This is a genomic window from Streptococcus sp. HMSC10E12 (assembly GCF_001807855.1).
Taxonomy (GTDB): Bacteria; Bacillota; Bacilli; order Lactobacillales; family Streptococcaceae; genus Streptococcus; species Streptococcus salivarius.
In genome coordinates this window covers 154,714-212,384 of the sequence record NZ_KV791087.1, presented here as the reverse complement: position 1 = coordinate 212,384, position 57,671 = coordinate 154,714, and the positions used below count along the sequence as shown (strand labels likewise).

Sequence of the window (57,671 nt, the reverse complement as noted above, 5' to 3'; positions counted from 1 at the left end):
CACCGTGTACAAGTACGTCAAATCCAACTTCTTCTTGCCATTTAATCCATTCATCAGTGATTTCAGCAAGGAAAGCATCGTATTCTTCTTGTGACAATTCATTCTTACGGAAAGCCAAACGTTTCGCACGAACTTCCTTAGTTTGAGGGAATGAACCGATAGTTGTTGTTGGAAGCAATGGAAGTTTGAAAGCATCTTTTTGAATCGCTTCACGTTCTGCAAATGCTGGCAAACGAGTGTAATCAGCTTCAGTCAAGCCTGCAATACGGGCACGAAGTTCAGCATTTTCACCAACACGCTCAGTCGCAAAGAGTTCTTTGTTGGCAGCAAGGGCTTCTGCACCTTGACCATTGCGGATAGCATCCAAATCACGCAATTCGTCCAATTTTTCAACCGCAAAAGCAAAGTGGTTCAAGATAGCTGGTTCAAATTCTTCGTTAGCAGTTGTAAATGGTACATGAAGAAGTGAACAAGATGTTGTCAAAACAACATTTTCAGCTGGCACTTGTTCAAGAATTGCAAGACTCTTCTCGTAGTTGTTACGCCAGATGTTTTTACCATTGACGATACCGGCATAGAGAGTCTTATCAGCTGGGAAACCACCTTTAACCAATTCAAGTGTTTTCTTACCTTCAACAAAGTCAAGACCAATACCATCAACTGGCAAGTTCACAAGATCGTTGTAGACATCACGAACATCACCAAAGTAAGTTTGAATCAAGACTTCAAGACCTTTTTTATCAGCCAAGAGTTTGTTGTAGAGATTCAAGAAGAGAGCTTTTTCTTCAGCTGTCAAATCTTTAACAAGGGCTGGCTCATCGAGTTGAATACGTGTAGCACCAAGCTCTGCCAATTTTGCAAAGACTTCTTGGTAAGCTGCCACAAAGCTGTCTACAAAGTCTTCTGCTTTCACACCATCTTCAAAGTCAGATAATTGAAGGAAAGTGAATGGTCCAACGACAACTGGACGTGTGTTAAGTCCCAATTCTTTAGCTTCTTGGTACTCATCAAAAATCTTGTGACCAGCAAGTTTAACTTCTGTTGTTTTTTCAAATTTAGGAACGATGTAATGGTAGTTAGTGTTAAACCATTTTTTCATAGGAAGGGCACGTACATCCCCTTTTTCACCTTGGTAACCACGCGCCAAAGCAAAGTAACGTTCAAGATCTGTCAAATCCAAGTTTTGAACAGATTCAGGTACGACGTTGAAAAGGAAAGCTGCATCAAGGAAGTTATCGTAATGTGAGAAATCATTTGAAGGAATTTCACTGATACCCTTCTCTTTAACAATATTCCAGTGTTTTGCACGCAAGTCTTTGGCTGCTGTTAAAAGTTCATCTGCAGTAATTTCATTTCTAAAGTATTTTTCTGTTGTAAATTTTAATTCGCGGAATTCACCCAAACGTGGGAAACCAATGATAGTAGTTGACATCTTGTGTCCTCCTCTTTGTTGTTGAACTTATCTTACCAAAGAAACGGGTGGCTGTATAATTGCTATTAGTTTTCTCTATATATAGTTTTTGACTATAACCTTATAAAATAAAGGGTTTCTAGCTACCGTTATCTCCTTTTGTTTAGATATTGTTATAGCTAATAACTATATATCAACCAGATAAATCCTTTTTTATAACAAAAAAGCCCTAGACTTTTGTCTAGAGACTCTATTATTTACTAGGATTAGGACACTAAGCTCTATAAGTGCTCAGTACTTTCTCTTGAAGCCAAGATGATGTATAAGACATATTCTCACTATTGTAACTATTCCAGATAAAATAACCAAAAACTACCAATACTAATAAGAAACAAATTCCTAATACGGCTAACCAGATGATTTGTTTCTTTAAGCTATCATACTCACTCATATAGCCATTATGGATTTTAATGAGTTCATTTCTTTTTTTGTTACTTGACTCTTTAGCAATGGCAATTTCTAGCTCATACATTTGATGCTTCCATGAATTCTTAGAAGTGCCTTTTTTCATTTTATGGTTTGAAAGACTGCTGTTGCCTTTCTCAAAGTTATTTTTTTCAGTCATATTTCCCTCTAAAATCTTCTTTTAGTCCCTATCATTATAACATATGTAAAACTATCTGAAAAGTTCATTTTTGGTTAGAATTTTGAGAAAGAGAATTAAAACATGAAAAAGAACCAGAGGGAAACTTCTTATGTTATACTCTAAGTATGCATAAGAAAACTGTTATTGATTTTAAAGAACTTGGTGTCAGACAAATTTTTACAGACGCCATTAAAGAACTAAAAACAAAGAACATTAAGGAAGTTAAGCATCTCTTAGCTGAAGTCGAAGCCTATCAAAATAAGGGCTATTATGCAGTAGGTTATGTTTCCTATGAAGCTGCCCCTGCCTTCGAGACAAAATTTCAGGTTATTGATGGTCCATTAATGTCAGAGTATCTCCTCTACTTCACTATTCATGAAACTGTTCAAACAGAGCCTATTCCACTTGCTTATGAGCCAATTACCTTACCAAAATCTTGGCTAGAGCTAACTTCTGCAGAGGAATACAAGGCTGCTATTGAGCAAATACACCACCATATTCGACAAGGTGATACTTATCAGGTCAATTATACTGTTCAACTCCAACAGAAGCTGACAGCTGATCCCTTTGCCATCTATAACCGATTGGTTGTTGAGCAAAATGCACATTACAATGCCTTTATTCAGCACGATGATGTTTCTATCATTTCCATAAGTCCAGAACTCTTCTTTAAAAAAGATGGTGATAGATTGATTACTCGTCCTATGAAAGGTACCACCAATCGTGGTTTGACAACTGAAACTGACCTCGAACGAGCACAATGGCTAGCTCAGGATCAGAAAAATCGCTCTGAAAATATGATGATTGTCGATCTGCTTAGAAATGACATGAATCGTATTTCAAAAATAGGAAGTGAAAATGTCAAGAGCCTTTGCCAAGTTGAACAATACTCTACGGTTTGGCAAATGACTTCGACTATTGAGACGCAACTCCTACCAAATAGTCGTTTAAGCGATGTCTTCCAAGCCCTTTTTCCATGCGGATCGATTACAGGGGCCCCAAAAATAGCAACCATGGAGATTATTAAGAAGGTAGAAAAACAGCCTCGAGGTCTCTATTGTGGAGCAATTGGTATCTTGGTGCCAAAGGGACCTAGTATTTTCAACGTGGCTATTCGGACACTACAAATGGAAGGAACCAAGGCTATCTACGGTGTTGGAGGAGGTATTACATGGGACAGCAACTGGGAAGCTGAATATGAAGAAACCAAGCAAAAAGCTGCCGTTTTATACCGTCAGAACTCAAGATTTGATCTCATTTCAACTGGTCGTGTCCATCAAGGAAAACTGCTATTTCTTGAGGAGCATATGAAACGCTTGCAAGAGAGCAGTCGCTACTTTGACTATCCTTTCAATGCAGAAAAAGCTCACTATCAAGTCGAAGCACTGTGCCAATCACTAGACCTTGACAAAGACTACCGTCTTAAAATGTCACTTGCAAAAGATGGTGAACTGAAGTTTGAACATACCCAATTAACAAACTTATCCAATGACTTCTGCCAAGCAAGGTTAGTTGAGCAAAGGCATCCGTTGGATAGACCCTATACCTTCTTCAAAACAAGTTACCGTCCTCACCTTAGTATCGAACCTCACGAACAAATCTATTATAATCATGAGGGGCAACTCCTAGAAACCTCTATCGGTAACATTGTGCTTAAAATCGAGGACCAACTCTACACACCACCCGTTCACCTCGGTCTCTTAAATGGCATCTACAGACAAAGACTTATTGCTGATAATAAGCTTAAAGAAAAGGTCTTGACCGTAAAAGATATGGAACAGGCTCAGGCCATCTACGGATGCAATGCGGTGAGAGGCTTGTATGAATTGAAGGTGGAAGGATAGAATTATATTTAACGAAAAAATACAAGTTTTTTGTTCTCCCCTACTCTTGCTAAAGACAAAAGAAACTTCAATATTCTATTGGTAAAAAATCAACAATTTAATAGTAAAATAAAGTATAATACTTACTGATAGTTATTCAGTTATCGTGACTGTAATGATAAGCTTTTTGGCTTATAATTTACTAGCCTTAAAATTCGGTAATAATTTAGAAAGGATACAAACCTTAAATGAAAAAATTTAAAGGCTTGACTTCTGCTGAAGTTCAAGCAAGTAAAAACGCCCATGGCGATAATAGGCTTTCTAGTAAAGAGGCTAACTCGCTCCTCTCAATCTTTATCGAAGCCTTCCAAGATCAATGGATTCTTATCCTCTTGGCTGCCTTAGGATTAAAAATCATCTTCAACTTTGTTGGAATGATTTTCCCTTCTATTGGTGAAGCTAATTGGTACGAGGCTATCTCACTAATTTTCGCCATTTTGATGTCTACAGGATTCTCAGCAGTCTCACAATACCGAAATGAGCAAAAATTCAACACTCTTCAAGAAGAGGCTTCGAAAACTAATGCTAAAGTTTATCGTGATGGTAAACTTAAAGAGGTTCTCGTTGATGATATTGTAAAAGGTGATCAGATTCTCCTTCAATCGGGGGACAAGATTCCAGTTGATGGTATCATCTTGGAAGGTGAGTTAAAAGTCAACCAAGCTGTCCTTAATGGTGAAAGTGAAGATGCTAAAAAACTTCCTCTTGGTGATCAAAAAGAGCCAGACTCTTCGGATCTCTTTACAGAGCTCAAAGTCTTCCGTGGTACAGTTGTTACTTCGGGTGAAGCTGTTATGGAAGCTACACAAATTGGTGATAACACCGTTCTTGGAAGCATCAATACTTCTCTTCAAGAAGATAGTAAAGATTCACCATCTAAAGAGAAACTTAACAAGCTTGCTGCTAATATCGGTGTCCTCGGTTATAGTGCAGGTGCTGCATACTCAGTAATCAACCTTGTATTAGGCTTTATTGCCCTTAATAAGGCTAATAACCTCAATGGTGGCTCAATCTTCCTTCTTATCATTGAAACGATTCTCTTTGCAGTTACAATCATCATCATGGCTGTTCCAGAAGGTCTACCAATGATGTTGGCACTCGTTTCTTCAATGAACTCAGGTCGACTTTTAGCACAAAATATCTTGGTTCGCCATCCTGATACCATTGAAACAGCCGGATACATGAATATCCTCTTCAGTGATAAAACTGGTACCATCACAGAAGGTAAACTATCTGTAGTTGACTTTTTCCTTGCTGATGGAACACTTTATGCGGCTACTGGTGAAACTGATGCACCTGATTTTGACACAATGTCAGATAGCCTTAAAGCTGAAATGATTAATGGTATCGGTCTTAACAACGATGCCATGGTAGCTGATGGCAGTGCTGTTGGTAGTAATGCCACTGACCGTGCACTTCTTGATTTCCTTATTGGTCGTTCTCAACTTGATTTCGATACGAATAAAATTACTGAGAAGCAACAATTCAACTCAGCAACAAAATTCGCAAGTGTAACAACTAAGGACGGAAAAACTTACATCAAAGGTGCTCCAGAATTCATCCTAAATGACTGCTACTACTATCTTGATAAAGATGGTAATAAACAAAACTTTACAGATGATATTAAAGCTCGTTTCCAAGAATTGTCATTGGAACAAGCTAACCGTTCAATGCGTTTGCTTGCTATCCTAAATACAGATGGTAATGATAAAGTCTTGATTGGTATCGTATGTATCCGTGATAACGTTCGTTCTTCAATTAAACAAACTGTTGAAACAATGAACCGTGCGGGTGTTCAAGTAGTTATGGTAACTGGTGACCGTAAAGAAACCGCTGTTGCTATCGCTAAAGAAGCCGGTATCGTCACTGGAGAAAATGACCTTGTCCTTACTCACGATGAACTCTCTGCCCTCTCAGATCAAGAACTTAAACAACAATTGCCTCACTTAAAAGTGGTAAGTCGTGCCCTTCCAATGGATAAAAAACGTCTTATTGAGGCAGCTCAAGACCTTGATATGGTCGCTGGTATGACAGGTGATGGGGTCAATGACTCACCTGCCCTTAAATCAGCTGATGTCGGATTCTCAATGGGTGATGGTACTGAAGTCGCACGTGAAGCTTCAGATATCGTTATCTTGAATAACTCATTGACTTCGATTGAAAAAGCCGTCCTCTATGGACGTACTATGAGTAAGTCAGTAAGTAAATTCATTATCTTCCAGTTAACCGTAAACGTGACGACTATTGCCATGTCACTTCTCTCACCACTTTTGGGTCTCAAAGAGCCATTTACAATTATCCAAATTCTCTGGATTAACCTTATCATGGATACACTTGCTGCCCTTGCATTTGGTGAAGAGCCTACGCTAGACCGTTATATGAATGAAAAACCAGTTCCTAAGAAGGCAAACATCCTTACTGGATATATGAAATCTGCTATTGGTGTAGCCAGCGTCTTCATTACTCTTGTATGTTTAGCCATTCTTAAAAATGTTGGTGGTATCCAAGACTTTATCACAAATGGAACTGGCAACTTTGAAATGGTAACAACATTCACATTTACAGTGTTTATCTATGCTGTCATCTTCAACTCACTTAACACACGTAGTAATGGATTCAATATTTTTGAACATATCGGCGAAAACAAGAAATTCTCAATTGTAATGATTTCTATTGCTGTCGTTCAAACCTTGATCATTCAATTCGGTGGTAAAGTATTTAGTACCGTTCCAATGGACGTTCAACACTATATTGTTGCACTTCTTATCGCGGTTTTGATCATCCCTGCAGATTTAATTCGAAAAGCTCTAACTAAAAACAAATAACTATCTGTATAACGTATTATAAAACTTAAAAGGATAAAAAGGATTGGGATAACTCCCAATCCTTTTTAATAATTTCCGAAGGTAATACCGTGGAAAGATCATAACATAAAAAGGCTTTAACAAGCCTTTTTGATTGATTTATTAAGTAATGCTACTTAAACTGACTAGGAGCCCCTGTATAACCTGCCCAATCCTTACTATAAAAGCGGTCGTTCAAGTTATAGTTAGGTGCGGGTGTTGGATTACTTACAAATGGATCAACAGCCTTGTCAAAGGCTACCCAACCTTTCCATCCCATATGAATGGTATCTTGCATGAAGTAAGGTTGATCTCCGTCTTTTGAGAAGTCAGCAATATTAGTGAAGCCTTGACTTTCCAATTGATAACGGATTTTAGAAACCGTAGCATCATACATTTCTTGACTTAGTCCCGTATAAGCCATCCACTTGCTATTAACAGGTGGGATGACAAAGATAACATTAGTATTTGACTTAGCAAATTGATTTAGCACCAACTGCAGGTCACCGTATTCTTGTGAAACTTCATACGAAAGATTCTTTTGGAAACCTTTAAGTTTACCAATCTTTTTAGCCAAACGTTTCTTATAGAAACGGTCATCGATACCAAAGTCGTTTGACTTGGTATGAGCTTCTGCATCTCTTACGGCAACCTGGTCAAGTGCCTCGTAAGAGAGCTTATCTGGCAACTCTTTAAGATAAGGAAGAACCTTCTTGTCGTAATTTGCATTATTTGATGCTGCAAAAGGACTGAACAAGGCATCTTCTCGCTTATTAAGCTCTGCCATAATTTGAATATAAGTCTTATCAAGAGAATTTAAATCTTGCCCATTAGCCACTTTAGAAAGTTGAGATTTCATAGTAATCTCAGGTTTCATCTCTAAGATGCGCTGAGCTGCATACTGAGAATTTGCATCCGTCTGATTTTGACTTAAGAAACTACTAAGTTGGTCGTTATTGTAGAACTGCTGGAAAGCCGCAGAATTGTAACCTTTTTTAGTAAACCACTGTGGTGACAAGACATAGACTGCTGTCCCATTTTTCAATTCGGGAAGCATTTGTTGCATTCCCAAATATTGGTTTAGAGAGGCAGCCCCACGTTGTCCAATAAAATATGGGCGATAGTTACGGTCGTATTTTTCAGCTAAAACAGCTGGATGAAGGGCATCAAAACGCAACCACTCACTAGACCCAAAGAAAGGGACAAATCGATGATTCTTATCAGAAAGAGCTGTCGTCTTATTAATACGGCTCTTAAAGTTCTCAGTTGTCAAGGTTACTGCGTTACGTTTTTCAACCTCATAACTATGTTTTCTGCCTTGAGGGTAGGAAAAAATAACTACTACTACCAAGACTAAGGCACAAATTATAGGGCCAAAAATTTGCCATAAACGCTTAAGCATTGCGAAGCTCCGTTACCCCTTCAACAATCTTATTAGCTGTGTTCCAGTCATCACGACCAAATTCTGAAACTGGCACACGAATATCGAAACGTGATTCCAATTCAACGATAAGCTCAACTGTCCCCATTGAATCGAGAACACCAGCATCGAAAAGGTCTTCGTCCATCATGTCTGAAACATCTTCCATGAAGAGTTCATCAATAATTTCAATAACTTCTGATTTTACATCCATTTTTATAATTCCTTTACTTATTTTTTAGTGAACCAGAGGTCATTCAAGAATCCAGAGAAAATCAAGAATGACAACATAACAGTGTTAAATGTAATAAAGATTCCCAAAGCCTTCGTCCATTTATTTTCAGGAAGTGGCTCAAGACCAGCTTTCTTACGCTCTTTATTAATGGTCTTCTTCTTACGTAACCAGGCATCATTGATTCCTAGACCAATACCATGGAAAATACCATAAGCAATATAGTACCAAGTAACTCCATGCCAGAATCCCATAACCATCATATTAATGACATAGGCCACATTTGATGTCGTGTTACGGTTTTTGAAAACCTTGTTTCGCATCAAAACCATAACCAAACGCATAAAGACAAAGTCACGGAACCAGAAAGACAAGCTCATATGCCAACGATTCCAAAATTCTTTCAAGTCTCGTGAGATGAAAGGTTTGTCAAAGTTGATTGGGCTCTTAATCCCCATAAGGTTTGATGCTGCCAAGGCAAACATCGAGTAACCCGCAAAGTCAAAGAAGAGATCAAAACCGAAAACATACATGACACCAAGTGTTGGTAAATTAAAGATACCACCCTGAGCCAAAGCTTGCGCTTTCAGTGAAGGCAAGAGCATACTTCCGAAAATCTGAGCCAAAACAAACTTATAGAGGAAACCAAGCATGATATATTTTACAGCTTGCTCCAACATATTCATCAGCTCATCTCGCTCAGGAATCGCTTGGTAATCTTCGTTAAAGCGTTTGAAGCGATCAATAGGACCACTCGTAAAGGTTGGCATAAAGAGCATGAATCGGAGAAATTCTCCAAGTGTAAACTCTTTAAGGACACCATCCCGCATCTCGATAATCATACCAACTGATCGGAAGGTCAAGTAAGAAATACCAAGAAAGTTTAAGACTGACTGAGTACCATTTATCGCAGGCTCTACCTTAACAAAAATCAAGGGAAGGACTACAAGAAATGAGTGTAAATAGAAAACCCATTTATTGTCCTTTTTACTGCGGTAATGTTTGTAGGAATAAACCCAGATGATTTGCCAAACGATATAGAAGAGTAAGGCTAGTAATTGGCTAGCATGTGTTCCTGTCAGAGCAAGAACAATAAAGGCTAGACTGACCAAACACTCATAAATTGCAAAACGCTTTTTAAAGAAGAGACCCACAAAGATTGGCAATAGAGCTAATCCAAGATAGATAAAATAGAAGGGATTACCGTAGGCTTCTAAATGGGGGAGCTGTTTCAAGAAGTCAATCATCGGTTGTTAACCTCACTGATAAGACCCTTGATATCGATTTTCCCATTTGGTGTTAAAGGCAAGCTCTCACGATAGAGGAACTTAGTAGGCATCATGTAAGACATCATGATATCTTCTAAGTCTGCCTTAATCGCCTTGGTGATATCAATTTCACGTTCAAACTGCTCACGAACACCATCCTTAAGAATCACATAAGCCAAGAGGTTCTGAACCTTATGGTCTTTATTGTAACGTGGCACAGCTACTGCTGAATCAATATACTTAGACTTATTAAGGTTTTGTGAAACATCCTCTAGCTCAATACGGAAACCATTAAATTTAATCTGGAAGTCCATACGACCACCGTAAAGAAGGAGACCTTCATCAGTCATCGTTCCTACATCACCAGTATGGTAAGCAGGAAGGCCATTAAACTCGAAGAAGGCTTCCGCAGTCTTTTCAGGATTGTTCATATATCCTTTTGAAACTGCTGGTCCTGATACGATGATTTCACCCTGTTGACCATTTGGAAGGATATTGCCATCCTCATCGATAATATAAGTCGGTGAATCTTCCTTGGTATAACCAATCGGCAAACGCTTAAGGTTAGCCAGCATCTCATCAGTTACTGCTACTGCTGATAAGGCGACAGTTGCTTCAGTTGGTCCGTAAGCATTGATAATACGTGCTTCTGGGAAACGTTGGCGAAGCTTTTGAGCAGTCTTGACAGTCAACTCTTCTCCGTCAAAATAGAAATGCGTAATTTCTGGCATCTTCTCTGAATTGAAGTCTTCAGACAACATTGCCATATCTGCAAAAGATGGTGTTGATGTCCAAATGGCAATTGGAAGTGAGAAGATCGTTTCAAAGAGCTTCTTGAAGTCCTGTGTAATAGCTGAAGGAAGAGCATAAAGTGTTCCTCCAAGTGCCAATGTAGGTGCCCAGTACATTACCGATAGGTCAAATGAATAAGGCGGTTGAGCCAGCATTTGTGGACGTTTTGGAGTCGCAAATTCCTTATCCGTAATCATCCAGTTGGTGAAACTAAGGAGATTATTGTGTGAAATTTGGACCCCTTTAGGCTTACCTGTAGTTCCTGATGTGAAGATGATGTAATAAGTATCATCCCCCTTAACAGGATGAGTCACTTCGTAGCTAGTCTTGCTTTCAAAAGCTGTTGTCACTTGATCCAATGTTAGAATTGGAGCTTGGACTTCCTCAAGTGGGAAGTCATTGATAGCAATAATCAGACTAGGCTCTGCTACTTCAACGATAGCCGTCACGCGCTCAAGAGCTGAGTGACTATCAATTGGAATATAAGCGTGACCAGATTTAGTCAAAGCGACAAAAGTTGCCAACATTTCATACTCTTGACCGCCATAAACCACAACAGGTGATTTTTCTGGAATATCAAGACTATCAATCTTGGCAGCTAGGCTATCCGAGTCAGCTTTTAAGTCACCGTAAGTGTGAACTTCCCCTAAAATATTGTAAACAGGAAAGTCAGGTTGTGATTGAGCAAACTGCTCAATCGTTTCGATCATATCTTTAATTTTTGTATTCGTCATTATTCTTCCTAAAATTCGTTATAGATAAAATTACCTTGACCTTGTCCTAGGTAATTGTAGAGATAAATTAGGGCCATAAAAATGGCGAAATAAAGCAAGGTTTGTCCTAAAAACACTAGGACGTTTTTATGTTTTAACATTCTAATTTTCGATACCTTTTTTTATATAATATCCTCTTTAGTTTACCATCTTATCAGTATTTTTTCCAATAAAAAAGAAAAAATAACTAAATTTCATTTCTTTTTCATTAATAAGCTTCCGTGATAAATGATTGGCTAAAATCATAAAAAACAGAGCTTAAAAGCTCTGTCGGATTTAACTATTTTGTGTCTTTTGGGCCGTCTGCATACGATAGTACATTCCCTTAGCTTGCATCAGTTGTTCATGGGTTCCGTGTTCAACGATATCTCCATTATTCATGACCAAAATAAGGTCCGCATTCTCTATGGTAGATAATCGATGGGCAATGATGAAACTTGTTCGACATTTCATTAATTTAGCGAAGGCCTCTTGAATGAGAAGCTCTGTACGAGTATCGATACTAGAAGTGGCTTCATCCAAAATTAAGATTTTAGGCACATTGACAAATATGCGAGCAATGGTCAAAAGCTGACGTTGTCCCTGAGAAAGGGATTGCCCCGCATCATTCAAGTAGGTGTCGTAGCCTTGAGGCAACTGCTGAATAAAGAAATCAGCATTGGCAGCCTTGGCCGCTGCTATGACTTCTTCACGACTGGCTTCTGGATTTCCATAGGCAATATTATCATGAATAGTGCCGACCTCAAGCCAAGTTTCCTGCAAAACCATCCCAATCTGTTTCCGAAGACTCTCACGAGTATAATCTGTAATAGGTCTACCGTCCAGTAGAATGTTCCCCTTATCCAAATCATAGAAACGCATAAGTAGGTTAATCAAGGTAGATTTCCCCGCTCCTGTTGGACCAACAATGGCAACAGTACTTGCGGCAGGGATATCAATGCTCAAATCCTTGATAAGAGGTTTATTAGGCAAATAGCCAAATTGGACATGGTCAAATTGAAAACGTCCCTGCACATCTGCTTCTTCCAAGACCGCCTTACCTGTTTCTGTTATTTCCTCTTCATCCAATATCATATAAAGGCGATCAGCACAGGCCAAAGCACTTTGAAGTTCAGATAGAACAGATGAGATATCATTAAAAGGTTTGGTATACTGGGTGACATAATTTAGGAAGGTAGTCAATTGTCCCACTGTAAATGCGCCACCTGACATGATACGATAGGCTCCAACACCTGCAATGAGAGCATAAATCAGACTATTAACAAAGCGTGTAGCTGGGTTAACCGCTGACGAATAAAAGATGGCTCCCTGTGAATAATCAGCATACTTACCATTGACGTCTTTAAAACTCCTAACCATCTGGTCTTGAGCATTTAAACTCTGTACTAAGGCTTCTTGAGTCAAACTTTCCTCAATCAACTGAGTCTGCATGCCACGCCATTTGGTTTGATTGCGATAGAGTTGATAGCTCTTCTTGGCGATAAAACGTGCCACAAGCATTGACAGGGGTGTCATCACTAGAACTAAGAGCATCATGAACCAGTCCAAACGAGCCATGGTAATTATAATAACAAATATGGTCAAAAGCCCGACGAAAAATTGGTTAAAGACCATGAGAAGTCCGTTATTTAATTGGTCACTATCTGTAGTCACACGGCTAACCATATCTCCAGTTCCTTGACGGTCAAGGTAACTGAGAGGCATGGCATGAATTTTCAGCATGACTCTCTCACGTAAACTTTCACTATAAGAATAAATCAAACGGTTATAAATTAAAGGATTTAGCCACTGAATCGCACTATTGGCTATGACAACTACAAGCATCTGACATATTAAACGTGACATCAAAAGAACGGCATTCATCTTAAGAACAGCATCAACTGCATCACCAATTAAGATAGGTAAGTAAACCGTTAAGGCAACTTGAATAATGGTCCCAACAGTTGCTAAGGCAAAGAGGTAACGCTGGCTTAAGATATCTCTGCTTAAACGTTTAAGCGTTGATTTATTATTTCTAGCCCTCATCAGCGACCTCCTTTTGGTGTTGAGAATAATGAATGTCTTGATAGAGTTTATTAGTGTTAAGCAATGCTTCATGATTTCCCAAGCCAACTTGATGCCCCTTATCAAGCACCAAAATTTGATCAACAGCTTTTAGACTATTCGTTCTTTGCGAAATAATAATCAAACTCGTTGATTTAAGATTGTCTCTGATAGCCGCTAGTAGGCGACTTTCAGTCAAGTAATCTAGGGCTGAGGTGGAGTCATCCAAAATCAAGAATGGTGCTGGTCTCATCAACGCACGCGCAATAGTCAAACGTTGACGTTGACCCCCCGAAAAATTACGGCCAAATGACTCAACTGGCTCATCTAAACCAAGATCCTTGTCTTTAACAAAATCAGCAGCCTGAGCCATGTCAAGCGCATGCCACAGTTCTTGCTCACTTGGTTCGTGGTCAAGCCCTAATGACAAGTTTGAACGAATGGTTCCCCTAAATAACTCGGCTTTTTGCGGGACGTAGGCAACCCAAGAACGCCACTCTTTAAGGTTTTTTGGTGATTTTTGATCTTTGAAAATAGCTAATGAACCAATCTGAGGCTGATATAAGTTCATGATTAAGTTCACCAATGTCGATTTACCCGAACCTGTACCACCAATAATACCTAGTGACTGACCTTGAGTAAGACTGACATGAATCTCTTGGAGTGATGGCCGACTAGCCGTAGGATAAGTAAAGGTCATCTGGTCAATAGCTAGCACTGTGGAAGCCTGGCTAGAATTTCGGACTTCTAAAGGTGCCTCAATGTCCTCATCTTGGAGTTCAAAAATAGCTTGTACTCGCTTCGCTGAAATAAAGCTTTGGTTAAGATTGGTCAACATCATGGCTAATTTAAGGAGCTCCGTCAAAATTTGCAAGAGATAATTGACCAGAGCAATCAGCATACCTTGAGACAAAAGACCAGCTTGAATTTGCAGATTTCCTTGCCAAAGGATAGCAATCAAGGTCATATTAACAACCAAGAAAGTCAAAGGACTAATGAGACTTGCTATTACTCCTGTTTTGAGCTGCCACTTCTTCAAGTCTTTATTGACAGTAGTAAAGTTATCTAATTCACGCTCACCCTGATCAAAAGCCCGAATAACCCTCATACCTTCAAGTTGTTGACGCGTATTGGTAACAATCGATTCATTAATCACTCTAATCTTGACATATAAAGGATTGACGATGCGACTGGCTAGTACAATAATAAGAGTCAATACCAAGACCATGCCAAGAAACCAAAGGGTCAAGCGTGGACTGATTCGGAATGCCATAATAATGGCTCCCGTCACGATAATCGGCGCCCTCAAAAAGAGCCTCAAAAATTGATTGATGCCCGTTTGGATTTGAAAGGTATCACCAGTCAAACGTGTCACCAAACTTGACGTTCCAATCTCATCCCGCTTTTCCTTTGATAAACGCATGATTTTCGTATACAAATCATTGGTCAAACCTCGGACATAGCCAACGGCTGCTCTGGATGAAAAATACTGTGCTGAAATAGCAACGACAACCCCAATAACGGCAAGTCCGAACAAGAGAAAAATCATCATAAACAGATGATTTTGGTCTTTATTTGGAATAGTTGTGTCGACAATCCCAGCAATCACTAGGGGAACCAAAAGTTCGAAACTGGCTTCGATTAATTTAAAAACAGGTCCCAGGATACTGTCTTTGACATATCCTCTAAAATAAACTAATAATGCTTTCATTTGTCTTTCCTAAGTTTAACGTCCTTACTCTTAGAGGCGCGAGAACATACGCATCAAAAAGAGATTAAACTGTACTTCCTTAGCGTAGTAAATATTTCCGCCATTTGTATAAAGTTTTCCGCCACCATAGTACATGGCAACCGGTTGGTAATAGGTGTATGTTTGCCCGCTAGTGTTTCCTAGACTCGGAGCAACGACATTTTTAGAGTAAGCCTTTGCGAGTTCGACGGTGTTCACTCCACCATTATCAGCCACATAATCAATATAGGCCTTACCAAAATTATAGGCTTGTACTGCTGTCCAAGGATCCACCTTATGGTGGGCAGCTTCTTCCAGATTTTCCGACAGCACCGTCACCCCTTGACGAATACTTTCTTTTCGATCTGTGATGGAGTTAGTCACCCCTGTAGAACTTTCACTGGACTGCATCACGTCATCTGTCTTCCCCTTGGTTTCTGTGTAGATCATAGCCAACACCAAATCAACATTGGTTGTATTATCAATGTCGTCTTCAGCCAAAACCTCCTTAACCATGGATTCATAGGTTAAGACATGTTGAATATTGGCATGGATTCGATAACATTGGATACCTATGATGAGGACTACGACAAAAACCGCCAGACGTCTTATCCATTTAAACATATTATTTATTGATGATATCCTCGATATTTTTGATGAGAATAGAGTAGGTGCCATCAGGATTTTGAATAAATTCAACACTATCAGCATCTTGATAAACATTATTAGGCACGATTAACTCAATTCCGTTCGATAACGATAATTTTTGATTCTCCAATTTCTTAATTTGACGTGAATGGTCAATATCTGATACTGAGATAGGTTCAGGTATGGCCTCTTTGAGTTCATCAACGAAAGTCAAACGAGCCGTCAAATTATTATCAAAGAGCTGGTCCGCCAATTTTTCAGGTGACAACTCTTGATCTTCTTCCAGGTTATTAAAAATAGCTGATTTCATTTTTCCTTGGAAGTTAAAGTCATCCTGATTAAAATTCTCAGCAATCTTCTGAGCAGTATCTTCAAGCATCTTAATTGATTTTTTGACAGATTGTTCAGGCTGGACCTGCAAGAGATTTTCAGAGAAATAATTGGCAAAGCTTCCATTATGCTTGATTCGCTTTTCAATCAAATAATACTGCTTACTACTACGATTGATTACCAAAGCTTCATCAGGTGTCTGGGCCGCAGATGGCAAATTATTTTGTGACAATTGAATAGGATGCTGACTATCTCCCAAAGAATGAATCAAACTGTCCTTGAGAGCAATACGCAAGAAAGCAAAATATTCTTGCCCTTCTTTATCAAACTGAATAAAGACCAAATCATTGGTCTTTTGATCTTCAGAAATGACAAATTCTTCCTTCCAAAGTTGGGCAATCTTGACTGAGCTTTCCATCAAATCATCTCCTAAATGACTGATGAAAACATTCTCTGCATCGAAATAACCACGTTTAGCCTCATCTGAGAAAACTTTAGAGAGTTTTTTTCGAAAATACTCATCTAAGCGTGGCGTTATTTCAAGAGACCCTTCGGCTAAAACCAGCTCCGTATCATTTGGCGAAAACTGGTGAATGATAATGCGTTTAATATATAAATCTAACATAGTTTTTAATAGAGTGGGAAGGCATCTGTAAGAGCTTTAACTTCTCCACGAATGCGTTCCAAAACTTCAGGTTTATCGTGATTTTCCAAAGCTTCAACCATTAATTCAGCAATTTTACGGCTCTCAGCTTCACCCATACCACGACTTGTAATGGCTGGACTACCAACACGGATACCAGATGTCTTGAATGGAGACAATTGCTCGTAAGGAATACCATTCTTGTTCAAAGTAATATTAACTTCTTCAAGAACGTTTTGTGCAACTTTACCATTTTCAACAACTTTAGTCACATCAACCAAGAAGAGGTGATTGTTAGTTCCACCTGAGATAACACGGAAATCTGGATGTTGATTGAAAACATCCGCCATGGCAGCAGCATTCTTGATAACATTTTCACCATATTCCTTAAAGGCAGGATCAAGTGCTTCTTTAAGAGCAACAGCCTTAGCAGCAATAACGTGTTCCAATGGTCCACCTTGCAAACCAGGGAAAACCGCAGAATTCAATTTCTTAGCGATATCTTCATCATCAGTCAAAATCAAACCTCCACGAGGACCACGAAGTGTCTTGTGGGTTGTTGTTGTTGTCACATGTGCATGAGGAACTGGACTTGGATGATGACCAGAGGCTACAAGACCAGCAATGTGAGCCATATCTACCATGAGGTAGGCACCTACAGCATCAGCAATTTCACGGAATTTAGCAAAATCAATGATACGTGAGTAAGCTGAAGCCCCAGCCACGATGAGTTTTGGTTGTACTTCTTTAGCTTGAGCCAGAATAGCATCGTAATCAAGAAGTTCAGTTTCTTTATCAACGTTGTAAGCCACAAAGTTATAGGTCTTACCAGAGAAGCTAACTGGTGCACCATGTGTCAAGTGACCACCCGCTGACAAATCCATTCCCATAACCGTATCACCTGGTTGAATCAAAGACATGTAAACTGCTGCATTAGCTTGGCTACCTGAGTGAGGTTGCACATTGGCAAATTTTGCTCCAAAAAGTTCTTTGGCACGCTCAATAGCAAGTGACTCAACCACATCAATCACGTCTGTACCACCATAGTAACGTTTACCTGGATAGCCTTCTGCATACTTGTTAGTCAAGAGTGTTCCTTGAGCAGCCATTACAGCTTTAGATACCACGTTCTCAGAGGCAATCAACTCAATATTGTTTTGCTGACGTTCAGCCTCGGCATCGATGGCGTTCCATAGTTCAGGGTCAAATGCTTTGTAATCTTCTTTATCAAAAATCATAGAGGTCTCCTTTGAGGTCTAATGGGGTTCAATCAACTCACCCACATACAGTCGGAAATTATCTCACACTTCCATAGGTCTCTGTTAGTCATTTATTCTATGGTCAACTCGGGTAGAGCCGCCAATAGGTCTTCTTTTGTAATCTTCCCTTGTCTGAGAATCCTAGCAGGTGAGACCGACAAATCCAAAATTGTCGAATCTACACCTAACAAGGCATCATCATCTTGATAGCCAGTCACCTGAAAATCAAATTGGTCTCTTATTTGGTCAAAATAACGACCACTAGCCTTCCCAGACTTATTGGCTGAGGGACCAATCAAAGGCCCTTCTGCTTGAATCAGTTCTCTAGTAACAGGATGGTCTGGCAAACGGAAGCCAACCGTCGCCAATCCTGAATTAATCCACTTGGGTACTTGGTCATTAGCCTTTAAAATTATAGTCAAAGGTCCAGGCAAAAAAGCATCATAAATTTTTTTGAGATAGTCGGGCTGCTCTTTCGAATAAGACAGGATATCTTCATAAGAAGCGACATTCAAATTCATGGCTTTATCTCTAGGACGATTTTTCAGCTCATAGACATGGTTCACAGCACTCTCATCCAAAGCCTTAGCAAATAAACCATAGACAGTCTCTGTAGGAAGAACGACTGCGCCACCGTCAGACAAGATTTCTCTTAACACTTTCTTATTTTTCATCATCCATCACGACCATTCTATCTTGTCCAAATTGGTCCTTAAGGACACGCACTCGCTTATCTGGAAAATGTAGAGACAAGAGCTTTTTCAAATCCATTCCCTGCTTATAGCCGATTTCAAAGTAGAGCTTTCCACTAGGAGTCAAATACTTATATGCCTCCTCAATAATCTGTCTATAAATGGCAAGTCCCTCTTCATCAGCAAACAAGGCCATCTTTGGCTCGCTCGCCAAGACATTGACCCCAACTTCGTCCTTATCGTTTTCAGAAATATAGGGAGGGTTTGACACAATGATATCAAAACTACCAGAAATATTTTTGAAAACATCTGATTGAACAAAGCTGATGGCTACCTGATTTAGCTTAGCATTCTCCTTAGCAAGTACTAAGGCATCAGCTGACAAGTCACTAGCTGTTACTTGCCAAAGGGGGCGACTCTTTTTCAGAGATACCGAAATAGCACCACTCCCAGTTCCAATATCAAGAACCTTAAAATCTGTGCTTGGATTTTCCGCTAAAATCAAGTCCACTAGTTCTTCAGTTTCAGGACGTGGAATCAAGACACGCTCATCAACCTGAAAACGTAAACCATGAAAGTCTTCATAGCCCAAGATATACTGGGCAGGCTTGTGATTCTTTAGTTGGCTAAATACATGAGCTAATAGCTCAGCATCTTCCTCTGAAACTTCCTGACGCAATTGAAGAACAAAATGAGTCAAGTCCCACTGCTTCAAACCACGATAAACAAAGGAAAGGGCCTCTGGCTCTTCTCCAACTGCCTCAAGCTGCTTCTCATAGTCAGCCAGAACATCCGCTAGAATCATTTGTTAAGCTCTTCCAATTTTTGAGTTTGATCGTAAAGAACAAGAGCATCAATGACTTCATCCATTTTCCCAGCCAAAATCGTATCTAATTTTTGAAGGGTCAAACCAATACGGTGATCCGTTACACGGTTTTGTGGGAAGTTGTAAGTACGGATACGTTCTGAACGGTCCCCTGTACCAACAGTAGATTTACGCTCAGCATCTTGTTCATCTTGAGCGATTTGTGCAAAGTGGTCCGCAACACGCGCACGGATAATCTTCATGGCTTTATCACGGTTCTTCTGTTGCGTACGTTCTTCTTGCATCTCTACTTTGATTCCAGTAGGAATGTGAACCATACGAACCGCAGTCGCAACCTTATTGACGTTCTGACCACCAGCACCAGATGCGTGATAGATATCGACACGAAGGTCCTTAGGATCAATTTCGTACTCTACTTCTTCAACTTCTGGCATAACCAAAACAGTTGCTGTCGAGGTATGAACACGACCTTGGCTCTCAGTCACAGGCACACGTTGTACACGGTGTGCTCCTGATTCATATTTGAGTTTTGAGTAGACTGATTGTCCTGAAACCATGGCAACCACTTCTTTGATACCACCAACACCATTGTAAGATGCTTCCATAACCTCAAAGCGCCAACCTTGTGTTTCTGCGTATTTTTGGTACATAGCTAAAAGGTCACCTGCAAACAAGGCAGCTTCATCACCACCTGCGGCTCCACGGATTTCGAGGATAATATTCTTGTCATCATTAGGGTCTTTTGGCAAGAGAAGAATTTTCAAACGTTCTTCATACTCTTCTTTAGCGGCTTTGGATTCTTTAAGCTCTTCCTTAGCCATTTCTTCCAAATCAGGATCACCGCTTGCTTCCTTAATCATCTCTTCAGCATCTGAGATACTTTGGATGACTTGCTTGTACTCACGGTAAGCTGTCACCGTTTCACGAGTATTTGCTTCTTCACGTGACAACTCCATGAATCGTTTAGTGTCTGAAACGACTTCAGGGTCACTAAGCAATTCACCCAATTCCTCATAACGGTCTTCAACCGCTTGTAACTGATCATAAATATTCATTTGTTATCTTTACTCCTTATATAACTAATAGTCGTTTTTAGGCCTTATTCAAAGGGATTATGTTTTCTTGAGGTGGATTAAACCAGTGCTTTCGACAAACGGAGATATAACTCTCGTGTCCTCCAATTTGAACTTGTGCTCCCTCATAAACTGGCTTCCCATCCTCCATACGAAGGACCATGGTTGCTTTTCTCGAGCAATAATGACAAATGGTCTTGATCTCATCAATCTTATCAGACAAAAGCAAGAGATATTTAGAACCTTCAAAGAGATTGTTCTGAAAATCATTTTTGAGACCAAAAGCCATCACTGGGATACCTAACTCATCAACAATTCGTGCCAAATCATAGACATTCGCACGGGTCAAAAACTGAGCCTCATCAACTAAAACACAGTAAGGTCGTGGATCCATATTAGCAATGTAACCAAAAATATCCGTATCATCACCAATAGGATAGGCCTTCCGCTTCATGCCAATACGACTAGAGATATAGCCGACCCCATCTCGATTATCCAAACGACTGGTCAACAATACTACTGGTTTCCCTTGTTCTTCGTAATTATAGGCAACCTTAAGAATTTCAATGGATTTCCCAGAATTCATGGTGCCGTAGCGAAAATAAAGTTGTGCCAAACCAGTCTCCTCTAAAATATGTATTGTACTTATTTTATCATAATTCCAAGCGTAAAAGGGAGGGAGACTGAACAATTTTTGAAAAAAGTTCGCCTCTCTCCCTTATTTTTATGATAGGTTTGACTGATGTTCCAATTGGCTCAATTTTATCACCTTTATAAAGTTTCGATAGTCTATTTACTTCCTATGAATAGGCTTTAGCCAATTTTTCAAGAAGTTCTTCTTTCTCCTCATCGCTGGCAAATGAAGCTTCAATTGCCGTCTTATTATGAGCATAAAAGTCTTGAACTGAGCTATCAAAATGCTTGTGATAGAGTTCGTACTCTTTGGTCAGGTTTGTATCAGAAACGGTACGATTGTCCGTATTAATAGTAATATTAGCCCCTGCCGCTTTCATTTTTAGATAAGGAAAATCAGTAACTGTAACAGCTGCCTTGGTCTGGAGATTACTTGTTAAACATAACTCTCCTGTGACACCATTTTTGACAAACTCTTCCAAAAGCTCGGGCTCTTGAGCCAAAATCGTTGCATGGCCATTACGCTTAATTCCCATGGCAATCGACTCAGCCAAAAAGGCAGGGCAACCACACTCACCAGCATGAAAAGTCATCGGACGGTTGTAACTTTGAACTTGTTCAATCAAAGGTTTAATCGCTTTAGGTCCATAATGATGCTCATCTCCAGCAAAATCAAAACCAACAAAGTCACTATTGCCAACATCATTTGCTTCATCAAGAATACGAGCCGTTAATTCTTGATCTGATTGGCGCATGCCACAAACTAGGGCCTTGGCTACAATACCAAATTCTTCTTGAGCTTGACGTAAGCCTTGACAAACAGCATCAATGGTTTCAGCGACAGTCAATCCCTTATCCATTGACAATTCTGGAGCAAAACGCACTTCAATATAGATAACATTTTCAAGAGCAGCCTGTTTAGCGACATCATAAGCCGCAATAGTCAAAGCTTCCTTTGTTTGAAGCAAAGGACGAATATAATCAAAAGCCTCAAGATAATCTAGGAGACTCTCACAGGTAGCTGGTGCTATCACATGGTGTTTGAGCTCCGCATCATCCTCTGGTAACTCAATCTTTGCCAAGTCAGCTAAGTGACGAATGGTTTCCAACGATAGTGAACCATCCAAATGGCAGTGTAGTTCTGTTTTAGCCAACTTATGAAAATCAATAGCAGTCATTCTTTTCTTCCTCTCTAAACAATATGTTTTTATCAGATAAAAATTAATTTTTACTATCTTATCATTCTTATAGAAAAAGTCAAGGTGTCGCGCCTAATCGGACGTAGTAGATTCTTGAAATGCCATTAGCATTTTGTTAGGATGTAACTATCAAGAATACAAGGAGAAACTTTATGTCTGACTATATTTTACCAGAAGTTTGGGAAAACCCAACCTCTATGGGAGGTGCCTGGGGTAGCCTCAATCAACCTACAGCTGGTGCACGTTTTGAACAAACTTTACCTAAAGGTGACCAACCTTTCCAACTCTATACTCTTCCGACACCAAATGGTATCAAGGCAACTATCATGCTGGAAGAATTGAAAGAACTTGGTGTGACTCAAGCAGGTTATGACGCTTATCGTATTAAGATTGGTGATGGTGACCAATTCGGCTCAGACTTTGTTTCAATCAATCCAAACTCAAAGATTCCAGCCATGATGGATTACTCTGAAGACCAACCGATTCGTGTCTTCGAATCAGCTAACATCCTCCTTTACTTGGCTGAAAAATTTGGCAAACTCATTCCAACTGATCACGCAAAACGTACAGAAGTTCTCAACTGGCTATTTTGGCAAACAGGTGCTGCTCCTTTTCTAGGTGGTGGTTTTGGGCACTTCTTCCACTATGCACCTGAAAAAATCGAATATGCCATCAACCGTTTTGCCATGGAAGCCAAACGCCAACTTGACTTGCTTGATAAAGAATTAGCAACCAAACCTTATATTGCTGGCGATGAATATACTATCGCTGATATCGCTATCTGGTCTTGGTATGGCCGTCTTGCTCAAGATAAGATTTGGGATAAGGCTGGTATTTTCCTTGATGTTAAAGAATACAAGCATCTTCAAGCTTGGACTGAAAAAATTGCCGACCGTCCAGCAGTTAAACGAGGACTTGAAGTCGACTATAAAGAGATCTAATTTTTATAACGGTTTGCCTAGGCTAACCGTTTTTCTATTGTTTCATGATATAATAGAAGCAAAATCACAAGGAGACATTCATGACTGTATTTCAAGCTATTTTAGAAAAAATCAAAGCCTACGACACTATTATTATTCACCGCCACCAAAGACCTGACCCTGATGCCATCGGTAGTCAGGTAGGACTGAAGGAAATTTTAAAAACAAACTTTCCAGATAAAAAGGTTCTTGCGACAGGTGTCAATGAACCCACCTTATCTTGGATTGCTGAGATGGACGAGGTAGCTGATCAAGACTATGAAGGGGCACTTGTTATTGTTACCGATACTGCCAACACCCCTCGTATCGACGACGATCGTTATGATAAAGGTGACTTCATTATCAAAATTGACCATCATCCTAACGATGATGCCTACGGTGACCTTCTACTTGTTGATACGACTGCTTCAAGTGCTAGCGAAATTGTGACAGACTGGGCCCTCAGCCTTGGTCTTTCCTTGTCAGATGCTGCTGCTCGTGTTCTCTACAATGGTATTGTTGGCGATACAGGTCGCTTCCTCTTTCCATCTACTACTCCTAAAACACTTCAAATCGCGGCTAAACTTCGTGAATACGACTTTGATTTTGCAGCAATGGCTCGTCGTATGGACAGTTTTCCTTTCAAAATTGCTAAACTACAAGGTTATGTTTTCGATAATCTAGAAGTAGATGAAAATGGTGCAGCTCGAGTTGTCTTGACACGAAAGATTTTGGATGAATTCAATGTCACTGATGCTGAAAGTTCTGCCATTGTTGGAACTCCAGGCCGTATTGATTGTGTCGAATCTTGGGCTATTTTCGTAGAGCAGCCTGAAGGACATTACCGTGTCCGTCTACGTAGTAAAAGCATTGTCATCAACGAGATTGCCAAACGCCATGATGGTGGCGGCCACCCACTAGCTAGTGGGGCCAATTCCTACAGCTTAGAAGAAAACGAACAAATCTATCAAGAAATCAAGGATACAGTTGCCCATGCAACTCACTAATCGTCGTGTACGTCTCATGGGAACTGTGATTGACGTCTCTATCTATCATAAAGAACCAGAACCCCTGCTAGACCAAGTTGAAGCACTTCTACATACCTACAATAAGCGCTTCTCAGCCAATGACGACAGTTCCGAACTCATGAAAATTAACAAGGCAGCAGGCTTACATTCGGTGACGGTTCACCCAGAGCTTTTTGAACTTATTGCTCTTGGAAAATGGCATAGCTGCCAACCTGGAAGTCACCTTAACATTGCCATTGGACCTCTCATTCAGACTTGGCGCATTGGTTTTTCAGATGCCAAGTTGCCTCTGCCTGAAGAAATTCGTCCGCTCCTGCAAATTATCAATCCCAATGCCATTGTTCTATCCGAGGAAAATCAAAGCGTTTTTCTCAAAGAAAAAGGGATGAAAATTGATCTTGGTGCCCTGGCAAAGGGATATATTGCAGATCGTATTGCAGATTTTCTTAAAGCGGAAAAAGTGACCAGTGCCCTAATCAATCTTGGAGGTAATGTTCTAACCTTTGGACCAGCTCTCCATAATCCTGATAAAAAATGGCGGATTGGTATTCAAAATCCCAAGGAGACTAGAAACACAAATCTTATGGTGCTTGCTATAAGAGACCAATCTATTGTCACTTCAGGAATCTATGAACGCACTTTTGAAATAAATGGCAAAACCTATCATCATATTTTCGATAGTCAAACTGGCTACCCTGTCTCTAGTGATCTAGCTAGTCTTACCATCATTTCATCCCTCTCAGTCGATGGTGAAATTTGGACGACACGTTTATTTGGCTCAAGTCTAGAACGCATTTTCCAGGAAGTTAGTTCACAACCAAATCTTGAAGCTATCATCGTTGATAAAGATAATCGATGCTTTCAGACAAGTGGCATTTACAAAATGCGAATTTCCTAAAAAATAGTAAAAAAGACTTGTCAAGAAGACCACCTTTTGATAAACTAAAATAGTTAAAAAACTATGGTGCGGAAAGTACCATGGCAGAAAGGAAATATTTTAACATGAAAAAAGATATCCATCCAGATTACCGTCAAGTAGTATTCATGGACACAACTACTGGTTACCAATTCCTTAGCGGTTCAACTAAACACTCAAACGAAACAGTTGAATTCGAAGGTGAAACTTATCCACTTATCCGTGTAGAAATTTCATCAGATTCACACCCATTCTACACTGGCCGTCAAAAATTCACTCAAGCAGACGGACGCGTGGATCGTTTCAACAAAAAATACGGTCTCAAATAAGCAACATCTTGTTGTTAAGCCATTCCAATTGGAATGGTTTTTTTGTATTCTCTTGGCTATAATCTCTCCTACTCCCCTCCTTTAAAATAAAAAAACAGCTTCCATATGTAAACCGTTTAATCCTATTAACCTGCTTTACCAATAGCCAAAGCCCAGATAAAGAAGAGGGCAAATCCGAACAAGAAAATCAAACCTGCAATAGCAAGTCCTTTCAACCAAGTTGGAAGGTCTCTCTTTGCTTTTGTAACAAGTACATAATTCAAAAGCGCGAAGAAAGGTGTTGTAAGGAATGAACCAATCATGGCAAAACGAAGCATTATTGCTACTTGACCTTGGAAGAAGAAAATAATGATGAGACCAAGAATAGCTGTCAATGTCATCCAAACATTCAATGGTGTTTGATTTTTTTCTTTTTGGTTAAACAAAAGACGAAGAGAAATCTCGTTAACACGTGAATAACCATCGATAACAGTAATCACAGTACCAAAGATACACAAGAAAGCGATAAAGGTAATCAAATAGTGTGACCACTCACCAAGTACTGAGGCATACATACCAACAAACTGAGCAATATACTTAGCTGATGCTGCTTCTACTGGTTTACCAGTTGGATACTGGATAAGAGCACCGAGTGCTACAAAGAATACTGCAAGAATAGCTGTTCCGATGAAACCAACGTTAAAGTCAAAGAGGGCATCATCAGTGTTAAAATCAACCGTTTTCTTTTTCTCTGCTGACCAAAGTGAGTTAATGGCTGAAATTTCAATTGGAGCTGGCATCCATCCAAGAAGTGAAACGATAAATGGAAGGGCTGCTAACTGCCATGGTGTTTTTTCAACGAAGTCAGCACTATACTCTGGGTGTTTGATTGCTGCAATAATAACTGCTGCTACTGTTGCGATAGTCAAGGCTGACATGATCCATTTAGCCATGCCATCAAGAAGTTTGTAACCACCAAAGAGTAACATACCCCAAATGATTGCAACCAAAATGATTGACCATGTGGTAATACTCAAACCAAGCATTGGAAAGGCACTAGCAATGATAGCTGAACAAAGAATAGAAACTCCCGCAGTATTAACCAAGGCTGAGAAGACATTCAAAATGAAGAATACCCAAAGATAGAATTTACCTTTCTCAGCATAACCTTCAACAAGGGTTTTACCTGTATCTGCGGTATACTCAGCACCAAAACGGAAGAATGGGTATTTGAAGAGGTTAGCTAGAATAACCAAGCCTAACAAGGCCCATCCATAAGAACCACCAGCTTGGGTTGATGAAACGATATGGGAACCACCTACGGCCGCTGAAGCCATTAGGATACCAGGTCCCATTGCTTTTATTTTACTACGCCAGGTAGACTGACTAGTTACACTTGTTTGTGACATAAGAGAATCTCCTAAAACAAATTTTCAGAATAATCTGAATTGATGTTTACCATTTTACACAATTGTTGGAATAATTTCAATAGTGTTTCACATATTTTCTGAAAAATAGAAAAAAGCCATCCAAACGGATAGCTCTTTTACTATTTAGAAAGTCCCGTAAAGAAATCTACGATAGCTTGCCAAATTTGTGCAAAGATATTTTTGCTGTTCTCAACTGCTTTGTTGGCATTAAAGTTTAGGTTGATTCCAGAGAAGGTATTACCAGCTTTCGAAACGATAGAATCTTTAAGTGAACTCAAGGTTGACTTAAAGCTAGCACTGTCAATGATTGAAGACTTAGATAAATTCATAGCAAAATTCACCAGAAGGTTAATTTGCGTATCAGAAAGATCCAAGTTGTAATTATTGATTGTCTGCTGAACAATCGTTTTAGCTTGGTCTTCAGTCAACTTATCCCCTTTATCAGCAACTGCTGACTTAATATCAGTCATAGCTACATTAAGCTTGTCTGCATCATAGTCACTCTTGCCTGAATTTTCCTCATTAATTTGAGAAAGGGTTTTAAGTTCCTCTTGTGCAAGCTCTTTGCTTTCATCTGAGACCTTAGCCCCATTTTGCTCAAGGGAATAGTAAATACCAGCCAAGGCACTTTCTCCAGTAACTGCGATTGGTGCTGCTACGGTAATCTTAGCATGTTCGATACCAAGTGTCGTTGCAGCATTACGGTACATATCTGGAGTGATTTTCGTGATATTTTGCGGTGTCACAATCTCTACACTCAAGGTTTCCTTAGCACCTAGCTTAGCAATCTTAACTGAAGAATATAGCTGAAGACTAGAATCGTCAGCAACGTTCATGATATTCGCATATGCAGATGTCGTCAAGGTCTTGACATTAGTATCCTTACTACTGTCATACCCTAACAAATTCAAGGTTTCATTACGCTGCTCTTCCGACAATGAATAACCCATCACATAGTCTGGTTGAACATAAGATTCATCAATAACCTTTTGGACTTGTGATGATGTTGCTGCTTGAGCAACCGAGGTGAAGGCTGTTACTGAAGCCAATAAAGCCATCCCAGTAACAAGAAGTTTTTTCAATTTCATGTGTGTTTCCTTTCGAAAATAGAATATTATTCCATAATCTCCTAAAGGACGACTGGCTATGAGTCCAATCGTGAATTTATTATACCATGACTTAAAAAATTAAGGTCAAAAAAACTACTCGTGTAACTCCAAGGGAAGACCATCTGGATCAGCAAAGAAAGTCATCTTTTCACCGGTAAAAGTATCCTTGCGAATAGGTTGGCAGGAAATTCCCTTTGCTTCTAAACTCTTGACAACCTCTTCAATATTAGTCACTCTGAAAGCTAAATGCCGTAAGCCACAGGCCTCAGGATAAGACGGACGTTTAGGTGGCTCCACATAGTTCGGATCACTGGTCTTATTGCCAAAGATTTCAAGTTCTATATCCCCACAACGTAGGTCTAACTTATAATCATGACGTTCTGGACGGTGATTTTCCCGAATAATCTCAAAACCAAGTTTATCGACATAAAAATCTCGAGACAACTCATAATCAGAAACAATAATAGCAACATGGTGCACTGTATTAAAAAACATATTTTCCTCCATAGAAAAAGGCCCTAAGGCCCCTTTCTTAACTTTGAAATTGATTGTATGACTTATTAAAGGCCTCAATAATATCTGAACTTGCCTTGTCAAAATCTACCTGTGATTTCAATTCACCTTTGACGATTGTACGCTGAGTTGCTTCAGCATCCGTACAAGTTACCAAAGTAACTTCAGACTTGCCTGGTGTATCATCAACCACTGCTACTTCAGTTGGTTGAACAACCTTGACCTCACTAATGACATAAGTATAGACCTTATTCTTATCCGTAAGATAAATTTTCATGCCTTCCTTAGCCTTATCTAGTGGTGAAAATAGCATGTCAGATGCACCAGCAATACCAAAGACGTGGTGACTAGCTAGTGAATAGTTGTTTTCACCACCCATGACTTGGTCTTCTTTCATAGTTCCTGCACCGTAAGTCAACTCTGTGTTGCCAAGTCCTTTGAAAATAGGAAGATTGATACCCACCTCTGGAATGGCAATACCCCCAACAACTGGAAGTTCTTGAGCATCCATCTGAGCTTGTAAGACAGACTCTGTGCTAATTGATTTAACGGTATCAAAGTCAAAGCTCGTCTTAGCTTCCTTGTTTTTCTCAATAGTCTTTTTAGAAACCTTGCTCACTTGATACTTATTGGTATTCCAAGCAATTACTGTGTTTCGAATAGACTTATTGAAAATCAAGGCTAAACCAACAACCAAGAGAACAACAATCAACACCCAGCGAAGAATATCCAGCCACTTACGGCGTTTTTTTGTTGCTTTATTTTTCTTATCTTTGCTCATTAGTTGTCACCACTTTCTTGGTCTTCGGAAGCTTGTTCAACTTCTTCTGGCTCAACTAAAGCAAAGGTTACAATACGAGCAGAGTCATCCAAACGCATGACCTTAACACCTTGAGTGGCACGACCAGTTTGAGAGATATTAGCAACGGCAGTACGGATGATAACACCTGTATCTGTGATGACCATGATATCCTCATCACCAGACACTGTGACAATACCTGCTAGGTTACCATTCTTCTCTGTGATATTAGCAGTCTTGATACCTTTACCACCACGTCCCTTCGTTGGGTATTCAGTAGCTGAGGTACGCTTACCGTAACCTTTTTCAGTGATAATCAAGACTTCTTGGTCTTCTGTAATGGCAGCTGCACCAACAACTTGGTCACCATCACGAAGAGTTACCCCTTTAACACCGGCAGCCATACGGCTCATGCTTCGAATAGTGTCCTCTTTGAAGCGTACACTGTAACCAAATTTGGTACCAATGACAATTTCTTCATTACCAGTAGTCAAGAAGACATTGATTAGCTCGTCACCTTCTCTCAATTTCAAGGCAATCAAACCGTTTTGACGGATGTTCTTAAATTCTGCTTCTTTGGTACGTTTAACCAGACCTTGGCGAGTTACAAAGACAAGGTGATTATTTTCAGAAGCTTCATCGCTCTTAGCGTTAATGACTGTTTGAATGGTTTCACCTTCGTCCAACTTCAAGAGATTGACAATAGGTAAGCCTTTAGCTGTACGACCATACTCAGGGATTTCATACCCTTTGAGACGGTATACACGTCCCTTATTGGTCATGAAGTAAAGGTGATCATGAGTGCTTGTTGAGACAATATCTCGAACAAAGTCATCATCGTTAACACCAGTACCTTGGACACCACGTCCTCCACGTTTTTGTGAACGGAACTCGTCTTGGGCTAAACGTTTAATATATCCCTTGTTTGAAAGAGTGATAACAACATCTTCTTCTTCGATGAGATCCTCATCCTCAAGAGAAACGACTTCTCCGACCATAAGCTCTGTACGACGAGCATCTGCGAATTTACGCTTGCTTTCGTCCAATTCTTCCTTGATGATAGCAATGACACGTTCTGGTTTTGCCAAAATATCAGCTAAATCAGCAATCAAGGCAAGGAGATCATTGTACTCATTTTGAATCTTATCACGTTCCAAACCTGTCAAACGACGCAAACGCATATCAAGAATAGCTTGACTTTGACGTTCTGTGAGTTCGAAGCGAGCCATCAACTCAGCTTGAGCCTCAGCATCAGTTTGACTGTTACGGATAATCGTAATCACTTCATCCAAATGATCAAGAGCAATCAGCAAACCTTCTAAAATGTGGGCACGTGCTTCAGCCTTATCCTTGTCAAACTGTGTACGACGAACCACAACTTCTTGTTGGTGCGAAATATAGTCAGCCAAGATTTGACGCAAGGAAAGGATTTTAGGAACACCCTTTTCAATGGCCAACATGTTGAAGCTAAAGTTAGTCTGAAGTTGCGTTAATTTGAACAAATTGTTCAAGATAACATTGGCCGAAGCATCACGACGCACTTCGATGACAAAGCGTACCCCTTCACGAGAAGACTCGTCACGGACTGCTGTGATCCCCTCAATACGTTTTTCTTGTGCCAAACGAACGATATGTTCATGGACCTTGGTCTTATTGACCATGTAAGGAAACTCAGTGACAACAATACGCTCACGACCTGATTTAGTTGTTTCAATTTCGGTACGCGAACGAAGAACAATAGAGCCCTTACCAGTCTCATAAGCACGGTGAATACCAGATTTCCCCATGACCAAGCCTCCAGTTGGAAAGTCTGGTCCAGGAAGAACTTCCATCAGTTCACGCGTTGTGACTTCAGGATTATCCATCATCAATTTGACAGCATCAATCGTTTCCGCCAAATTGTGTGGTGGAATGTTAGTTGCCATACCAACGGCAATCCCTGTCGCACCATTGACAAGAAGGTTGGGAATACGTGACGGAAGAACAATTGGCTCACGTTCTGATCCATCATAGTTATCTTGAAAATCTACAGTATTCTTGTTAAGATCACGTAGCATTTCCAAGGCGATTTTAGACATACGCGCCTCAGTATAACGCTGAGCAGCAGCCCCATCTCCGTCCATAGAACCAAAGTTCCCGTGACCATCAACCAACATGTAACGGTAGCTCCACCATTGTGCCATACGGACCATGGCTTCATAGATAGATGAATCCCCGTGTGGGTGATATTTACCCATGACATCCCCGGTGATACGGGCAGATTTTTTATGCGGCTTATCAGGTGTCACCCCAAGCTCATTCATTCCATAAAGAATACGACGTTGTACAGGTTTTAAACCGTCACGAACATCTGGAAGAGCACGAGACACGATAACACTCATGGCATAATCGATAAAGCTCGTCTTCATCTCAGACGTCAAATTAACGTCAATTAAATTATTATCTTGCACTCTAAAAATGCCTCTTTTCTTTCATTCAAATCATTCCAAACTCTAATAAAAGAGTATAGAAAATTTCTATAATATTATACCATAAAACGCTTTATTTTTCAGTTAGGTAAAACGCTTTCATCTATTATTTACTTAATATTTCGTGACATCCATCACTTAAAGTGGTAGAATAAGCAGTGTACGGGGTAACCCAATTAAAAAATAAGGAGATGTTTAGCCCATGACTGCAACTAAACAACACAAAAAAGTCATCCTCGTTGGTGACGGTGCCGTAGGTTCATCTTACGCTTTCGCACTTGTAAACCAAGGTATCGCTCAAGAACTTGGTATCATCGAAATTCCACAATTGTTCGAAAAAGCTGTTGGTGATGCGCTTGACCTTAGCCACGCGCTTGCTTTCACTTCACCTAAAAAAATCTACGCAGCTAAATACGAAGACTGTGCGGATGCTGACCTTGTAGTTATCACTGCTGGTGCTCCACAAAAACCAGGTGAAACTCGTCTTGATCTTGTTGGTAAAAACCTCGCTATCAACAAATCTATCGTTACTCAAGTTGTTGAATCAGGCTTCAAAGGAATCTTCCTTGTAGCAGCTAACCCAGTTGACGTATTGACTTACTCAACATGGAAATTCTCAGGATTCCCTAAAGAACGCGTTATCGGTTCAGGTACTTCACTTGACTCAGCTCGTTTCCGTCAAGCACTTGCTGAAAAACTTGACGTTGACGCTCGTTCAGTTCACGCCTACATCATGGGTGAACACGGTGACTCAGAATTTGCCGTTTGGTCACACGCTAACATCGCCGGTGTAAACCTTGAAGAATTCCTTAAAGATAAAGAAAACGTTCAAGAAGCTGAATTGGTTGAATTGTTCGAAGGTGTTCGTGATGCCGCTTACACAATCATCAACAAAAAAGGTGCTACATACTATGGTATCGCCGTAGCTCTTGCACGTATCACTAAAGCTATTCTTGACGATGAAAATGCAGTACTTCCATTGTCTGTATTCCAAGAAGGTCAATATGGTGTAAGCAACGTCTTTATCGGTCAACCTGCTATCGTAGGTGCACACGGTATCGTGCGTCCAGTGAACATCCCATTGAACGATGCTGAACAACAAAAAATGAAAGCTTCTGCTGATGAATTGCAAGCTATCATTGATGAAGCATGGAAAAACCCAGACTTCCAAGAAGCTTCAAAAAACTAATTTGACATTAGTTAAATAAAAGTCTCCACTAGGAGGCTTTTTTCGTATTTCAAAAAAGAAAAAACAGCTAATTCAGTTGAATTAGCTGTTTCAGATTATTTAGCTGAGATAGCTGCTTTAGCAATATAGCTAAGCGGTTGGTTAAAGTGTGGCAAGAAGAACAAATCAAGCAATTGAAGACGATCGATAGTTACACCTTCTTGGATAGCCAATGAGAACATGTGGATTCCCATAGAGATGTCCATACGTGATACCATTTGAGCACCAAGAACTTTACGTGTATCTTTGTCATAGACAATCTTGATTGTAACGTCTTCATTTTCATCTTCCATGAAGGCAGCTTTTTGAAGATCTGTTGATTCTACTACTGCTGGATTGAAACCAAAGCGTTTTGCTTTTTCTTCTGTCAAACCAGTAGATACCATGTTCAAACCATAGATTGAAATACCATTTGATCCTTGAACACCGTTTGATTCAACATCGCCACCACCGGCATTATGACCACCGACAATACCTGAGCGAACAGCGTTTGAAGCCAAGGCAATGTAGTTCACATCTTCAAGGGCATTGTCATAAACGGTAGCACAGTCACCAACTGCATAAACGTCTTGGATTGATGTTTCTTGTTTCTTATTAACAAGGTAAGCCCCATTACGGAATGTTTCCAATTTACCAGCACCAAGAGCTGTGTTAGGACGGAAACCTACTGCAAGGACAACCATGTCGACATCGTAAGTATTTTTATCAGTGACGATACGTTCAACTTTAGTGTCACCTTCAACTGCCTTAACAGTTTCACCAAATGCCAATTTAATACCGTGGCTTTCCATATTTTTAGCCATAAGTTCAGTCAAGTCATGGTCGTAATAACCTGCCAAACATGTATCAACAACGTCGATAAGGATAACTTCTTTACCGTGACGTTGGAAAGCTTCAGCCAATTCAACACCAATGTAACCAGCACCTACAACCGCTACACGTTTGATATCTTGAGATTTGTCGTTCAACTTATCAATAACTTCTTGAGCATTTTGGAAAAGTTTAACGAATTGAAGGTTTTCAAGTGTAGCTTCGAAAGTACGGCTACCTTCTTTAATCTCAGCACCTTCGATTGGAGGCAAAATTGGTTGTGAACCAGTAGCCAAAATCAATTTGTCATATGATTCAACATGTTCTTTACCATCAACAAGGGCTGTAACAGTTTTACCGTCAAAGTCAATAGACTCAACTGGTGAGTTCATATAAACTTTTGCACCCTTGCTTTCAAGGCCTTCTTTGGTGGCATAGAAAAGGCCATCAGAACCTGAGATTTGATTACCAATCCAAAGAGCCATACCACAACCCAAGAATGAAATGTTAGAGTTTTGGTCGAAAACAACTACTTCATTTTGGTCTCCGTAATTATCGAGAATAGTATTGATACTAAAAGTACCAGCGTGGTTAGCACCAACAACTACGATTTTTGACATAAGTTTATCCAACTTTCTTTTGATAATAGTTTACTATTCAATTCTACCATAATCAGAAAACGGTTACACCTTTTATGCTCAGACTTTGTTACTTTTTGAACAAATTAAGTTTCTGTGCTCTAAAACCCAAATAGGATACGTCAAAATATGTAGAAAATCGCTTTACGACGCTACCTTCCTCAATACCATCTCTCTTATCAAATCGTAGTAAGTCTACTTTGCTTTAAAATATAAAAAAGAGTGAGGAACTTTCTCTTTAGAGAATGTCAACACTCTTTTATCTCTATACTAACTCATTAAAATCCCAAACGTCTGTCCAACCTTCATAAAATTCTGGTTCGTGACATACCATAAGGATACTGCCCTTGAAGGCCTGAAGGGCACGCTTCAATTCATCCTTGGCGTCAACATCCAAGTGGTTGGTAGGTTCATCCAGAACAAGAACATTATTTTCACGATTCATAAGGAGACAGAAGCGAACTTTAGCCTGTTCCCCACCAGAAAGCACTTGAATTTGGCTTTCAATATGCTTAGAGGTTAATCCGCATTTGGCTAGAGCCGCACGGACCTCAGCTTGATTTAAGGCTGGGAAGGCATCCCAAACCGCTTTAAGAGGCGTCTGACGTGACCCTTCTGCTTCTTGCTCGAAGTAACCTAGGTCAATAAAGTCACCTTTTTCAACTTCTCCTTCGAGTGGTTGAATAATACCAAGCAAGCTCTTAAGCAAAGTAGTCTTACCGATACCATTGGCACCCACGATAGCTACTTTTTGATTACGTTCGAAGGTTAGATTCAAAGGAGCCTTGGTCAAAGGGCGGTCGTAACCAATAACGAGGTCTTTGGTTTGGAAAATAAAACGTCCAGGTGTACGACTTTCCTTGAAATGGAATTCAGGTTTTGGCTTCTCAGCCTGCAACTCAATAATTTCCATCTTATCCAATTTCTTCTGACGAGACATGGCCATATTTCGAGTAGCAACACGTGCCTTGTTTCGGTTAACGAAATCTTGAAGGTCTGCAATTTCCTTTTGCTGACGTTCATAGGCAGCTTCTAATTGAGCTTTCTTCATAGCATAGACAGACTGGAAATTGTCATAATCACCTGCATAGCGAACCAAGTCTTGATTTTCAACATGATAGACAATGTTAATCACATCGTTTAGGAACGGAATATCGTGCGAAATAAGAACAAAAGCATTCTCATACTCTTGGAGATAGCGTTTAAGCCAGGCGATGTGTTCAGCATCCAAATAGTTTGTTGGCTCATCAAGGAGCAAGATATCTGGTTTTTCAAGCAATAATTTAGCCAAGAGAATTTTGGTACGTTGACCACCTGAAAGATCCGTTACATCTGTATCCATACCAAAATCCATAACACCCAAGGCACGAGCAACCTCATCAATCTTAGCATCTAGGGTATAGAAATCACGAGTCTCCAATCGATCCTGAAGCTCACCTACTTCTTCCATCAGAGCATCGACATCAGCACCCTCATCAGCCATAGACATGTAAATCTCATTGATTCGCTCCTCAGTCTTAAAAAGCTCATCGAAAGCCGTCCGAAGGACATCACGTACGGTCATTCCCTTTTCAAGAACAGCATGCTGATCCAAGTAACCCGCTGTCACATACTTAGACCATTCCACCTTACCTTCATCAGGTTGCAATTTTCCAGTAACGATAGACATAAAGGTTGATTTTCCTTCACCGTTAGCACCAACAAGACCGATATGCTCACCTTTGAGCAATCGGAATGAAACATTTTCAAAAATGGCACGGTCACCAAATCCGTGACTAAGATTTTTGACTTCTAAAATAGACATAGCATATCTGGACTGAACCTTCCTTCAGCCCTTTCCTTTCTTGACATTAACTTTACTATTTTACCATTTTTTAGTGAAAATTTGGACCTCTGCTTCTGGAAAATTAAAAAGAAAAAGCAGGACTAACCTGCTAAATCTTTAGTTTCTCTGTAAAATACGTTTGAAGACAGGATAGAGGAGAGGGACCGCAATGATCGTCACTACTGATGTTCCAAAGGTTCCACCAATTTTAGTAAGTGCCAATACCATAGCTGCATTGAGTGGTAAAGCCGCAACAACACTATTAATAATCGTATACTTAACAAAATTCAAAATAATTTTGGTTACTGCCGCTATGACTCCAATGATTATGATGTTAGCCATTTTGTCATTTGATTTTAGAAGCTTTTCAAAAACAAGATAGAGAACATAACAAACAATCAAAGATTCTAAAATAGTAATCCAAACCTCAGCAGCATAGCCATTGAAAATATCAAATAGCCCTAACCCTACTGTTGCGACTAGCGCACCTTTTCTGGCACCGAAAATCAAAACAGCAATCACAACTAGGGCATTTCCCAGATGGACAAATTGAGGTCCAAAAGGAATACGAATAAACTGTACACTCACAATAATTAAAGCTGCATACAAACTTAATTCAACTAATTCACGTGTTTTATCATTTTTCATTTTTCTCCTCCAATAGGGCATTAAAACCACTGAATAAATAACCGATATGGGGCTCATAGCAAAGACCATATTTTAAAGGACGACCAGAGGACAGTGTTGACGAGAGAACCCTATCCATGACATCCAAGGCTAAATCACAAACCTTTAGTATATCAAGATTATAAAAGTAACCTGCTGATAAGATTGCCGTTAGTAAATCGCCGCTTCCATAAAAATGATAGCGATAACGTTTTTGCATGCGATAAATCGTTCGATTAGTCTCTTTATCAAAATAAGCCAACCCAATTTTATCTGTCTCAAATGAGATACCTGTCAAAATAACTTTTCTAGGTCCAAGCTTGGTCAACTCTCTCAGAAGCTTTTCAATAGTGGCATCATCATAGGAACCTTCTTCAAGATAGGGAGTATCCGTCAAAAAGGCAGCTTCTGTCAGATTAGGAATGATGACATCTGCTTGTTGACAGAAAGCTTTCATGGCTTCTACATAGTTTCTATCAAATCCTTGATAGAGACGACCATTGTCACCCATAATAGGGTCAACAAATAGAGCTATCTGTTTATCGCGAGCCAATTGACCTACACATTTTAGTGCTTCTTCTGACTTAAAATAACCACTCACAAGGCCATCTACTATAAAATCCAAGTGCTCCCACTGCTTACAAAATCCCTTTAGGTCATCCGTAAGATCCCGTACATAGATATTTTCAAACTCTCCTGTATGCGAAGATAAAAGAACTGTTGGTAAAGGAAGGACTTCAGTTTGACAAGCTGACATGATAGGGAGGCTACTAGTTAAAGCAACCTTACCTAGACCAACCAGGTCATTGGCAACAATTACTTTGGTCATCTATTTTCCTTCCCAGGTCTTTTTAAACTGTTTAACAAAACCTGTATGGAAATAAATGTAGTAGGCGACTCCTAAACCAAGAATAGCAGCTACAATGTCAAAAGGAATCTTCATAATAGCATAGGCAGGCGTACCATAGATAAAGGCCCTTCCTAAGCCATATCCGACTAAGTCAATAATAGCCCCAATCAAGAGACCTAAAGCTGCCCTAGACTTGCTCAATTTTCCTAAGCGTCCTCCAACAATGAGTGCAATAGCGAGAACTTGAAGGCTGTGTGTTACTAGAGTTACCCACATAGGAAGAGGGTAAAAAAGAAAATCTCCAATAAAAGAACCTACTCCGGCAATAATAACTGCTTCTGTAGGTGGGAAAATTAAACCAACTAGGAAAATAATAATCCCGTTAAAATAGAAATGACCTCCTGGCACTGGAATAGATAAGAGACTCGAGCTCAAAATAATAACAAGTGCCATGAAAAATGCAGAAATGGTTAAACGTTTCGCTGACATAGCTAAAACTCCTTAGTCAATAAATATAGTATAAGTTTATGAAAATTCTGACGATTAAACAAGATAGTATTTTCGTTACTGTATGGGTACAGATTTAAGGCAATAAAAAACACCACAGATTCATGTGGTGATAAGACTTATTGAGCTTTTTTATCAAAGTATTTGACAGGTGCCTTTTCAAGATTTTGTAGTGAAAGCTTGGCAGTCGCGTTTGCCTCAGTACCGTAATCAGAGAAATCAATGCTAAGATCATGATCAAAATCTGCAACGGCATAGTCAACAACGATTTCTTTAACTTCCTTAGGAGCAATCTTGGTCTTATTTGCAATTTTATCTCGGTCATCATCTTTAGAAAAGACAATAGTAGCAACCTTAACTTCTTCCTTTTCTTGTTTCACATCAAGGACCACCTTCATCAAAAGAGTGTAGGCATTCATAGTTTCTTTACTTGAGTTGCTAAGTTTATAGTGAACGCGTACAGCTTTTTGACCTTCTGGTGATTCGATTTTAGTTGCAGAAAGAACTTGTACACTAGCATCTTGTCCTGTAAATAGCATTTTGTTTTTATCGTAGGTCCAAGTAGGCTCTTTCTCTGGTGTGCAAGCTGACAAACCGATAATGGTTAAGCATGCAAGAGCCAGAAGTCCTAAGATTTTCTTAAAAGTCATTCTTACAATCTCCTTAAACTTGTTTGGGATGGAAATTTAGTATTTCCTAATAACCTTTTTATTATGTCAAAATCTAATAATCTTGTCAAATGTCTCCAGACATCTTGCTCTCAGAGGACAAGTAGGGTACAATAAGGAAAAATCTGTAAGGGGTCAGTTATGAGTATTTATCAAGATATTGTCGAGACCATCATCAAAGATATCCAAAATGGTACTTTGGAAAAAGGGAGTAAGCTCCCCTCTATTCGTCAACTAAGCCAGACTTATGCCTGTAGTAAGGATACAGCTCAAAGAGCACTCTTAGAACTCAAGTATCAAAACTATATTTACGCCGTACCCAAAAGTGGCTATTACGTCCTTGAAGGTCGCAACGAAGTCGATAATAAGGTTCTTCTCAACCTTAACGACTACAATCAATTGGCCTACGAGGATTTTAAGCTTTGTTTGGATGAAAGTTTGGCGGGGCATCAGGACTACCTCTTCAACTATTATCATGAACAGGCCGGACTCAAAGATTTGCTTGAAGCCCTAAAGAGTCGATTAATAGCTGACGATATTTATGTCAATTCGGATCAGATTGTCATAACCTCAGGAAGCCAACAGGCCCTCTACATCCTGTCACAGATGGATTTTGGTAATGGGGGCTACAAAATTCTCTTAGAACAACCCACCTATCATCGCATGAACCAGCTCGTCAACCGTCAGAATCTAGCTTACGAGACGATTAACCGTGGTTTTGATGGTTTAGATTTTGACCGCTTGGAAGAGTACTTTACATCTGGACAGATTAAGTTCTTCTATACCATCAGTCGTTACTCCAACCCTCTTGGATTAAGCTATTCTGCCAGTGAAAAAGAAAAGCTAGCCCAACTTGCCAATCAGTATAACGTTTATATCGTCGAGGATGACTATATGGGAGACTTTAGCGATAGTAAAAATCTCCCGATTCACTACTATGACACCCAAAATCAGACCATCTACATCAAATCCTTTTCCATGGCTCTTTTTCCAGGTTTACGTCTAGGTAGCCTTGTCTTACCTCCTAATCTTAAGCCTACCTTTTTGAGCCACAAGGGACTTATTGACTATGATACCAATCTCATCATGCAAAAAGCACTTTCCGTTTATCTCGAAAATGGCATGTTCCAAAAAAACATTAAGAAACTTGGTGACCTCTTTCAACAAAACATGGCTAAAAGTCAAGCAATCATTGACAAATCTAAGGTTAGCATTCCTTATCAGATTTCTCCTAGACATGTGACTTGGCAACTTCCTAAGGAGTTTTCACTCGAAAAATTCAAAGCCCACAAGCAGATTCGCTTTTTAGAATCCTCCTTTATTAGACCAACTTCTGAAACTTATCTGCAAGTAGGTCATGGACAGGAACTGGAATCCTTTATAAAACTTTTAAAAAAGACAAAGTGACAATTAGACACAAAAAAAGCCATCGCTTGATGGCTTTTCTTATTTAGTCTGCTCAAAGCGTAGGTGGACAATGACCTTGTCACCATAACCGTTACGCTCCAAATCTCGTTGCAAACGGTATGAAATATAATGCTCAGCAATATTAATAAAGCCTGCTTCCATGAGACGATTTTCAACCAATGACTGAATCATGTTAATGGTTGGGCGTTCCACCTGAGCATCTTGAAGATCAAGCACTACTTTTTTCGTAACTTGAGCAAGGTTTTGGCGCCAAGTATCATCAAGAACATACACAGTCTGTGCTGCTTTTAAGATGGCTTGGTAAATTTTATCAGGATCAAATTCAGCAACTTGACCATTACGTTTAATAATTTGCATGGCTACCCTCTTTTCATGGCTTTTTCTTTTATTATGCAGAGAATTTACATATTTGTCAAGTGCAAATCCCTGAAAGAGCTATCCAGACTGCTTATTCCCAGAATTTAGAAATGTAAACTGGTTTGCCATGTTTATCAAAGGATAGGGTTGCCGTGTAGGACTCTGACTTATGATGCCGCATATAATTAGCGATTCTCTTATCACCATTTATCAGGTGAATGTCATAAGTCTGCCCGTCAGAGCTTACAAAGTGAGCATTAATCCTAGCACTACTCGTTTTTGTCCCAACATGACTAATATCTATTTGTTCAACTTGACCATCAATGGTTTTAGCTATAGGGCCTCTATAGTCTTTGTAAATAGTGACGGTAGCCAAAACATCATCAACTAAAACATAGGTCATTCCGAAAACGAACAAATAAACTATTGGAATGACAATGAAAGATAATTTAGTTTTGCGGAACGTTTCTTTATGCCAAGCCCAAATATCCTGAGGTGACATGGTTAAAAATTTTTTAAAATATTGATGAACGAGTAACCTGTAGACTAATAATACAAATATTACTTGCCCCAAGGGATAAGCAAAACTGGGTAAACCATCAATCAGAACATTGACTTTATCAGATTCAAAAGTGTAATGTCCTAATATCCCATCAAAAAACTCTAAAAACAAATTAACTCCTTTTTGTAATATAGTCTAGTCACTTAAAAATCCATCTTCTCAGATGGATTTTTTAACTATTAACGAACCTCTGCTTCGACTTTCTCAGTAAGAGCTTTGGTGATTTTTTCCATGTATTTGGCAACTTCTTCGTCTGTGAGGTTGTCATTTGGATTTTGGAATGTAAGGCTATAAGCCATTGATTTCATACCAGCACCAAGTTTTTCACCTGCGTAAACGTCAAAGAGTTTAACGTCAACCAAGCGTTTGACTCCTGCAGAGTAGATAGCATCAAGAACTTCTTGATGTGTGATTTCTGCCTTAAGAAGAAGGGCGATATCACGTGATACTGCAGGGAATTTTGTGATTTCGACAAATGGTTGCTCTGGTTGCAAGGCAGCTTCAACAGCACTAAGGTTAATTTCAGCCACATAAGTTTCTGGAATACCGTAGTTTTTAGCAGTTTGTGGGTGAACTTGACCAAGGAATCCAATAGTCTGACCATCAAGGACAATAGCAGCTGTACGACCTGGGTGCATGCTTGCTAGGTCTTTTGTCGGTACATAGTCAACTGAAACTTCAAGTTTATCGAAGAGAGCTTCAACGATACCTTTAGCGTAGAAGAAATCAACTGGCGTTGCTTTGGTTTGGAAATCTTTTTCAGCTACAAGACCAGAAATGGCAAAAGCAAAGGTATTGATTTCATTTGGCAATTCCTCTTTTGGATTACCATTTTGTTCAAAGACCTTACCGATTTCGTAAATGGCAACGTTACTATTCTTACGGTTAACATTGTAAGCAACGGTATCAAGCATACCAGAGACCATGTTCTGACGGAGGGCTGAACGGTCAACAGTCATTGGCCACATCAACTCAGTCAAGTTAGTAGGTGTCACAGCAAATTCAATAGCTTTTTCAGGTGTAGTCAAAGCATATGAGATGATTTCCGTCAATCCAGCACCTTCAGCAATGGTACGAACCTTACGACGAAGTGCTTGTGTTTCAGTCAACTCACCGGCTGTTCCTGCTGCTTCTGGAAGGGTCGTAGGCAATTTTTCATAGCCGTAGATACGTGCAATTTCCTCAACCAAGTCTGCTTGGATACTGATATCCCAACGACGACGTGGTACAGATACTGTGAATTTATCAGCATCACCAGTCAATGCAAAACCAAGTTTCGCAAACACATCTTCAATATCCGCAAAAGTCAATTCTGTACCAAGGCGAACATTTACGTAGTCAAGGCTTGTAGAAACTTGAACTGGCTCTGTATCAACAGATCCCGCTTGAACACGGCCTGCAAGAACCGTTCCATTTGCCAATTCTTGCAACATAGCTGCAGCAAAATCAAGTGCTTCAAGGACAGTATCGTTATTGATACCTTTTTCAAAACGTGATGATGATTCTGAACGAAGGTTGAGACGGCTACTTGTCTTACGAACTGATTTTCCATCAAATACAGCAGCTTCGAGAACGACATTTTTAGAATTGTTGTCAATTTCAGTTGAAGCGCCACCCATAACACCTGCGAGGGCAACTGGTTTGTCAGCAACTGTAATAACAATATCTTCAGCAGTCAATTCACGTTCTTCACCATCGAGAGTGACTAATTTTTCCCCATCACGGGCATCACGAGCAACGATACGTGAATCTTCAAATTTATCCAAATCGAAGGCATGCATTGGTTGTCCAAAGTAAAGAAGAACATAGTTTGTCACGTCAACCACGTTATTGATTGGACGGATACCAGCATTCATAAGAAGGTTTTGCAACCATTGTGGACTTGGTTGAACAGTAACATTCTCAACCACACGACTAGCATAAGTAGCCACTTTATCACTTTCGATGGCTACTGAAATCTTATCAGAAGCTGGTTTGCTGTCTTCAGTAACCGTTTTTTCTGAGAAGTGAACAGATTTTCCATAGATTGCAGCGACTTCATGTGCCACACCACGCATAGAAAGAGCATCCGCACGGTTAGGTGTGATTGACAATTCGATGATTTCATCATCAAGGTCAAGATATGGGAAGATGCTATCTCCAGGTACGGCATCTTCTGGCAAAATTTGGATACCATCCGCAAATTCCTTAGGAATAATGCTATCTGGAAGTCCAAGTTCTGCCAAAGAACAGATCATACCGAGAGATTCCATCCCGCGAATCTTACCTTTTTTGATCTTGTAGTTATCCGCAATGCGGGCACCAGGAATGGCAACAATTACCTTGATACCAGCAGTGACATTTGGAGCACCACAAACAATTTGACGTGGACCTTCTGCATCTCCAGTATCTACTTGACACAAGTGCAAGTGTGTGTCAGGCACATCTTCACATGACAAGACATGACCAACAACCAATTTTGACAAGCCCTCAGCAGGTGTCTCAACACCTTCCACTTCAATACCTGTCGTCGACATTTTTTCAGCGAGTTCAGCAGTGGTAACATCCACATCAACCAACTCTTTTAACCATTTATAACTAACTAGCATAATTATGATACCAAGCCCGTTAATAGCTCTCAGCAAAAATAGGAAAGGCAACGTTGGTGCATCAGCACCTAGGTGACTTTATCTTTTTTGCCCAGAGCTTAGGGCGGGTTCAAATCCTTTCTGTAATTTAGGAATATGTATATCTGATATAAGAGGAAGACGAACCTACACGTTTAATCGCCTTATAAAATCCTCTCAATCAACTTAATAATAGGTTTATAGTTTTAATTTAAGCAACCAGTCGCGGTCAACTTTACCATCACCAACTGGAAAATCGTGTTCTGCGAATTTTTCGAAGCCATATTTATCGTAAAATATCTGTGCTTTGAAATTCCTTTCCCAAACACCCAACCAGGCCCAATCACAACCTAGATCACGAGCTTCTTGTAAGGCAAACTCAAAGAGTTGCTTACCCAAGCCCATGCCTTGGAAGGCCTGACTGATATAAATACGTTGAATTTGAAAGGCATTATCCAAGTGCTGCTCTGTTTGAGCAGAACCTACATTAGTCTTAGAAAACCTGCCTTTTCACCATCAACGAGAATGAAAAAGTAACGCGATTCTTCATGAGTGATTTCATCTAAGAGGACTTCCTCAGAAAGTGCAGTGTCAAAGTAACCTTGCAACTGGGCTTCGGTATTATCATGAGCAAAAGTCTCTCTAAAGGTATCTTCGGAGATAACTTTTAATTCTGCTACTTCTTCCGGAAGAACCTTACGAATAACGACTGACATGACAACCTCCTAAACCTTATTTAAACTGTTCTGAGAAGCGAACATCCCCTTGGTAGAAACCACGAATATCGTTGATACCATAACGAAGCATGGCAATACGTTCTTGACCAAGACCGAAGGCGAAACCTGAGTATTCTTCAGAATCAACGCCTGACATCTCAAGCACTTGTGGGTGAACCATACCAGCACCGAGGATCTCGATCCAACCTGTCTTCTTACATACGTTACATCCTTTACCACCACACTTAAAGCATGACACGTCAACTTCAACTGAAGGCTCAGTGAATGGGAAGTAAGATGGACGCAAACGGATTTGACGTTCTGCACCAAACATTTTTTGGATAATCATTTCAAGCGTTCCCTTAAGATCACCCATTGAGATGTTTTTACCAACGACCAAACCTTCGATTTGGTGGAACTGGTGACTGTGAGTCGCATCATCTGTATCACGACGGAAAACACGTCCTGGTGAGATCATCTTAAGTGGACCTTTAGAAAAATCGTGTTTATCAAGTGTACGAGCTTGGACAGGACTTGTGTGTGTACGAAGCAAAATTTCTTCCGTAATATAGAAGGTATCTTGCATGTCACGGGCTGGGTGATCCTTAGGCAAGTTCATACGTTCAAAGTTATAATAGTCAGTCTCAACTTCAAAACCATCAACGATTTGGAAGCCCATCCCCAAGAAAATGTCTTCGATTTCTTCAGCTGTTTGGCTAAGAATATGACGATTACCGAGTTTGACTTGGCGTCCAGGAAGGGTTACGTCAAGACTTTCAGAGTCAAGTTGTGCTTGAATTTTAGCAGCTTCAACAACTTTAGCGGCTTCGTCAAAAGCTTCAGTCAAAACGTCACGAACTTCGTTGACCATTTTACCAACTTTAGGGCGTTCTTCATTAGGAAGGTCTTTAAGCCCCTTCAAAAGATCCGTCAAAGAGCCTTTTTTACCCAAAACTGCAACACGCAATTCTTGTAATTCTTTAGAGTGTTCACCACGCATTTCAGCCAATTTAGCCTGCGTTGATGTTTTCAACTCTTGCAATTGTGTTTGTAAATCCATGAGATTCCTTTCTGATGTAACAATTTCGAATCGCAAACAAAAAACCACATGCCAAAACTCCAACCCGGAGCGTTGACACGCGGTACCATCCGTTTTTTATCTGGTTACCCAGACCTTGATTCGTCAGTCGTTTTCATGAGTGAATTCGCCGAACTTCCCTTGAGGAGGCTTCCAGTCCATGACCTCCAATCCCTGTCAATTTCCATAAGGTTACTAGTCTCTACGACTTCTATTCAATTACTATCAATTTTACCAAAAAAACAAAAAGCTTTCAAGAGCTGACAAAGAATCCTTTAGTTAATGCCAAAATGGAAAATATGTCTAAGATAATTGACACACCTATATAAACATGCTACAATTATGTCAGATAAAGTTGACATAATTAATAAATTGCGACTTACAGCAACACATTAGCTTGTCTTTCAGAAGGAGGTCCATTATGAATCATGTCAGGGAATTTAGAAAGAATATGGGGCTTTCGCAATTAGAACTCGCAAAATCTATTGGTGTTTCTCGACAGACTATTAATATGATTGAAAATAACAAATATAACCCAACACTAGAGCTTTGTCTTAATCTAGCTAAAGCACTGGATACGGATCTTAACAGTCTCTTTTGGGATGGAAATTCCGAATAGAGATATAAGATAGAAAGAGGTAAATCATGATTAAAGAAACTTTCACTGACAAACTAATTAAACGTTTTTATGGTATCACAGGTCCTTTAGATGAACAAAAGCGCCAACAGGTTGATCGAATGGGTAACATAGCTTTCGTAGTTCTTTTCTTTACCTTACTTTGTGGTAATTGTATTGCCTTTCTTATAGGCTTTAAGTATCCCGAACTTGTAGCTCGTATTTATCCTATCCTCCTCTTGATTATCATTCTGTTAGTTAGCAGCATCCTTACTTATAAGTTAAAGATAAGTGCTGTTAATGCTTTTGACGAGGAAGAACTGACTGAGAAAGAGAAAAAACAACTTAAGCACGTGGGGCTTAAGTCAGGTTTATCCTTTGGGATTAGCATGTTCTTAGGCATGCCCCTAGTTCACTTCTTAGTTGACAATAAAGACTATTTGACAGAATTATTCTCAATCCATAATATGCTATCAGGCATTTTTGAAGCTATCCTTTTTGGGGCTATCATGCAGGGCTTGGTCAATGCTGGTATCAAACAAGCCAAATCTCAAGCTGAGAAAGATGACCAATAAACTATAAAAGACAAAGAAAAATCCAGGTTTCCCAGCCTGGATTTTTCGCTCGAAAGAAGACTTCTTAGACTTGTATACGCGAAGTCTAAATGTGTCCAGAAAATCGTATCTTAACACATACACTATAACTAACTTCAAAACACCATATCCCCATATGACATTTCCTTAAATATTGTAACATGTCAGTGCAAAATGACAAGTCACCCTCTCTCTCATAAACCCTAAAATCCTAATCATAGCCTCTGTTATGCCATTTTACGCAATCGATTGCGTAATTTTGAAAGCGCAAACTTAATTATTTTCTGAAAGTCTTCGCAAATTTTTTGAGACTATGAAAAAAGATAGTGATAAAGCTATCAACTATCTTTCATGAAAATATAATCTATTTTTAGTCTAAATCAAGGTCTTTCAGTTTGACCGAGACGATTTTCGAGACACCTGATTCCTGCATGGTTACCCCATAAATAGAGTCTGCCGCAGACATCGTTCCCTTACGGTGGGTAACTACAATAAATTGACTGGACTTGTCAAAACGATTAAGGTAGTCACCGAAGCGTTTAACATTGGCTTCATCCAAAGCCGCTTCTACTTCGTCAAGGATAACAAATGGAATGGTTTTAACACGAATGATGGCAAAGAGAAGGGCAAGAGCTGACAAGGCCTTCTCACCACCAGACATAAGGTTAAGTGATTGAATTTTCTTACCTGGTGGCTGCACAGAAATTTCTACCCCAGCCTCTAGGAGATTGTCTGAGGTCAAAATCAAGTCTGCTGAACCTCCACCAAACATCTGGGTAAAGGTCTGTTTAAAGCTTTCTCGGATAGCCTCAAAGGTTGCTTTAAAGCGTGATTTCACTTCATCATCCATGTCATTTATGGTATTCAGAAGGAGGCTCTTAGCTTCGAGCAAATCATCCTTTTGTCCGTTCAAGAAATCAAGACGTTGCTTAACCTCTTCAAACTGGGCAATAGCATCTACATTGACCGGACCCAAAGCTTTAATCGAACGCTCAAGACCTTGCAGGTTCTGGCGTGTTTGTTCGACATTGTCAAGAGGGCTGGCCTGACCTTTGGCGACTTCAAGTGTCATCTGGTAATCTTCAGCCAACTGAGTCGCAAACTTACGAAGCGATTGACTAATCTGACTTTCACGTTCTTCCAAACGAGTCTGCTGACGAATCAAGTCCTCGTTACGATTACCAGCTTTAGCCAAACGCTCCTCCAAGTCTTCCAACTGACCTTCGTAATCTTGCACCTGAATCTTGGCACGGACAAGAGCTTGTTCCAAATCGTCCTTACGTTGAACAGCTTCTTTATGCTGTGCTTGCAAATGCGGAAGGCGGTCAGTTTGGTCATCATTGACCTGATTATTAAGGAGCGCTTTAAGACTATCCGATTCCTTCATTAACTCAGACAAGTCGGCTTGAATACGATTACTTTCTGTCTTAGCAAAACGTAATTCTGCCTGTAGGTCGCGTTCCTTCAACTGAAGTTCAGATTGCTTGTCTAAAAGAACTTGTTTTTGTTGACCAAGAGCATCTTTGTCTTCCTTAATAGCCTCAATACGGTCGTTAATGGCCTCACGCTTGGAAGCAATTTGTGCTAACTCTGCTTTAAGTTGTTCAGCCTTATCTTGAAGATTTGCCCCATCAGTTCCCTGAGAATCCTGTTTGAAACTATCCACTAGGGTTTGATTTTTCTCCACCTCTGACAAGGCTTGTTGGTGTTCTAGGTCTAGTTTTTGCTCTTGCAGACGAGCATTTTCACCATCTACCTTAAGGTCTTCTAGTTCTTTCTGTAAAGCCTTACGTTTGATTTTGAGGGCTTCAACTTTAGCTTCACTATCACTTAATTGAGCCTTAATCTGGTTAATTTCAGCAGTCAATGCATCCAGTTCAGGCTTGATGAAGAGATTATTATTTTGTTTGTTGGTACCACCAGCAAAGGCACCACCGGGACGGATCTCAGACCCGTCAAGAGTAACCATACGCACTTGGAAACGAACCGCTCGAGCTGCCTTATTAGCATTGTCAATGGTATTAAAGATTGCTGTTACCCCTAGGAGGTTTTGGAAAATATTAGATAAGCGGTTCTCATAGGTAACCAAATCGGAAGCCATACCAATAAAACCTGGTGCATTGGCAAGACTTTGAGCAAATTGTCCATTAAGTTGACGTGGTTTGATGGTTGTCAACGGCAAGAAAGTTGCACGCCCCTGACGATTGCGCTTCAAGTAGTCAATCGAACGCTTAGCAGCCGCTTCGTCCTCCACAATAATATTTTGCCCACTAGCTCCCATAGCAATTTCAAGAGCCGTCTGATAACGCGTATCAAAAGTCAAGTGTTCACTAACTGCACCAATAATTCCTTGAATGGATTGGGCGTTTTGAAGGACAGCCTTAACCCCTGCATAGAAATTAGAATGATTTTTTTGAATAGACTCTAAACTTTGACGACGGGCATCTTTACTCTTAAGGTGATCCATGAGGTCAAACATCTGCTTTTGAGCCTCTTGATAGTCCTTATCAATAGCTTGATAAGCCTGAGCCTTTTCTTTGTAGTTAGCTAGGAGGCTTTGAAGACTCTCTTTGGCTGCTTGATAAGCTTTTTGGGCTTCGCTAGCTATTTCCTGAGCGGAGAGCAAGTCTGCCTGAGCTTGTTTATATTCTTCAGCTTGAGCTTCCAATGCTTGGGTCTGACTATCCATGTCGTGGGTAACCTGAGTCAAACTGTTGGAAACCTTGGCTTCCTCCTGCATCAGACCAACATAGTCCTCACGTAAACGTTCAATAAGCGTATCCGGGTCATCAGAAAATTGCTCCAGTTCTTTTTGAATAGCAATCAGCTCCTTGGCAAGGCTATCCAACTCAGCATTCAATTCAACTTGGCCTTGATTAACCTTATCGAGTGCTGCCTGAGCTTCTTCTTTCAAATGCTCTAACTCACTGAGACGAGCTTCTGTTTCCTCTTTTTTCTCTGAACGCTGCTGACTCTCCATGGTATAAAGATCAATTTGACGCTCAAAGTCACTAATAAGACGTGTGACATCCACCAAGGTTTGTTGGTCAGAAGAAATTTGTTCTGAAATTTGATGTCGTTTCTGTTTGAGCTCCTGGTTCTCAGTCTCTAGGCGATGGCGTTCCTCATAATAGCTGGTTAATTTTTCCTTTACCGCTGCCAAATCCTCTTGGGTCTGGCTCAAGTCGGATTTACCAACTTCAATATCGTGGACCAAAAGATTAAGCTGAGTCTGTCTACGTTCCTCATCTAATTCCAAATAACGTTTGGCTGTAGCTGCTTGCTTTTCAAGTGGTTTAACCTGACCATCTAGCTCGTAGATGATATCTTCCAAACGATCAAGATTATCTTGAGTTTGATTAAGCTTGCTTTCGGTCTCCTTCTTACGTGTTTTATATTTAAGAACGCCAGCAGCTTCTTCGAAAATAGCGCGGCGCTCTTCGGGTTTAGCATTAAAAATAGCCTCAACACGACCTTGGGAAATAATGGAAAAAGAATCACGCCCTAAACCTGTGTCCATGAAAAGGTCATGAATATCACGTAGACGAACCTTACGACCGTCAATCAAATAATCATTGTCACCGTTTCGATAAATGTGACGCTCCACACGAATGGTTTCACCAGCACCCACGATAAAGCCATCACTATTATCAAGAGTAACTGCCACTTCTGCATAGTTGAGTGCCTTACGAACCTCTGTACCTGCAAAAATAACATCAGGCATCTTGCCCCCACGCAAACTCTTGGCAGAGGATTCTCCCAAAGCCCAGCGTAGACTCTCTGTAATATTTGATTTTCCCGATCCATTTGGACCTACAACGGCTGTTACTCCCTTGTCAAAGACGACTTGCGTCTTATCCGCAAAGGATTTAAAGCCCTGCATTTCAATTGATTTCAAATACATGCTTAATTTCCTAGTTGTTCAAGGGCAGCCTTAGCCGCTGCCTGTTCAGCTAATTTCTTAGATTTTCCAAGACCTGTGCTGAGTTCCTTACCATCAACAGCTACCTGCATAGTAAATTCTTTAGCATGAGCTGGTCCAGACTCATCGATAACAGTATAAGTAATATCAACCGTACCATTGACCTGAAGACGCTCTTGCAAGGCTGTCTTATAGTCTGTTACGCGGTCAAAGTTCCCCTTTTCAACCTGAGGAATCATGACCTGATTCAAGAATTTCTCAACAGCAGGCAAACCTTGATCCAAATAAAGGGCACCGAGGAAGGCCTCCCAGAGGTCACCAAGGATAGTGGCACGTTCACGTCCACCAGATTTTTCTTCCCCTTTACCAAGACGGATATACTGCTCGAAACCGCAAGCCTTCGTAAATCCTGCCAAACTCTCTTCGCGAACGATAGTACTGCGCATCTTAGACATTTCTCCCTCTGGCTTGTTAGGGTAACGTTTGTAAAGATAAACAGAAATGACTAATTGCAGAGCCGCGTCTCCTAAAAATTCCAAACGTTCATTATGTGAAATGTTTAGGAGGCGGTGCTCATTGGCATATGAGGTATGGGTAAATGCTGTTTCTAAGAGGTCTTTTTGGCTAAAAACAATACCAAAATCCTGCTCAAGTTTTTGTTCAAGTTGATTCATGAAACTTCCTTTCTTTTTAAGCACACTAACTATAATTATATCAAAAAAAGCCAATTTTCATGATAGAAAACTGCTTTTAGACCCTATATCAGCTTATTTTGTGAGATTTAACCTCTTCAACTAAAAAAAGCTGAGCAAGCTGCTCAACTTCATTTTCTTAATAATCTGGACGAACGACACCTGTAACTGTCTCACGTGTTGCTTCGACATCTTCTTCAAGGACAACCTTAATGATACGTTTAGCTTCTTCTGAAGTACATGCAACCAATGGCAAACGAAGTGGTCCAACTTCGAAACCAAGATGGTTAAGAACAGCCTTAACAGGTGCAGGGCTTGGTACTGAGAAGAGAGCGTTAACTTTAGGAATGAATTTACGTTGGATAGCTGCTGCTGTCTTGAGGTCACTATTTTCAATAGCTTCAAGCATGGCATGCATCTCATCACCGTTTGTATGAGAGGCTACTGAGATGACACCGTTAGCTCCAAGATTCATAGCGTGGAAGGCATCCCCATCTTCACCTGTATAAACCAAGAAATCTTCAGGTTTATGTTCGATAAGGTAGGCCATATTTGCAAGGCTGGTACATTCTTTAACACCGATGATATTTGGATGTTCAGCCAAACGAAGCATGGTATCAGGAGCCATTTCAACAACCACACGACCAGGGATGTTGTAGATGATAATTGGCAAATCAGAAGCATCCGCAATGGCTTTGAAGTGTTGGTACATACCTTCTTGTGATGGCTTGTTGTAGTAAGGCACGATAGCAAGACCAGCTGCGAAACCACCAAATTTGGCAACTTCTTTAGCAAACTCGATTGAGTCGCGTGTATCGTTGGTACCGACACCAGCAATCAATGGCACACGTCCATTAACAATTTTCTGAACAGCCGCAAAGAGTTCCAACTCCTCATCGTGAGTAAGTGTTGGACTTTCAGCCGTTGTTCCCGCCAAAAGAAGAGCTTCTGTATGGTGAGCCAAAAGATGCTCAATCAATTCTGGAAGGGCATCATAATTGATTGAGCCATCTTCGTGGAAAGGTGTAATAAGGGCTGTGATCAGTGTGACATCTCTTAATTGATCAATTGACATAATATTCTCCTTCAACCGTTTTCTAATCCTTTCCATTTTACCATAATTTTGACCAGACAGACAGATAAGTTGACAATTTTCTGAAAACATGAGGACTGACTGTTTCAATTGATGGCCAATAAACAAAAAACAGAGAGAAGTCTCTCTGCTTTATAGGATTCAGCTTGACTTTAGTATTTGAATACAACACCAAATCCTTACTGATTTCTGAATTATAACGCAGTGGTTGATTGGAACTACTCATGTCTGCAGCATTCGTACTTCCTAATCAACTGTGCGGGGGTGGTATAAAAGTCCTGTGGACTTTTATAGCCTAAGCCTTAAATTATAAAAGCGAAGGAGAAATCAAACTCTTCGAGTTACTGATTTCTGTTTCGCTCCCTATTTCAATTCAAATTTCAATTCTGAAGTTGGGCGAACCAAACCACGTTCGTGAAGTGTTTCTGCGATTTGTACTGAGTTCCAAGCGGCACCTTTAAGGAGGTTATCTGAAACAACCCACATGTGGATACCTTTTTCAGCATCCAAGTCTTTACGGATACGTCCGACGAATGTATCACGTGAACCTACAGCATTAACAGCTTGTGGGTAGACTTGGTTAGCAATGTCGTCTTCAAGGACTGCACCTGGGAACTCCGCAATAGCAGCTTTCACTTCGTCAATTGGTGCCACTTCTTTTGTTTCAATGTAGACTGACTCTGAGTGAGCTGACAAGACTGGAATACGTACACATGTTGCTGATACGGCAATGCTATCGTCTTCCATGATTTTCTTAGTTTCGTTTGTCATCTTCATTTCTTCGTAAGTGTAGTCATTTTCAGTGAAGACGTCGATTTGAGCCAAGGCGTTGAAGGCGATTGGGTAGTGTTTCTTATCACCACCACATGGCAAAATTTCAGCTTTAACATCACGTGGGTTAACGCCGTCATTCAAAACTTCTTTCAACTCACGTTGTGTTTCAAGGATTGCTCCCATACCAGCACCTGATACGGCTTGGTAAGTTGACACGATGATACGGTCCAAGCCCCATTTTTGACGAACTGGCTCAAGGGCAACCATCATTTGAATCGTTGAACAGTTAGGGCAAGCGATAATACCGTTGTGAGCATCAAGTGCATGTGCATTGACCTCAGGTACAACCAATGGTACATCTGGGTTTTGACGGAAGTAAGATGTATTATCAACGACTACTGCACCAGCTTTAACAGCGTATGGTGCGTATTTAGCAGAGGTAGATCCACCAGCTGAGAAAAGTGCAATATCTACACCTTCAAATGCGTCTTCAGTCGTTTCTTCGATAGTCACATCTTGACCTTTAAATTGCAAGACTTTCCCTGCAGAACGTGCAGACGCAAGGTAGCGAATTTTATCGATTGGAAGTGTTGATTCTTCCAACATTTTGATCATTTGAGCACCAACGGCACCTGTAGCACCGACAACAGCAACTGTGTATCCCATAGTAAAACCTCTTTCGGAATTTTCTATCAATTTAGTTTAGTGAATCTATTATACTACGTTTAAGCCCAGTTGAAAAGGGTTAAAACGCCAAGAATAAAGAAAATCCCCTACCAAATGGTAAGGGATAGGAGGCATCTTTCGATGAGAGTAGCAGGTTCACACAACTACTCAAGGTCCGCTCCTGCGTTACAATTTAATGTAGACCTCCTCAGCGCAAAAGGCTCTAAAGAGCCAATCGACTCATCGCATGTTTCTATTCTAGCATATTGAACGACAGAGTCAAGTCATGAATACCATGGGATACTTATCTTAGCCATTTGGCTTACTTTCCATCATCATGACCATCTTTATAACCGCGTAGGTATTCTCTTTTTTCTGAACTTGTTGTAAATTTGCCAAAAAGAGTTGATTCCTTTGAGTATGAATCATAATTATCAATGCCTTTTTCGGCATCCGCAAAGCCATCCTGGTAGCCCTTGGTATAAGCCTTATTATTTACTTTTGAATGGTATGAATTTCCATAGCGATGATAAGAACGTCGACTCATATACATCCAGAACCAGGGATTACGGATGACATCTTGTCGGTAATAACGGTCACGGGTTTGATAGTCGTCATTATTGTCAAAAATACTTTTGGCCTGGTCATCTGAGAAATCATCATTTTGTTTGGAATACTTTTTGAGTGTCTCATCGTCACTAACTTTTGCACCTGATTGAAAGTTCGAACGTTCAGAGTCATTTAACTCAGGAGCTGACATCTTAGGCTTTGTGTATCCTGAATTTGTATCCGATTTTGACTTGCTAGAACTGTTACTTGAAGAAGACTGACTGTCTGAATGGCTCTGACTGCTACTTGATTTGGAGCTAGAATCAACGTCTGAACCCGAACTATACGAGCTACTAGAACCGTAAGTCTTACTAGATCCATCGTAACTGTCATGATCACTACTTGACTTGTAACTCTTACTTGACCCACTATCAGATTTATACCCTTTTCCTGAATTACCATCAGAATGATGTCCCTTGTTAGAGCCAAAACCAGATTTAGATCCACTTCTGCTACCTCTACTTGAAGAACGTGAACCACCACGTCTGCTTCGTAGAGCGGTGATATTTTCAGAAGTTTCTTGTGCTTTAATTTCTTGTGCCGTTGATAAAACTAGTCCTGACACCAAGGTCACCCCTAAGAGAGCCATTGCTTTTTTCATTAAAAAATCCCCTTATTCATCTAATGGTCTTATTATACCATAGAACAAAAAACGGGGAAATTTATAAAGAAAGTTACATCAAAGGCCCAATCAAAGAAAAGAGATAGCCACCTAGACGATGAGCCATAGGCATTTTCGACAAACTTTCCAGAGTGACTTCCTCTGAGAGCGCCTGGGTTTTCTCAAAATCTTGTTCTATGTTAAGCACTTCCAGATTTTTATAGAGATAGACCCCATCTTCAAAATTTTGATAGAGGCTTCGGTAGTCTGTGTTAATAGTGCCTACCACAGCTTGTTTGGCATCAGAAACATAAACTTTAGCATGGACAAAGCCTGGGGTATAGCGGAAAATACGGACGCCAGCATCCAAGAGCACTTTAAAATAGGTCATCGCAATATCAAAGGCATACTGTTTATCTGGAATCCCTGGCATAATGATACGAACATCCACACCTCGTCTAGCCGCAAAGGTCATAGCTCGTACCAATTCATCATCCAAAATCAAATAAGGTGTCATGATATAGACATAGTTAGTTGATGTATTTAGAAGATGTAAATAAACATTTTCGGCAACCTTGTGGTAGGTCAGCGGTGAATTGCCATAAGGGAGTACAAAGCCTTGACTCTTTCTTTGTTGAGGTTTTTCTTGTAGATAGTACTCCACATCCGTTTTATCCTCTATTCCAGTCACTGTCCATATGGTCAAAAAGAGAGCTTTTAGCGTTTGAACTGCTGAACCATCTAATCGAAGGGCTGTGTCCTTCCAATGACCAAAGCGTTCTCGTTTATTGACATACTCATCAGCGATATTAACGCCACCAGTATAAGCAACTTGACCATCAATCACTGTAATTTTTCGATGGTCTCGATAATTGTAATAGGTTGATAGAATGGGCTTGACTGGTGAGAAGGCCTGAGCTTTAATACCAACCTTGTGCAATCGCTCAATATAATCGTAGGACAAGGTAGTCATCTCATTCATCCCATCAAACATGACACGGACATCAAGACCTGCCTTGGCCTTCTCCTCTAAAATGGCTAAAATCTCGCCCCACAGGATTCCTTCGTCAATAATGAAATATTCCATGAAGATATAACGCTCCGCCTTTTTCAAATCCTCCAACAAGGCTGGAAGCATGTCATCTCCAAGTGGGAAATAGGTAACCTCAGTGTCTCTGTAGATAGGAAACTGTGCTGGACTATGCTCCAAAAAATAGGCTAACTTTTGTAATTGGCGATCACTTTGGGATAAATAATCAGCAACTTCTGGATCGGTGCTTAGATAGTCGGATACCTGCACTGTAGCATCCTCAAGCCGTTTCTTCAAGCGTCTGACACCCAAATCAGCCAGTGAAAAGTAAAGCAGAGCCGTCCCAAAAATTGGAAAGAGGGCAATGATAATCACCCAGGACAGTTTGGAACGAGAATCCATGGAACGATTGAGCAAGTAAAAGAAGGTAAAGACACTCAACAAGTGTTCCCATAAGATAATGGATGGGAAATGCTCTTGTAGGCTGAGATATGAAAAGACAAGAAAGGCCAATTCCAGTAAGAAGAACAGGAGAATAGGAACCTTTCGGTTAAGTAGAATTTTGGCCCATCTGGAGGGCTTTTGGGGTAACAGTCTAGCACTTTGTTCTTGAGTCATATAGGCTCCTTTCGTGTAGGGGAGACCATTACAACTTTCCGGTCTCCTTCAGTAATTTTATTAGTATCGTTTTAGCCTATGAAAAAGGCAGGGATAATTAGCTATTGCGATTAGGATTGGCGTGATTCCTACTTTATTTTCCTAACAGGGCCGTCTATGGTCTTTTGCATCCAGACGATATCATGCCATTTGTTAAACTTATAGCCAATCTTTGGGAAATGAGCCACTTGAACATAGCCCCGCTTTTCATGCATGGAAATGCTCGCTTCGTTCGGAACAGCGATACAAGCCAGAAAGCGTAAGTAGCCTCGTGCTTGCAACTCCTCTTCTAAGGCCGTATAAAGGGCCGATCCAATCCCTTGTCCACGCGCCTCTTTGGCTACATAAATAGACAATTCAGTGGTCCAATCATAGGCTGTACGAGCATAATAGGTTGAGGCATAAGCATAGCCTAGCACTTGGCCATTCTCTTCCGCTACTAAATAGGGGTATTTTTCAAGCGTCTTGCAAATGCGTTTTTCAAACTCTTGAACACTGGGAACCTCATATTCAAAGGTAAAAGCTGTCTTCTCGACATAGGGTGTATAGATGGCCTGGATAGCTTGTGCATCTGACAAGCTGGCTGGACGAATGGTTAACATCATT

49 protein-coding genes and 1 pseudogene (1 of these 50 running past the window's edge) are annotated in these 57,671 nt (G+C 40.2%); 10 read left to right on the top strand and 40 right to left on the bottom strand.

From position 1 onward, the window contains the following. Together metE and HMPREF3112_RS04150 are read right to left on the bottom strand one after the other, a co-directional pair. Positions 1–1,432, bottom strand: the 5' portion of a protein-coding gene (gene metE, locus HMPREF3112_RS04155) for a 5-methyltetrahydropteroyltriglutamate--homocysteine S-methyltransferase (protein ID WP_021144025.1). Its footprint begins 818 nt before the window's first position; 1,432 of the gene's 2,250 nt are visible here — the first part of the coding sequence; the start codon lies at positions 1,430–1,432; its stop codon lies off the left edge, out of view. Positions 1,433–1,685: 253 nt separating this feature from the next. Next, on the bottom strand, positions 1,686–2,036 hold the full coding sequence (locus tag HMPREF3112_RS04150) for a hypothetical protein (protein WP_004182017.1): 351 nt from the start codon (positions 2,034–2,036) through the stop codon (positions 1,686–1,688). Between the two features lie 146 nt (positions 2,037–2,182). Between HMPREF3112_RS04150 and pabB the strand changes: the two genes are divergently transcribed. Both pabB and HMPREF3112_RS04140 read left to right on the top strand, forming a co-directional pair. Then, on the top strand, positions 2,183–3,901 hold the full coding sequence (pabB, locus tag HMPREF3112_RS04145; RefSeq protein WP_070438302.1) for an aminodeoxychorismate synthase component I: 1,719 nt from the start codon (positions 2,183–2,185) through the stop codon (positions 3,899–3,901). 227 nt (positions 3,902–4,128) lie between these two features. Next, positions 4,129–6,765, top strand: a complete 2,637-nt coding sequence (locus HMPREF3112_RS04140) for a calcium-translocating P-type ATPase, PMCA-type (protein WP_070438298.1) — start codon at positions 4,129–4,131, stop codon at positions 6,763–6,765. 151 nt (positions 6,766–6,916) lie between these two features. Here HMPREF3112_RS04140 and dltD read toward each other — a convergent pair whose 3' ends face one another. From dltD to add, 15 genes are all read right to left on the bottom strand, one after another. Further along, positions 6,917–8,185, bottom strand: a complete 1,269-nt coding sequence (dltD, locus tag HMPREF3112_RS04135) for a D-alanyl-lipoteichoic acid biosynthesis protein DltD (protein WP_070438295.1) — start codon at positions 8,183–8,185, stop codon at positions 6,917–6,919. After that, entirely contained in the window at positions 8,178–8,417 is a 240-nt protein-coding gene (gene dltC, locus HMPREF3112_RS04130; RefSeq protein WP_002891149.1) for a D-alanine--poly(phosphoribitol) ligase subunit DltC, read from the bottom strand. The genes dltD and dltC overlap by 8 nt, the downstream gene beginning before the upstream one ends. 17 nt (positions 8,418–8,434) lie before the next feature. Beyond that, positions 8,435–9,682: a D-alanyl-lipoteichoic acid biosynthesis protein DltB gene (dltB, locus tag HMPREF3112_RS04125; protein ID WP_045768621.1), complete on the bottom strand. Its 1,248-nt coding sequence runs from the start codon at positions 9,680–9,682 to the stop codon at positions 8,435–8,437. Then, the gene (dltA, locus tag HMPREF3112_RS04120) at positions 9,679–11,229 is read right to left on the bottom strand and encodes a D-alanine--poly(phosphoribitol) ligase subunit DltA (RefSeq protein WP_014634613.1); all 1,551 of its coding nucleotides are present in this window, start codon (positions 11,227–11,229) and stop codon (positions 9,679–9,681) included. The genes dltB and dltA overlap by 4 nt, the downstream gene beginning before the upstream one ends. 8 nt (positions 11,230–11,237) lie before the next feature. After that, the gene (locus HMPREF3112_RS04115; RefSeq protein WP_002885174.1) at positions 11,238–11,369 is read right to left on the bottom strand and encodes a teichoic acid D-Ala incorporation-associated protein DltX; all 132 of its coding nucleotides are present in this window, start codon (positions 11,367–11,369) and stop codon (positions 11,238–11,240) included. Positions 11,370–11,544: 175 nt separating this feature from the next. Then, positions 11,545–13,293 carry an ABC transporter ATP-binding protein gene (locus HMPREF3112_RS04110; protein ID WP_070438291.1) on the bottom strand — a complete coding sequence of 583 codons (1,749 nt, stop codon included), beginning with the start codon at positions 13,291–13,293 and terminating at the stop codon, positions 11,545–11,547. Beyond that, complete coding sequence (locus tag HMPREF3112_RS04105) at positions 13,283–15,022, bottom strand: ABC transporter ATP-binding protein (protein WP_070438288.1); 1,740 nt, start codon at positions 15,020–15,022, stop codon at positions 13,283–13,285. The genes HMPREF3112_RS04110 and HMPREF3112_RS04105 overlap by 11 nt, the downstream gene beginning before the upstream one ends. 30 nt (positions 15,023–15,052) lie before the next feature. After that, positions 15,053–15,664 (bottom strand): lysozyme family protein, encoded by a 612-nt coding sequence (locus HMPREF3112_RS04100; RefSeq protein WP_037597899.1) that lies wholly within the window; start codon positions 15,662–15,664, stop codon positions 15,053–15,055. Position 15,665: 1 nt separating this feature from the next. Continuing rightward, positions 15,666–16,643: a nucleoid-associated protein gene (locus tag HMPREF3112_RS04095; RefSeq protein WP_070438284.1), complete on the bottom strand. Its 978-nt coding sequence runs from the start codon at positions 16,641–16,643 to the stop codon at positions 15,666–15,668. Between the two features lie 5 nt (positions 16,644–16,648). Next, on the bottom strand, positions 16,649–17,899 hold the full coding sequence (glyA, locus tag HMPREF3112_RS04090; RefSeq protein ID WP_002891158.1) for a serine hydroxymethyltransferase: 1,251 nt from the start codon (positions 17,897–17,899) through the stop codon (positions 16,649–16,651). Between the two features lie 92 nt (positions 17,900–17,991). After that, complete coding sequence (locus HMPREF3112_RS04085) at positions 17,992–18,597, bottom strand: L-threonylcarbamoyladenylate synthase (RefSeq protein ID WP_048675511.1); 606 nt, start codon at positions 18,595–18,597, stop codon at positions 17,992–17,994. Next, positions 18,584–19,417 (bottom strand): peptide chain release factor N(5)-glutamine methyltransferase, encoded by an 834-nt coding sequence (gene prmC, locus HMPREF3112_RS04080; protein WP_022496713.1) that lies wholly within the window; start codon positions 19,415–19,417, stop codon positions 18,584–18,586. The genes HMPREF3112_RS04085 and prmC overlap by 14 nt, the downstream gene beginning before the upstream one ends. Continuing rightward, a complete protein-coding gene (gene prfA / locus HMPREF3112_RS04075; RefSeq protein WP_004182370.1) occupies positions 19,414–20,493 on the bottom strand; it encodes a peptide chain release factor 1 in 1,080 nt (359 codons plus the stop codon). The genes prmC and prfA overlap by 4 nt, the downstream gene beginning before the upstream one ends. Before the next feature lie 37 nt (positions 20,494–20,530). Continuing rightward, positions 20,531–21,127 carry a thymidine kinase gene (locus HMPREF3112_RS04070; protein WP_048675509.1) on the bottom strand — a complete coding sequence of 199 codons (597 nt, stop codon included), beginning with the start codon at positions 21,125–21,127 and terminating at the stop codon, positions 20,531–20,533. Positions 21,128–21,311: 184 nt separating this feature from the next. Continuing rightward, a complete protein-coding gene (gene add, locus HMPREF3112_RS04065) occupies positions 21,312–22,322 on the bottom strand; it encodes an adenosine deaminase (protein ID WP_070438282.1) in 1,011 nt (336 codons plus the stop codon). A 173-nt stretch (positions 22,323–22,495) separates the two neighbouring features. On the opposite strand from add, the gene yghU reads away from it, so the two are divergent. The 4 genes from yghU (at position 22,496) to HMPREF3112_RS04045 (ending at position 25,575) form a co-directional block, all read left to right on the top strand. Beyond that, the gene (gene yghU / locus HMPREF3112_RS04060) at positions 22,496–23,284 is read left to right on the top strand and encodes a glutathione-dependent disulfide-bond oxidoreductase (RefSeq protein WP_070438278.1); all 789 of its coding nucleotides are present in this window, start codon (positions 22,496–22,498) and stop codon (positions 23,282–23,284) included. Between the two features lie 80 nt (positions 23,285–23,364). Further along, complete coding sequence (locus tag HMPREF3112_RS04055) at positions 23,365–24,309, top strand: DHH family phosphoesterase (protein WP_048675503.1); 945 nt, start codon at positions 23,365–23,367, stop codon at positions 24,307–24,309. Continuing rightward, positions 24,296–25,228 carry an FAD:protein FMN transferase gene (locus HMPREF3112_RS04050; RefSeq protein WP_048675500.1) on the top strand — a complete coding sequence of 311 codons (933 nt, stop codon included), beginning with the start codon at positions 24,296–24,298 and terminating at the stop codon, positions 25,226–25,228. Before HMPREF3112_RS04055 ends, HMPREF3112_RS04050 begins: the two co-directional genes overlap by 14 nt. Before the next feature lie 104 nt (positions 25,229–25,332). Next, entirely contained in the window at positions 25,333–25,575 is a 243-nt protein-coding gene (locus HMPREF3112_RS04045; protein ID WP_003093591.1) for a type B 50S ribosomal protein L31, read from the top strand. Positions 25,576–25,700: 125 nt separating this feature from the next. Here HMPREF3112_RS04045 and HMPREF3112_RS04040 read toward each other — a convergent pair whose 3' ends face one another. The 5 genes from HMPREF3112_RS04040 to gyrA all read right to left on the bottom strand — a co-directional run bounded on the left by HMPREF3112_RS04040 (position 25,701) and on the right by gyrA (position 31,855). After that, positions 25,701–26,963 (bottom strand): NRAMP family divalent metal transporter, encoded by a 1,263-nt coding sequence (locus HMPREF3112_RS04040; RefSeq protein ID WP_070438276.1) that lies wholly within the window; start codon positions 26,961–26,963, stop codon positions 25,701–25,703. 140 nt (positions 26,964–27,103) lie between these two features. After that, positions 27,104–28,072, bottom strand: coding sequence for a DUF1002 domain-containing protein (locus HMPREF3112_RS04035; protein WP_013990439.1), 969 nt, complete (start codon positions 28,070–28,072; stop codon positions 27,104–27,106). Between the two features lie 114 nt (positions 28,073–28,186). Then, positions 28,187–28,588: an SMU1112c/YaeR family gloxylase I-like metalloprotein gene (locus HMPREF3112_RS04030; RefSeq protein WP_022496718.1), complete on the bottom strand. Its 402-nt coding sequence runs from the start codon at positions 28,586–28,588 to the stop codon at positions 28,187–28,189. A 37-nt stretch (positions 28,589–28,625) separates the two neighbouring features. Continuing rightward, positions 28,626–29,387, bottom strand: coding sequence for a class A sortase (locus HMPREF3112_RS04025; RefSeq protein ID WP_004182361.1), 762 nt, complete (start codon positions 29,385–29,387; stop codon positions 28,626–28,628). Beyond that, a complete protein-coding gene (gene gyrA / locus HMPREF3112_RS04020) occupies positions 29,387–31,855 on the bottom strand; it encodes a DNA gyrase subunit A (RefSeq protein WP_070438273.1) in 2,469 nt (822 codons plus the stop codon). Before gyrA ends, HMPREF3112_RS04025 begins: the two co-directional genes overlap by 1 nt. A 220-nt stretch (positions 31,856–32,075) precedes the next feature. Between gyrA and HMPREF3112_RS04015 the strand changes: the two genes are divergently transcribed. Next, entirely contained in the window at positions 32,076–33,062 is a 987-nt protein-coding gene (locus HMPREF3112_RS04015) for an L-lactate dehydrogenase (RefSeq protein ID WP_004182038.1), read from the top strand. A 95-nt stretch (positions 33,063–33,157) separates the two neighbouring features. Here the strand turns inward: HMPREF3112_RS04015 and nox are convergent, their stop codons facing one another. From nox to HMPREF3112_RS03985, 6 genes are all read right to left on the bottom strand, one after another. After that, a complete protein-coding gene (gene nox, locus HMPREF3112_RS04010; protein WP_070438270.1) occupies positions 33,158–34,531 on the bottom strand; it encodes a H2O-forming NADH oxidase in 1,374 nt (457 codons plus the stop codon). A 283-nt stretch (positions 34,532–34,814) separates the two neighbouring features. Continuing rightward, on the bottom strand, positions 34,815–36,353 hold the full coding sequence (locus HMPREF3112_RS04005) for an ABC-F family ATP-binding cassette domain-containing protein (RefSeq protein ID WP_070438260.1): 1,539 nt from the start codon (positions 36,351–36,353) through the stop codon (positions 34,815–34,817). A gap of 138 nt (positions 36,354–36,491) precedes the next feature. Beyond that, a complete protein-coding gene (locus HMPREF3112_RS04000) occupies positions 36,492–37,022 on the bottom strand; it encodes an ECF transporter S component (RefSeq protein ID WP_014634628.1) in 531 nt (176 codons plus the stop codon). Continuing rightward, positions 37,012–37,869: a pyridoxamine kinase gene (locus HMPREF3112_RS03995; RefSeq protein ID WP_070438257.1), complete on the bottom strand. Its 858-nt coding sequence runs from the start codon at positions 37,867–37,869 to the stop codon at positions 37,012–37,014. The genes HMPREF3112_RS04000 and HMPREF3112_RS03995 overlap by 11 nt, the downstream gene beginning before the upstream one ends. Further along, positions 37,870–38,379: an ECF transporter S component gene (locus tag HMPREF3112_RS03990; RefSeq protein WP_002891181.1), complete on the bottom strand. Its 510-nt coding sequence runs from the start codon at positions 38,377–38,379 to the stop codon at positions 37,870–37,872. A gap of 137 nt (positions 38,380–38,516) precedes the next feature. Beyond that, the gene (locus HMPREF3112_RS03985) at positions 38,517–39,047 is read right to left on the bottom strand and encodes a DUF5067 domain-containing protein (protein ID WP_070438254.1); all 531 of its coding nucleotides are present in this window, start codon (positions 39,045–39,047) and stop codon (positions 38,517–38,519) included. Positions 39,048–39,206: 159 nt separating this feature from the next. On the opposite strand from HMPREF3112_RS03985, the gene HMPREF3112_RS03980 reads away from it, so the two are divergent. After that, on the top strand, positions 39,207–40,472 hold the full coding sequence (locus tag HMPREF3112_RS03980) for an aminotransferase-like domain-containing protein (protein ID WP_070438251.1): 1,266 nt from the start codon (positions 39,207–39,209) through the stop codon (positions 40,470–40,472). Positions 40,473–40,511: 39 nt separating this feature from the next. Here HMPREF3112_RS03980 and HMPREF3112_RS03975 read toward each other — a convergent pair whose 3' ends face one another. From HMPREF3112_RS03975 to pheS, 5 genes and pseudogenes are all read right to left on the bottom strand, one after another. Continuing rightward, a complete protein-coding gene (locus HMPREF3112_RS03975; protein ID WP_002891184.1) occupies positions 40,512–40,850 on the bottom strand; it encodes an ATP cone domain-containing protein in 339 nt (112 codons plus the stop codon). 91 nt (positions 40,851–40,941) lie between these two features. Further along, positions 40,942–41,523, bottom strand: a complete 582-nt coding sequence (locus HMPREF3112_RS03970; RefSeq protein ID WP_070438248.1) for a hypothetical protein — start codon at positions 41,521–41,523, stop codon at positions 40,942–40,944. Between the two features lie 68 nt (positions 41,524–41,591). Next, entirely contained in the window at positions 41,592–44,000 is a 2,409-nt protein-coding gene (gene pheT, locus HMPREF3112_RS03965; protein WP_070438245.1) for a phenylalanine--tRNA ligase subunit beta, read from the bottom strand. A 216-nt stretch (positions 44,001–44,216) separates the two neighbouring features. Then, positions 44,217–44,734: pseudogene (locus HMPREF3112_RS03960) on the bottom strand (GNAT family N-acetyltransferase). A gap of 16 nt (positions 44,735–44,750) precedes the next feature. Then, positions 44,751–45,794, bottom strand: coding sequence for a phenylalanine--tRNA ligase subunit alpha (pheS, locus tag HMPREF3112_RS03955; protein ID WP_004182138.1), 1,044 nt, complete (start codon positions 45,792–45,794; stop codon positions 44,751–44,753). 439 nt (positions 45,795–46,233) lie between these two features. Here pheS and HMPREF3112_RS03950 point away from each other — a divergent pair, with 439 nt between their 5' ends. After that, positions 46,234–46,431 carry a helix-turn-helix transcriptional regulator gene (locus HMPREF3112_RS03950; protein WP_004182348.1) on the top strand — a complete coding sequence of 66 codons (198 nt, stop codon included), beginning with the start codon at positions 46,234–46,236 and terminating at the stop codon, positions 46,429–46,431. Between the two features lie 26 nt (positions 46,432–46,457). Continuing rightward, entirely contained in the window at positions 46,458–47,003 is a 546-nt protein-coding gene (locus tag HMPREF3112_RS03945) for a DUF3278 domain-containing protein (RefSeq protein ID WP_070438242.1), read from the top strand. Between the two features lie 388 nt (positions 47,004–47,391). Here HMPREF3112_RS03945 and smc read toward each other — a convergent pair whose 3' ends face one another. The 7 genes from smc to HMPREF3112_RS03910 form a co-directional block, all read right to left on the bottom strand. Next, a complete protein-coding gene (gene smc / locus HMPREF3112_RS03940) occupies positions 47,392–50,925 on the bottom strand; it encodes a chromosome segregation protein SMC (RefSeq protein ID WP_070438240.1) in 3,534 nt (1,177 codons plus the stop codon). A gap of 2 nt (positions 50,926–50,927) precedes the next feature. Continuing rightward, complete coding sequence (gene rnc, locus HMPREF3112_RS03935) at positions 50,928–51,617, bottom strand: ribonuclease III (RefSeq protein WP_002885331.1); 690 nt, start codon at positions 51,615–51,617, stop codon at positions 50,928–50,930. 157 nt (positions 51,618–51,774) lie between these two features. Continuing rightward, a complete protein-coding gene (gene dapA / locus HMPREF3112_RS03930; RefSeq protein WP_070438237.1) occupies positions 51,775–52,710 on the bottom strand; it encodes a 4-hydroxy-tetrahydrodipicolinate synthase in 936 nt (311 codons plus the stop codon). A 381-nt stretch (positions 52,711–53,091) separates the two neighbouring features. Next, complete coding sequence (locus HMPREF3112_RS03925; RefSeq protein ID WP_070438234.1) at positions 53,092–54,168, bottom strand: aspartate-semialdehyde dehydrogenase; 1,077 nt, start codon at positions 54,166–54,168, stop codon at positions 53,092–53,094. 322 nt (positions 54,169–54,490) lie between these two features. Continuing rightward, positions 54,491–55,378, bottom strand: a complete 888-nt coding sequence (locus tag HMPREF3112_RS03920) for a LisH domain-containing protein (RefSeq protein WP_070438231.1) — start codon at positions 55,376–55,378, stop codon at positions 54,491–54,493. A gap of 73 nt (positions 55,379–55,451) precedes the next feature. Further along, a complete protein-coding gene (cls, locus tag HMPREF3112_RS03915; protein WP_070438228.1) occupies positions 55,452–57,026 on the bottom strand; it encodes a cardiolipin synthase in 1,575 nt (524 codons plus the stop codon). A gap of 128 nt (positions 57,027–57,154) precedes the next feature. Beyond that, on the bottom strand, positions 57,155–57,667 hold the full coding sequence (locus HMPREF3112_RS03910; RefSeq protein ID WP_070438225.1) for a GNAT family N-acetyltransferase: 513 nt from the start codon (positions 57,665–57,667) through the stop codon (positions 57,155–57,157). Positions 57,668–57,671: the final 4 nt, after the last annotated feature.

Coding starts and splice junctions, on each gene's coding strand:
- HMPREF3112_RS04150 (WP_004182017.1), bottom strand. CDS start 2,036: ATGACTGAAAAAAATAACTTTGAGAAAGGCAACAGCAGTCTTTCAAAC.
- pabB (WP_070438302.1), top strand. CDS start 2,183: ATGCATAAGAAAACTGTTATTGATTTTAAAGAACTTGGTGTCAGACAA.
- HMPREF3112_RS04140 (WP_070438298.1), top strand. CDS start 4,129: ATGAAAAAATTTAAAGGCTTGACTTCTGCTGAAGTTCAAGCAAGTAAA.
- dltD (WP_070438295.1), bottom strand. CDS start 8,185: ATGCTTAAGCGTTTATGGCAAATTTTTGGCCCTATAATTTGTGCCTTA.
- dltC (WP_002891149.1), bottom strand. CDS start 8,417: ATGGATGTAAAATCAGAAGTTATTGAAATTATTGATGAACTCTTCATG.
- dltB (WP_045768621.1), bottom strand. CDS start 9,682: ATGATTGACTTCTTGAAACAGCTCCCCCATTTAGAAGCCTACGGTAAT.
- dltA (WP_014634613.1), bottom strand. CDS start 11,229: ATGACGAATACAAAAATTAAAGATATGATCGAAACGATTGAGCAGTTT.
- HMPREF3112_RS04115 (WP_002885174.1), bottom strand. CDS start 11,369: ATGTTAAAACATAAAAACGTCCTAGTGTTTTTAGGACAAACCTTGCTT.
- HMPREF3112_RS04110 (WP_070438291.1), bottom strand. CDS start 13,293: ATGAGGGCTAGAAATAATAAATCAACGCTTAAACGTTTAAGCAGAGAT.
- HMPREF3112_RS04105 (WP_070438288.1), bottom strand. CDS start 15,022: ATGAAAGCATTATTAGTTTATTTTAGAGGATATGTCAAAGACAGTATC.
- HMPREF3112_RS04100 (WP_037597899.1), bottom strand. CDS start 15,664: ATGTTTAAATGGATAAGACGTCTGGCGGTTTTTGTCGTAGTCCTCATC.
- HMPREF3112_RS04095 (WP_070438284.1), bottom strand. CDS start 16,643: ATGTTAGATTTATATATTAAACGCATTATCATTCACCAGTTTTCGCCA.
- glyA (WP_002891158.1), bottom strand. CDS start 17,899: ATGATTTTTGATAAAGAAGATTACAAAGCATTTGACCCTGAACTATGG.
- HMPREF3112_RS04085 (WP_048675511.1), bottom strand. CDS start 18,597: ATGATGAAAAATAAGAAAGTGTTAAGAGAAATCTTGTCTGACGGTGGC.
- prmC (WP_022496713.1), bottom strand. CDS start 19,417: ATGATTCTAGCGGATGTTCTGGCTGACTATGAGAAGCAGCTTGAGGCA.
- prfA (WP_004182370.1), bottom strand. CDS start 20,493: ATGAATATTTATGATCAGTTACAAGCGGTTGAAGACCGTTATGAGGAA.
- add (WP_070438282.1), bottom strand. CDS start 22,322: ATGACTGCTATTGATTTTCATAAGTTGGCTAAAACAGAACTACACTGC.
- yghU (WP_070438278.1), top strand. CDS start 22,496: ATGTCTGACTATATTTTACCAGAAGTTTGGGAAAACCCAACCTCTATG.
- HMPREF3112_RS04055 (WP_048675503.1), top strand. CDS start 23,365: ATGACTGTATTTCAAGCTATTTTAGAAAAAATCAAAGCCTACGACACT.
- HMPREF3112_RS04050 (WP_048675500.1), top strand. CDS start 24,296: ATGCAACTCACTAATCGTCGTGTACGTCTCATGGGAACTGTGATTGAC.
- HMPREF3112_RS04045 (WP_003093591.1), top strand. CDS start 25,333: ATGAAAAAAGATATCCATCCAGATTACCGTCAAGTAGTATTCATGGAC.
- HMPREF3112_RS04040 (WP_070438276.1), bottom strand. CDS start 26,963: ATGTCACAAACAAGTGTAACTAGTCAGTCTACCTGGCGTAGTAAAATA.
- HMPREF3112_RS04035 (WP_013990439.1), bottom strand. CDS start 28,072: ATGAAATTGAAAAAACTTCTTGTTACTGGGATGGCTTTATTGGCTTCA.
- HMPREF3112_RS04030 (WP_022496718.1), bottom strand. CDS start 28,588: ATGTTTTTTAATACAGTGCACCATGTTGCTATTATTGTTTCTGATTAT.
- HMPREF3112_RS04025 (WP_004182361.1), bottom strand. CDS start 29,387: ATGAGCAAAGATAAGAAAAATAAAGCAACAAAAAAACGCCGTAAGTGG.
- HMPREF3112_RS04015 (WP_004182038.1), top strand. CDS start 32,076: ATGACTGCAACTAAACAACACAAAAAAGTCATCCTCGTTGGTGACGGT.
- nox (WP_070438270.1), bottom strand. CDS start 34,531: ATGTCAAAAATCGTAGTTGTTGGTGCTAACCACGCTGGTACTTTTAGT.
- HMPREF3112_RS04005 (WP_070438260.1), bottom strand. CDS start 36,353: ATGTCTATTTTAGAAGTCAAAAATCTTAGTCACGGATTTGGTGACCGT.
- HMPREF3112_RS04000 (WP_014634628.1), bottom strand. CDS start 37,022: ATGAAAAATGATAAAACACGTGAATTAGTTGAATTAAGTTTGTATGCA.
- HMPREF3112_RS03995 (WP_070438257.1), bottom strand. CDS start 37,869: ATGACCAAAGTAATTGTTGCCAATGACCTGGTTGGTCTAGGTAAGGTT.
- HMPREF3112_RS03990 (WP_002891181.1), bottom strand. CDS start 38,379: ATGTCAGCGAAACGTTTAACCATTTCTGCATTTTTCATGGCACTTGTT.
- HMPREF3112_RS03985 (WP_070438254.1), bottom strand. CDS start 39,047: ATGACTTTTAAGAAAATCTTAGGACTTCTGGCTCTTGCATGCTTAACC.
- HMPREF3112_RS03980 (WP_070438251.1), top strand. CDS start 39,207: ATGAGTATTTATCAAGATATTGTCGAGACCATCATCAAAGATATCCAA.
- HMPREF3112_RS03975 (WP_002891184.1), bottom strand. CDS start 40,850: ATGCAAATTATTAAACGTAATGGTCAAGTTGCTGAATTTGATCCTGAT.
- pheT (WP_070438245.1), bottom strand. CDS start 44,000: ATGCTAGTTAGTTATAAATGGTTAAAAGAGTTGGTTGATGTGGATGTT.
- pheS (WP_004182138.1), bottom strand. CDS start 45,794: ATGGATTTACAAACACAATTGCAAGAGTTGAAAACATCAACGCAGGCT.
- HMPREF3112_RS03950 (WP_004182348.1), top strand. CDS start 46,234: ATGAATCATGTCAGGGAATTTAGAAAGAATATGGGGCTTTCGCAATTA.
- HMPREF3112_RS03945 (WP_070438242.1), top strand. CDS start 46,458: ATGATTAAAGAAACTTTCACTGACAAACTAATTAAACGTTTTTATGGT.
- smc (WP_070438240.1), bottom strand. CDS start 50,925: ATGTATTTGAAATCAATTGAAATGCAGGGCTTTAAATCCTTTGCGGAT.
- rnc (WP_002885331.1), bottom strand. CDS start 51,617: ATGAATCAACTTGAACAAAAACTTGAGCAGGATTTTGGTATTGTTTTT.
- dapA (WP_070438237.1), bottom strand. CDS start 52,710: ATGTCAATTGATCAATTAAGAGATGTCACACTGATCACAGCCCTTATT.
- HMPREF3112_RS03925 (WP_070438234.1), bottom strand. CDS start 54,168: ATGGGATACACAGTTGCTGTTGTCGGTGCTACAGGTGCCGTTGGTGCT.
- HMPREF3112_RS03920 (WP_070438231.1), bottom strand. CDS start 55,378: ATGAAAAAAGCAATGGCTCTCTTAGGGGTGACCTTGGTGTCAGGACTA.
- cls (WP_070438228.1), bottom strand. CDS start 57,026: ATGACTCAAGAACAAAGTGCTAGACTGTTACCCCAAAAGCCCTCCAGA.
- HMPREF3112_RS03910 (WP_070438225.1), bottom strand. CDS start 57,667: ATGTTAACCATTCGTCCAGCCAGCTTGTCAGATGCACAAGCTATCCAG.